The sequence below is a fragment of the Bradyrhizobium sp. LTSPM299 genome (assembly GCF_000938235.1).
Taxonomy (GTDB): domain Bacteria; phylum Pseudomonadota; class Alphaproteobacteria; order Rhizobiales; family Xanthobacteraceae; genus Bradyrhizobium.
The window spans coordinates 367-58,037 of the sequence record NZ_JYMU01000091.1; the positions used below are offsets into that span (position 1 = coordinate 367).

The window sequence follows — 57,671 nt, forward strand, 5'->3', positions numbered from 1 at the left end:
CTGGATGAGGCGACGGCGGGAGACGATAGAGCACCCGTTTGGAACCATGAAGTGGCTGATGGCTGGTCCCCCGCTTCCTGGTGAAGGGGCTGAAAAAGGCGAAGACCGAACTCGCCTTGGGCGTCCTCTGCTACAACCTCAAGCGAGTGACCAACATCCTTGGAGTGCCCGCCCTACTGGAAGCGCTGGCACTCACGCCCGCCTGACTGAGCATTTTTGCTGGCCGATGCAGCCATCCCGTCGCAAGCAGCGCGACTTCTCGCACAGCCTGTTTCACCAGGACGACGCTGGTGAATATTTCAATGCCCGCCCGGCTTCGGCGGCGGCGTCGACCGAACCTGCCAGAATCGAAGCAGTCGGTCGGCGTTGTCGCGCGTCAACATCGTGAACTGTCCCTTGGCCTTGGCCAGTTCGGCCGGTGCCATCGCGCCCGTCGAGTAGCGACATTCCATGATCGCGGCCGTCGTCTCCCAGGTCAGTCCGGCGGCGCGGCAGGGCACCAGCAGGCCTTCGCCACGGAGGCTTTGCATCAGGGGACGGATCACCTCGACGCTCGATCGCGCCAGGTGAGCCAGCGCAACGACCGTCTCTTCGTATTTTCGCTGCCTGGCGAAGCCGAGCAGGATGGCTTCGTTGAGTTCGCCGCTCTCCTTGAGCTTCGCGACGTGACGTCTGGCTGCGGTAAAGTCGCGGACCCGCGACATGTCGCGCTCGACGCCGGCGGCGACCGCGGCGATCGCGTGGCGAATCTCCTCGAACAGATGCGCCGGCGCGCGTTCCAGCAGCCGGCTGCGAACCTCTTCGGTCGCGTCGTGCAGGAGTTGAAGGCGGAGTTCGGACGGCAGGTCCGCGCGGACGCCGGCTTCGACCGCCAGATCAGGGTCGTACTCGGCCTGCGCGAGGATGACCACAAACCCGCTCGCCGACACCTTGGCACCGGGATTGCCGACCACGCGGCGGCTCACGCTCGCAAAGCGACGTGCCAGCAGCGCGTCGGTGACGGTCTCCTTCAACCACCAGCGGCCGGCCACGGCGAGCAGATGCTGCTCGCTCTTGGTTTGCGCAATCTCGATGAGATCTTCCGCGCTCAGGCGCGATGATTCCTGCAGGATTGGCTGTGCGATCCGAATCTCGTCGTTTCGCGCCAGGCGGCGAACGATCGTGGGCGGCGCCTGCTTGACCGGCGCTAGCTGTTCGCTGATTTCGGCGAGCGCCATCCGGGCGCTGATGTCGGCAAGAGCGCGGAGCTCGATGGTCTTGACCAGTCGCTCCAGCACATTGTCGAACAGCTCGATCTGTTCGCTGTTGAAGCCGCCGGCGGATGCGAGGAAAAGGTCGGTGACGCGCTTGGCCGTCGCTATCCATTTTTCGGCCGAACCGCCGCGGATCGCTGTTTCGACCTCATCGACAATGGCCTGCCCGACATGATGCATTGCTCGTTCTGAGCCCGTCCCGGTGCGCTTGTTCTAAGCCAGCTTGCAGGTCTACCGGATGGCTCTGAACGTTCCGTAAAGGATAAAGGACCGTAATTTCCCGGGGTGCTTACTCGCCGTTCCAGCCGCAGGCCAGCAGCCGGTCCTGCATGTGCTGCGGCACCGGTGCGACCACGCGCACCGGATCCTTGTTCCTGGAGATCGGGATTCCGATCTCGCGGGAGTGCAAATGCAGGGTTGGCTCGCCGAAGCGCGGGCCGTTGCCGTAGATATTGTCGCCGACGATCGGCCAGCCGGTGGCAGACGAATGCACGCGGAGCTGATGGGTGCGGCCGGTGACCGGCTCCATCGCGAGCCAGGTCAGGTCTTGCGTGAGGATTTGGCCGCGCCCGAGGACCTTCCAGTTGGTGACGGCCTTTTGCCCATCCGGGTCCGGCTTCTGCCACCAGCCGCGTTCGGCGTTGAGCCGGCCGAGCGCCAGATCGATGGTGCCTTCATCCTCAGTGGGGCCGCCCTCGACCACCGTCCAGTAGGTCTTCGAAATCCTGCCGTGCTTGAACAGAAGCCCGAGCGAGGCGGTCGCCTTGCGATGACGACCCAGCACCAGGCAGCCGGAGGTGTCCTTGTCGAGTCGATGCGCCAGCACCGGCGGCCGCGGCAGGCCGAACCGCAGCGCGTCGAACGATGCTTCCAGATTGGCGCCGCCCTTGGGGCCTCGATGCACCGGCAGTCCGGCCGGCTTGTCGATCACCAGCATCAGCCCGTCGCGGTGGAGCACGCGCGCCTGGATGTCTTCCGCGGACAATTGGGGAACATCGATCAATTGGTCGAGACTTTCGTTTGGGAAGCGAAACGGCTAACACACGCGCGCCATGAACGATACCACTGCGGGAACTCCCAAACTGAGCTGGTGGCAACGGCTGACCGGCGGCCTGAAGCGGACCTCCGGGGCGCTCGGGACGGCGGTTGCCGATCTCGTCACCAAGCGCAAGCTCGATCGCGCCATGCTCGATGATATCGAGGATGTGCTGCTGCGCGCCGATCTCGGCACCGAGGTCTCGGTGCGTATCGCGGATGCGGTCGGCAAGGGCCGCTACGACAAGGCGATCTCCGCCGACGAGGTCAAGGCCGTGGTCGCGACCGAGGTCGAGAAGGTGCTGGCGCCGGTGGCGAAGCCGCTGGAGATCGACCCGTCGAAGAAGCCGTTCGTCATCCTCGTCGTCGGCGTCAACGGTTCCGGCAAGACCACCACGATCGGCAAGCTTGCCGCGAAACTCTCCGCCGAGGGCCGCAAGGTGATGCTCGCCGCCGGCGATACGTTTCGCGCGGCAGCGATCGAGCAGCTGAAGGTGTGGGGCGAGCGCACCAAGTCGCCGGTCATATCAGCTGCCCAGGGTTCGGACTCCGCGAGCCTCGCCTTCGGTGCGCTGACCGCGGCGAAGGAGCAGCAGCGCGACGTGCTCTTGATCGATACGGCGGGCCGCTTGCAGAACAAGACGGAGCTGATGAACGAACTCGAGAAGGTCGTCCGCGTCATCAAGAAGGTCGATGCATCGGCGCCGCACGCGGTGCTGCTCGTCCTCGATGCCACGGTGGGACAAAATGCGCTGTCGCAGGTCGATGCATTTCGTCGTACGGCAGGTGTCACCGGCCTCGTGATGACCAAGCTCGACGGCACCGCGCGCGGTGGCATCCTGGTCGCGCTGTCGGAGAAGCATAAACTGCCGGTGCACTTCATCGGCGTCGGCGAGAGTGTCGAGGATCTTGCGCCGTTCGCCGCGAAAGATTTTGCCAAGGCGATTGCCGGGATCGAGGCATAGGTTTTCGTCATGCTCCGCGAAAGCGGGGCATCCAGTACGCCGCGGCGCTGACTGGAATCGAAATCTCTCGGAATACTGGATCACCCGCCTTCGCGGGTGATGACGGAGACAAAGGTTACGTCATGGACAAGACCCAGCCGCATCCGCTGTTCAAGCTTGCAACCGAGCTCGGGCCGTTGCTCGTGTTCTTTATCGCCAATGCAAAGTTTCATCTGTTCGTTGCAACCGGCGCATTCATGGTCGCCATCGTCGTTGCGATGATCGCGTCCTATGTGGTGACGAAGCACGTCCCGATCATGGCGCTGGTCACAGGCGCGGTCGTGCTCGTGTTCGGCACGCTGACGCTGGTGCTGCATGACGAGACCTTCATCAAGGTCAAGCCGACCATCATCTACAGCCTGTTCGCGGCCGTGCTTGGCGGCGGGCTGTTGTTCAACCGCTCCTTCATTGCCGTCGTGTTCGACCAGATGTTCAATCTGACGCCGCAGGGCTGGCGTGTCCTCACCCTGCGCTGGGCGCTGTTCTTCGCCGGCATGGCCGTCCTGAACGAGATCGTCTGGCGTACGCAGACGACGGATTTCTGGGTGAACTTCAAGGTGTTCGGCGTGACGCCGCTGACCATGATCTTCGCCATCGCCCAGATGCCGCTGACCAAGCGCTATCACCTCGATCCGGTCTCGCTGGAGTCCAGCGAGGCGGAGGCGGGCGATGTTCGGAACCACTAGGTAGTGGATCGAGCCTGACGGAAGAGTCCCTTTTGGATTCCTTCTGCGGTCGGGACGTTCGAGCCTGGGGGGCACCAAACGGTAGATTCTATCCACTAAGAGGCAGTTCAGACAATCGCTGAGCATCTTTCCTAAGTTCGCCGCGCAATGGCCCCCGCGAAGAAATCGGTCACTTGGCGCACACGGGCCGGAACGAACCGGCGTTTGGGCCAGACGAGGCTAATATCCCTGATCTCGCTCATAAAATCGTCAAGGATAGTGATGACATCGGGATGGCGGAGTTCATCAGCAAGAGAAACCTTGGCGAACAGGCCAATTCCAACACCGGCCAGAACCGCGGACCGGATCGTTTCGACACTGTTAGACCAGAGGTTCCCCCGAACCGGGACGCTGAATCGACCTTCTTGCCCCACGAACGGCCAATTCGCCGCCTCTGTTAGGCCGCCATACAAAAGGCAATTGTGCTCAACGAGCTCCGCAGGGGTCTTTGGGATCCCGTGGCGCTCGAAATAATGACGGGATCCGACGCATACGAGCGGGGTGATCGCCACGCGCCTGACGACCGCGTCGGGTTCACTGACAGGCCCCACGCGTATCGCCAGGTCAATCCGATCTTCCACCATATCGCGCACGATGTCCGAGAGAATGAGATCCACCTGAAGGCCTGGGTTGAGTGACAACAGGTCGGGGATAAGCGGCAAGACGTGAAGACGGCCGAAAGTCCCAGATACGGCGATCCTAATCAAACCGGATATACCCTGCGTGCTTCCGGTGAGTTCGCTATCAGCGTCCTGCATCTCGTCAAAAAGCGGCTTTATCCGATCGTAGTATTTCTGCCCCTGATCCGTAAGGGTCACCCGGCGCGTGCTTCGGTTGAACAGCATTACGCTAAGGCGCTTTTCCAGCGCGCCAATCGCCTTACTGACTGCGGACTGTGAGTCCCCTGTTGTTCGGGCGGCAGCGGAGAAGCCGCCTGCCTCGACAACGGCGATGAAGGCGCTCAATTCGTGGAATCGGTCCACCCCATTCCTCCTGAGAATTAATGTCAGGGCAATTTACGCCATTATCATTAGTTCGGACATCACCCACGTCCAGCTCTCTCGCAATTCAAAGGATGGTGTCATGATTATCGATCTCACTGGCCGCAAGGCGGTCGTCACTGGGTCCACGGCAGGCATCGGCCGAGCCGTTGCAGAAGGGCTGGGGCGCGCAGGTGCCGCCGTCGTGATCAACGGCCGCACAGAGAAGCGCGTCTCCACGGCGCTTCGGGAGCTTCGCAAACTCTTGCCAAAGGCGGAGTTTACCGGCGTCATCGCAGACTTGGCGACCCCGCACGGCGCGGCCGACTTGTTTGCGCAGGCGCCAGATGCGGACATTCTCGTCAACAATCTAGGTACTGGGCGCCCGAAGTCCTTCTTCGAAATTGAGGACAGCGAGTGGATCGGTCTCTTCGAACTTAATGTCATGAGCGGTATTCGCGCCTCCCGCCACTACGTGCCGAACATGACGAAGCGCGGCTGGGGGCGCGTTGTCTTCATCAGCAGCGAGTCTGCGCTCGCAATCCCCAAGGATATGATCGACTACGCCATGACCAAGACCGCCCAGCTCGCCATTTCCAGGGGCTTGGCCGAGGAGGTCGGCGGAACGGGCGTCACCGTCAATTCGGTGCTCCCTGGGCCGACCAATTCGGAGATCATGGGTGGTTGGGCTCAGGCGAATGCAGAGGCGCAAGGCATTACGCGTGAGGAAGCCGAGCAGCAATTCCTGAAGACAATGCGCCCGACCACGCTGCTCAATCGCTTCGCGACAACTGAAGAAGTCGCAAACCTGGTCGTCTATGTCTGTTCGGAGCAGGCGTCGGCGACAACAGGCACCTCCTTGCGTGTCGACGGTGGCGTTGTTCGGACGATAGCGTAAGGGGCCGATCTAAGCGCGCATGACGCGGCTCCGCGAAGGGGGCAAGGCTTATTGGTTCCCTCGCGGGGTAGACTACAGCTCAATCCGAGCGCGCCTGCGTTCGCATGGGTATTTCCACTTCAAAAAGCGACCCGGAGAATTTCATGAGCTCTGCGATTATTGGTTTTGGCGCCATCGGTCAGGCGCTTGCCCGCGCGTTCGCCCGCAAGAATCTTCAAGTCGCCGTGGCGGCCCGACGGCCACCTGAGGCTATCACACCGCAAGCGACGGCTATTGGGCCGACGGTGACCGCGCACTCGCTGCAGGACGCGCTCAGGGCCGAGATTGTTATCTTGGCTGTCCCATTCGGGTTGCAAGATGAGCTCGCCCAGGCTGCGGACTGGCAAGGCAAGATCGTGATCGACGCCACCAACGCCTACGGCGTGTCGCTGGATGAACTCGGTGGTCTTCCGTCTTCCGTCGTGAACGCCCAAGCTCTGGTCGGTTCGAGACTGGTGAAGGCCTTCAACCATTTGCCGGCCCGGACGTTGGCGGAGGACCCAAACGTCAAGGGCGGCCGGCGGGTCACTTTCCTGTCGAGCGACGACGACGGCGCGGCCTTGCAAGTGGCGGCCTTGGTCGAACAACTCGGATTCGCGCCCGTCAACCTCGGCAAGCTCGCAGAGGGCGGTTTACTCGTCCAGGCGCGCGGGCCCACTTGGGCTCAGCTGATCTTCCAGGATTTGGTCAAGTTCGATTAGCGCGATCGCGCGGTGGCGTCACTTCCCGTCCAACCTGTGTATCGAACAATGTCCGCTTCCGAGACGCTGGTAAGTCAATTTGAACGACTTGGCTTGGCGCCATGCCGTCGGCAGCGATCGCGCGGCTTATGTCCGGTTACTTCCCCAAGCCGGATTTCCAGATGGGTACCAAGCGTCAGATTTTATGACTAGAGGTCGAATAGCAACCGCGAAAGGGCGGGGCCCTCTCCCGCTTGCAGGGGCGAGGGATGCGTGCATGATTTCGGAATATTAGAAGAATATCGCTGAGTTGCCCGACGTGTCAAATTGTCTGGTCGAACACCGTCCGCCACCGGCTACTTTGCCTGGGGTTGTTTTTCGATATTTTGGCAACGCGCCCCTCTAGCTCCCCGCCGCCAGCGCCTTTTCGATCTCAGCCTTGAGCACACTGTTGACGTTGTCAGGCGTCACCGGGCCGACCAGCTTGTAGACGATCTTGCCCTCGCGCCCGACCACGAAGGTCTCGGGCACGCCGTAGACGCCCCACTCGATCGAGGCGCGGCCGTTGCCGTCGACGCCGACCAGGCCGAACGGATTGCCGTAGCGGCCGAGGAAGCGTCGCGCATTGTCGGGCGCGTCCTTGTAGTTGATGCCGATGATCTGGAAGCGCTTGTCCTTGCCGAGTTCGGTGAACAGCGGCGCCTCGTCGTGGCAGGGCACGCACCAGGACGCCCAGACGTTGACGACGCTGACCTTGCCCGTGAACATTGCGGGGTCGAGCCCCGGCACTTGCGCGCCGTCCTTCACCAGGCCTTCGAGCGCGGGCAGCGCGGTCTGCGGCGCCGGCCGGCCGATCAGCGCCGACGGGATTCGCGAGGGATCGCCGCCATAGAGCCGCAGCAGGAACAGGCCCGCGAGCCCAACGAAGACGATCAGCGGCAGCACCAGCACCCAGCGGCGGCCTTGCGGCGGAGAGTTTGTCGCCTGTTCGCTCATCGGATATCCGCCGCACTGCGGCCGGAGCGGCGGGTGATGCCGCTGGCCTCGATTTCCCTTAAGCGCGCCTGCTGCCGGCGGTAGTCGGCGACGATCCAGACGATCAAGAGCACCACCACCGCCGTCACCAGCGCGTAGGATGTCACGATGAAGGAGGCGTAAGGGCCAAGCGACATCGCGTCATGCCGCTTTCTGGCTGGCCTGCATCATCTGCAGGCTGCGGACGCGGCGACGCAGGATCTCGTTGCGCATTGCCGCCAGATGCAACGTGATGAACAGCAGCGAAAACGCGATCGCCATCACCAGCAGCGGCCACAGGAACGCCTTGTCGAGCGTCGGCCCGCCCATGCGGAGCACGGAGGCCGGTTGATGCAGCGTGTTCCACCAGTCGACCGAGAATTTGATGATCGGGATATTGATTGCGCCAACCAAAGTGAGGATCGCCGCCGCTCGCGCCGCGCGCGAGGGGTCTTCCACCGCGCGCCACAGCGCCATCAGGCCGAGATACATCAGGAACAGGATCAGCACCGAAGTCAGCCGCGCATCCCATTCCCAATAGGTGCCCCACATCGGCCGGCCCCAGAGCGAGCCGGTGACCAACGCGAGGAAGGTGAAGGCGGCCCCGATCGGCGCCGCGGCCTTCGCGGCGACGTCGGCCAGCGGATGCCGCCACACCAGCGTGCCGAGCGCGGCCAGGCTCATCACGCCCCAGACGAACATCGACAGCCACGCATTCGGCACGTGGATGAACATGATCTTCACCGTGGCGCCCTGCTGATAGTCATCGGGTGCCATCGCTGATTGGTAGAGGCCGATCGCGAGCAGGATCGCGGTCGCGCCCGCCAGCCACGGCAGGATGCGCGCGGTCAGCGCCAGAAACTTGGTCGGGTTGGCGAGGTCGGTCAGCGTCGCTGTCAGCGTCATGGCACCCTGATAATCGTCTGATGTGTCGCAGGCAATTGGCCGCGTCGTTCTCGTCGAGAATTGATCTGTTACATCTCAGTCCAGCCCGTGCCGCAGGCTCGCGGCTGCGGCAAATGGCCCGATGACGAAGCTGACAAGGGACAGCGCGCAGAGGATCGAGAACGGAGTTCCGAACGACATTGGTCCTGATATGGCCGCCTGCGATGCTGCGACGCCGAAGATCAGCACCGGGATCGACAGCGGCAGCACCAGCACCGCCAGCAACAATCCACCGCGATGCAGCGTCACCGCCAATGCCGCGCCGATCATGCCGGTGAAGGTCAGCGCCGGTGTTCCCGCAAGCAGCGTCAGCGCCACCGCCAGCGTCGCCGCGCCGTCGAGGTTGAGCAACAGGCCCAGCACGGGTGTCGCGATGATCAGCGGCAGTCCCGCGGCAAGCCAATGCGCCAGCGCCTTGGCTGCACAGGCCAGTTCCAGCGGCGTCCGGCTCATCACGATCAGGTCGAGCGAGCCGTCCTCATGGTCGGCCGTGAACAGGCGATCCAGTGTCAGCAGGCTCGCCAGCAGTGCGCCGAGCCAGAGGATAGCCGGGCCAAGCCGCGACAGCAGCGCGAGATCAGGCCCGACCGCGAACGGCATCAGCACGGTGACGGCGAGGAAGAACAGCACCCCGATCAGCGCTCCGCCGCCAACGCGGAGCGCAATCCTGACGTCGCGGAGGATCAGTGCGGCGAGGGCGGTCATGCCGCGGCTCCCATCCGCAAGTCATGGGCCTCGATCCCAAGCGGCATGTGGGTCGCCGCGACGATGATGCCGCCCCGGCTGAGATGATCGCGCATCAGCCCGACGAACAATTCCTGGCCGGCGGCATCGAGCGCCGATGTCGGCTCGTCCAGCAGCCAGACCGGCCGCCGCACCGCGAGCAGGCGCGCGATCGACAGGCGGCGGCGCTGGCCGGCCGAGAGATAAGCCGCCGGCAGATGCGTGGCGTGGTCGAGCGCCACCGCCGCAAGGCATAGCGTGGCGTTCTGCGCCTCGCCGCCGAGGAATTCCCGCCAGAAGGAGAGATTTTCCAGCACGGTGAGTGCCGGTTTCAGCGCATCGCGGTGGCCGAGATAATGGGCCTGCTCCGGCAGGCTCAGCTCGGCCTCGCCACCCTCGAGCGTGATCGAGCCCTCAGCCGGAACCAGCAGGCCGGCAACCATGCGCAGCAGCGAGGTCTTGCCCGAGCCGTTGGGGCCGGTGACAGCCAGGGCGTCGCCGGAGGCGGCCGAAAAATCGAGGCTGGAAAATACCTCGCGGCCGCCGCGCACGCATGTCAGATTTTGCCCCGAGAGCCGCATGCTTCCCCTGTCACAGCCCTCTGAAATCTTTGGCTACCGAGTGAGAATTTTTGGGTCGCGCAACGCTGTCGCACGCTTGTCGGTGTGGCGGTGCTTCTAGAAAGATTCTATAAGCCCGGAACTTGATGCAGCACACGATCGGCGGCCGCAAGTCAGCAGGCCAACCTCTGGCCGGTGTCGGCCAACGGTGTTCAAATACCCTTGCCGGGTATAACTGAGAAATTGGGATCCCTCGCATGACCTCGCTCGACAGCTTCAAATGCCGCAAGACCCTGAAGGTCGGTGGCAAGACCTACGTCTATTACAGCCTGCCCACGGCAGAGAAGAACGGACTGAAGGGCATTTCGAAGCTGCCGTACTCGATGAAGGTTCTGCTGGAGAACCTGCTCCGCAATGAAGACGACCGCACCGTCAAGAAGGCTGACATCGTCGCGTTCTCGAAGTGGCTGAAGAAGCGCCAGCTCGAGCACGAGATCGCCTTCCGCCCGGCGCGCGTGCTGATGCAGGACTTCACCGGCGTTCCGGCCGTGGTCGATCTCGCGGCGATGCGCAACGCGATGCAGAAGCTCGGCGGCGATGCCGAGAAGATCAACCCGCTGGTGCCGGTCGATCTCGTCATCGACCACTCGGTGATCGTCAACTTCTTCGGTGACAATAAGGCGTTCGGCAAGAACGTCGTCGAGGAATACAAGCAGAACCAGGAGCGCTACGAGTTCCTGAAGTGGGGCCAGAAGGCGTTCTCGAACTTCTCGGTGGTGCCGCCCGGCACCGGCATCTGCCATCAGGTCAATCTGGAATATCTCGCGCAGACGGTCTGGACCAAGAAGGAGAAGATGACGGTCGGCAAGAAGACCGGCACCTTCGAGGTCGCCTATCCGGATTCGCTGGTCGGCACCGACTCGCACACCACGATGGTCAACGGCCTTGCCGTGCTCGGCTGGGGCGTCGGCGGCATCGAGGCGGAAGCCTGCATGCTCGGCCAGCCGCTGTCGATGCTGCTGCCGGAAGTCGTCGGCTTCAAGCTCAAGGGCCAGCTCAAGGAGGGCGTCACCGCAACCGACCTCGTGCTGACCGTCACCCAGATGCTGCGCAAGCAGGGCGTGGTCGGAAAATTCGTCGAGTTCTTCGGCCCGGGCCTCGACTTCCTCTCGGTTGCGGACAAGGCGACCATCGGCAACATGGCGCCTGAATACGGCGCGACCTGCGGCTTCTTCCCGGTCGATGCCGCGACCCTCGATTACCTGAAGACCTCGGGCCGCAAGGCTGATCGCGTCAAGCTGGTGACGTCCTATGCCAAGGCGCAGGGCCTGTTCCGTACCGCCAAGTCGGCCGATCCGGTGTTCACCACCACGCTGACGCTCGACCTCGCCGACGTCGTGCCGTCGATGGCCGGACCGAAGCGCCCCGAAGGCCGCATCGCGCTGCCGGCGGTGGCGTCCGGCTTCGCGACCTCATTGGTCAATGAGTACAAGAAGCCCGAGGGCGAGCAGAAGCGCTTCCCCGTCGAAGGCCGCGATTTCGATCTTGGCCATGGCGACGTCGTGATCGCCGCGATCACCTCCTGCACCAACACCTCGAACCCGAGCGTGCTGATCGGTGCGGGCCTGCTTGCGCGCAACGCGGCTGCCAAGGGCCTGAAGGCCAAGCCGTGGGTGAAGACCTCGCTCGCGCCCGGCAGCCAGGTGGTGGCGGAATATCTCGCCAATTCCGGCCTGCAGACCGATCTCGACAAGGTCGGCTTCAACCTGGTCGGCTTCGGCTGCACCACCTGCATCGGTAACTCCGGCCCGCTGCCGGAAGATATCTCGAAGTCGATCAACGACAACGGCATCGTTGCCGCCGCCGTGCTGTCGGGTAATCGCAACTTCGAAGGCCGCGTCTCGCCCGACGTGCAGGCGAACTATCTCGCCTCGCCGCCGCTGGTCGTGGCGCATGCGCTTGCCGGCACCGTCACCAAGGATCTCGCGGTCGAGCCGATCGGCATCGGCAAGGACGGCAAGCCGGTGTTCCTGAAGGACATCTGGCCGACGACCAAGGAGATCAACGCCTACATGAAGAAATTCGTCACCGCGACGATCTTCAAGAAGAAGTACGCCGACGTGTTCAAGGGCGATACCAACTGGCGCAAGATCAAGACTGTCGAAAGCGAGACCTATCGCTGGAACATGAGCTCGACTTACGTGCAGAACCCGCCCTACTTCGAAGGCATGAAGAAGGATCCCGAGCCGATCAAGGACGTGGTCGACGCGCGGATCCTTGCAATGTTCGGCGACAAGATCACCACCGACCACATCTCGCCGGCCGGTTCGATCAAGCTGACCTCGCCCGCCGGCAAGTTCCTCAGCGAGCACCAGGTACGTCCCGCCGACTTCAACCAGTACGGGACGCGGCGCGGCAACCATGAGGTCATGATGCGCGGCACCTTTGCCAACATCCGCATCAAGAACTTCATGCTGAAGGGCGCCGACGGCAACATTCCGGAAGGCGGCCTGACCAAGCATTGGCCCGACGGTGAGCAGATGCCGATCTACGACGCCGCGATGAAGTACCAGGAGGAAGGCGTGCCGCTGGTGGTGTTCGCCGGCGCTGAATACGGCAACGGTTCGTCGCGCGACTGGGCCGCGAAGGGCACGCGCCTGCTCGGCGTGCGTGCGGTGATCTGCCAGAGCTTCGAGCGCATCCATCGCTCAAACCTGGTCGGCATGGGTGTACTTCCGCTCACCTTCCAGGAGGGCACCTCTTGGTCTTCGCTCGCCCTGAAGGGCGACGAGAAGGTCACGATCCGCGGTCTCCAGGGTGATTTGAAGCCGCGTCAGACGCTGACGGCCGAAATCGTCTCCAATGACGGTGCCAAGAGGGACGTCCCGCTGCTCTGCCGCATCGATACGCTCGACGAGCTCGATTACTATCGCAATGGTGGCATCCTGCACTATGTGCTGCGCAAACTCGCGGCTTAGGCCGTTTGTTTGAGCATGATCTCTCCGGAAAACCGCTTCACACTTTTCCGGATCACGCTCTAACGCGGATTTGTGATCGGTGCCTCACTGCTTAGTGAGTAGCGGCTAAAAAGAAGGCGGCCTATGAAAAGGCCGCTTTCTCGCGTTCTGGGGCACGCCGTCTAAGGGACAATCTGATGCCCCGTACAAATACGGATAGAAATCATCACGACTGGTTCGCAGTATGACAGCGATGATGGCCTATAATTCTATCTCGCGATGGTCCAGCGCTCTTGGTATCTGCGCGATTGTCGCGATCATCCGCCCCGCTCACGCCGATCCGCGTGCCGTCATTGAACTCTTCACCTCGCAGGGCTGCTCATCCTGTCCGCCCGCGGACAAGGTCATCGGTGACCTCGCGAAGGATCCCAACGTCATCGCGCTGAGCATGCCGATCGACTATTGGGATTATCTCGGCTGGAAGGACACGCTGGCCGATTCCCGCTTCAGCGCGCGTCAGAAAGCCTATTCGCATATGCGCGGCGATCGCGACGTCTACACGCCGCAGGCCGTGGTCAACGGCTCCGCACATGTCATCGGCAGCGACCGTGCCAGCATCGAGAGCGCGATCAAGGACACTGAGAAGAGCGCTGGCGTGATGTCGGTGCCGGTGACGATGACGCTGACGGGCAAGCAAATCAACGTTTCGGTGGCGGCGGCCAAGTCGCCCACGGCGGCGCGTGGCGAAGTCTGGATCTGCTCGATCTCGAAGTCGGTGCCGATCTCGATCTCGCGTGGCGAAAATCGCGGCCAGGAAATCACCTACCACAATGTGGTGCGCAATCTCTTGAAGGTCGGTGACTGGAACGGTTCGTCGGGCAGCTGGACCGTGCCGCTCGAGAACATCACGCGCGATGGCGTCGATGCCGCGGCGGTCTACGTCCAGGACGGCAATCGCGACAAGCCGGGCCCGATGCTCGGCGCGGCATTCACGTCGCTGCATTAGCAGCTTCGTCGGTCGTGCGGCGTCGTTGTGAGACGTCGGCGCGCCGGCATGCATCCAGAAACAATTGAAGCAGGGCCGCCATCAGGCTTGGCGCTCGATCACGCCTGAGTGCGGGGTGCCCCAAAAACAAAAAGGACCAACTTTCGTTGGCCCAGTGTTGGGATTAACTCCCCTGCGAACAGACCCGATCCCGACGGCCCCGGGGGGCTGGGGGCTGAGGAATCCGGAACCGAAAGGACCGGGTCAACGCAGGATTATCTTCTCGCAGGCCAGCGGGGCGGGCGATGGGCGGAAGTGGGGCAGTAATATGATTCCGCTAACGTTCCCGTGACCCCTTGCAGGACAATCCGTCGCGCCCCGGGATGGTTCTGAGCCGGGTGCATTGCGAATGGCCCTTGCGGGGCTCCAGACTTAGCGCGATCATGTCAGCGGCGTGACGATCCCGAAAAGGGGACACCGGTTTCGGATCGAGATCGTCGCTGAGATGACAGGAGGCGCTGGATGAGCTTGATGTCGGAGGATACGGATCCGAGCGGGAATCGCGCCGTAGCGCGCCCCGCCGCTGCGGCCCCTCAGCCCAGCCGCGTGACGTTCAATCGACTTGAGCTCAGCCGCATCCTCAATCTCTATGGCCGCATGGTCGCCGACGGCGAGTGGCGCGATTATGCGATCGACTTCCTGAAGGACCGCGCAGTGTTCTCGGTGTTTCGGCGCGCATCCGAAATGCCGATCTACCGGATCGAGAAGGATCCTCGGCTCGCGCGCAAGCAGGGCATGTACAGCGTGATCTCGGCGACCGGTCTGATCCTGCGCCGTGGCCACGAATTGGACCGCGTGCTGCTGGTGATCGACCGCAAGCTGGCGCTGGTATAGGCGACTTCACGTAGCCCGGATGACGCGAAGCGAAATCCGGGGCCGCTCTCCCCACGTTGGATAGACCTGTCCCGGATTGCGCTTCGCTTCATCCGGGCTACGCGGTCATCGCCCTAATCCGCCGGCACCGTCCTCGCGCAAAAGAAAAGCCCCGGCGCTGAGGCCGGGGCTTCGATCGATCCGATCGGCCTTGAGCGTTAGTCGCGCTGGCCGAGCAGCTGCAGGAGCAGCGTGAACAGGTTGATGAAGTTCAGGTAGAGCGAGAGTGCGCCAGTGATTGCCGCGCGCTCCGCTGCCACGCCGCCCTGCGAGGCGTAGCCATAGATGTAGTCGTTCTTCAACCGCTGGGTATCCCAGGCGGTGAGGCCCGCGAACACCAGCACGCCGACCACCGAGACGATGAACTGCAGCACCGAACTCGCCAGGAACAGATTGACCAGGCTCGCGATGATGATGCCGATCAGGCCCATGAACAGGAACGAGCCCATGCCGCTCATGTCACGCTTGGTGGTGTAGCCGTACAGGCTGAGCGCACCGAACGTCGCCGCGGTGATGAAGAATACCCGCACGATCGAGGTGTGCGTGTACACTAGGAAGATCGACGACATCGACAGGCCCATCAGCGCCGAGAACACCCAGAACAGCATCTGGGCGGTTGCGGGCTGCAGGCGGTTGATACCGGCCGAGATGACGAACACCATCACCAGAGGGGCGAGGATGAACAGCCACTTCAGCGGGCTGACGAACATCGCGTAGCCGAACTGCGTCAGATAGGCGTTGCCGAACTTCGCGACGGCGGCCGACGGGTCGCCGGTCACGGCTGCCATGTAGACGCCAAGCGCGGCCAGGCCGGTGATGGCCAGGCCGATGCTCATGTAGTTGTAAATGCGCAGCATGTAGGCGCGCAGACCGGCGTCGACGGCCGCAGCGTCAGTGCGCCCGGCGGCCCGGCCGAAAGGAGAAGCGTAATTGCGGTCTAGGTCCGACATGGTCGAATTCCCGTGTTTGTCCCGGTGGAGCGCAAGGGATTTGCGGCGCCGGTCGTAAATCTATCTCAGATGGCCCGGTTTGCGGAACATTAATTCCCTGTCATCAAGCTGGCCATCCGACCTGGTTGATATGTGGGAAAGTAGCACATCCAGCACAAGCTTCCACGCGCGGCTGAATGTCGCTACGACCAAGCATTTGCAGCAAAAAGCGGCGTTAACGCCCGCTACAAATTGTCACAAATTCCGCAGTACCGAGGCTGGCTTCTGGTTCAGCGCAAGCAGTGTTCCGGCGAGACCCAGCCCCACGGTGACGACCAGCGCAGCGACCACGACCAGCGCGGCGCTGCCGGCCTGCCAGATGAAACTCAGCGTCATCAGCCGCGTGACGATCAGCCAGGCCGCGATCGAGCCGGCAATGACCCCGAACACGGCGGTTGCAAAGCCGATCATCAGATACTCCAGCGCGTAGGCGCCGAGCAGCCGGGCCCGCGTGGCGCCGAGCGTCTTGAGGATCACGGCGTCGTAGACGCGGTGGCGGTGGCCGGCGGCGAGTGCGCCGCCCAGCACCAGGATGGCCGAGATCAGCGTCACGGCGCTGGCGCCGCGGATCGCCAGCACGAGGTTGTTGACGACGCTGCCGACCGTCTCCAGCGCTTCCCGGACGCGCACGCTCGTCACCATCGGGAAGGCGTCGGCGACCTGCTTGACGATGTGGGCATCGTCGGTGGAGCCCGGGCGGGCCTCGGTCAGGGTCGCGACATGGCTGTGCGGCGCGCCCTTGAAGGCATTCGGCGAGAACACCAGCACGAAGTTGATGCCCAGCCCTTGCCAGTCGATGTTGCGCAGATTGGCGATCTTCGCCGGGATGTCGCGGCCGAGCACGTTGACGACGATCTCGTCGCCGATCGTTAAGCCCAGGCCGTCGGCGATCTTCTTTTCCAGCGAGACCAGCGGCGGCCCGCTATAGTCGGGCGCCCACCATTCGCCCTCGACGACCTTCGAGCCCTTGGGGACCTCTCCGGTGTAGGTCAGGCCGCGGTCGCTCTGCAGCACCCATTCCGAATCGACATTCGGCTTGAGCTGGTCGGCCTTGACGCCGTGGGCGGCGACGATGCGCCCGCGCAGCATCGGCACGTCCTCGACGGTGGAATCGGGAGACGTCTGCTTCAGGAACGCGCCAAAGCGGTCGGCTTCAGTGGAGGGGATGTCGATGAAGAAGAACGAGGGCGCCCGCTCCGGCAGCGCCGCCATGAACTGGCGGCGCAAATTGCCGTCGATCTGGGTGATGGTGACGAGCACGGCGAGGCCGAGGCCCAGCGACAGCACGACCGACGGCGTCAGCGCGCCCGGGCGGTGGATGTTGGCGATCGCCAGCCGCAGCATGGTGATGCGGCTACGCGGCAGCCGCCGCGCCACGGCCATCAGGATTGCGGCAACCCCGCGCAGCAGCAGGAACACCGCGATCGAGGAAACGACGAATGCGGAGGCGACCCGCTTGTCATAGGCGAGCCCGATCGCGACCGCGATTAGCAGCGCGATCACCACCGCCATCAGCGCGAGATAGCTCCAGCGCGGACGATGCCATTCGCTGGTCACGGTCTCGCGGAACAGCGCCGCCACCGGCACGTCGTGCACCCGGCCGAGCGGCCACAGGCCGAAGGCCAGCGCGGTGAGCTGGCCATAGATGAAGGAGAGCGCGAGCTCATCGGGATGCACCGCCGGCACCACCGGCAGCGGCAGCAGTTTGCCGAACAGGCCGACGATGGCGAAGGGCAGCGACGCCCCGAGCGCGAGCCCGATCACCGAGCCGATCCCGGCCAGCACCACCACCTGGGTGAGGTAGATCGTGAAGACGTCGCGGCCGGTGGCACCCAGCGCCTTGAAGGCGGCGATGACGTTGCGGCGGCGGTCGATATGGCTTTTCACGGCGTTGGCGACCCCGACACCGCCGACCAGCAGCGCGGCGAGGCCGACCAGGGTCAGGAACTGGGTGAAACGGCTGATCGAGCGTTCGAGCTGCGGCGAGGCGTTGCTGCGGCTGCGGACTTCCCAGCCGGCTTCGGGCGCCGCGCTCCGCGCGCCGTCGATCAGCGCGGTGGTGGCGCGGTCATCGTTGGCGCCATCGGGGAGTTTCACCCGGTAGATCCAGCGCACCAAGCTGCCCGGCTGCAGCAACGCGGTGGCGCGCAGGCTCGCTTCGCTGACCAGGAAGCGCGGCCCGAGGCCGACGCCGCCGGCGAGCTTGTCCGGCTCGGCCACGACCACGCTGCGGATCTGGTAGGTCGTGCTGCCGATGTTGACGCGGTCGCCGAGCTTCAGGTCGAGCCGTGCCAGCAAGGTTGAATCGGCGGCCGCGCCATAGGCGCCGTCGCGCTCGGCGAGGAGATCGGCGAGCGGCATGTTCGGCTCGAGCGTCAGCTCGCCAAGCATCGGATATTTGTTGTCGACTGCCTTGAGCTCGACCAGCGCCAGCTTGCCGTCGCTGCTGCGGGCCATGGCGCGAAGCGTCGCCGCGACCGAGAGCTCGCCGCGCGTGCGCAAGAATGCCACCTCGTCCGGCTTGGCCTCGCGCTGGATCAGCGAGAATGCGACGTCGCCGCCGAGCAGTGTGCGGCCCTCGCGCGACAGGCCATCAGCAAGGCTTGCAGCGACCGAACCGACGCCGGCAATTGCCATCACGCCGAGCGCGATGCAGGCGATGAAGACGTAGAAGCCGCGCAGGCCACCGCGCAGTTCGCGCAGCGCGTAACGGAAGGCAAGCGACGACGCGCGGCGCTGGACCGCGACTTCGGACGCAATGTTCATGTCGCGGAGTGTCCGTCGATGCGGCCGGAGCGCAGCCGCACCACGCGGTCGCAGCGCTGCGCGAGCGAGGTGTCATGCGTCACCAGCACCAGCGTCATGCCGCGTTCGGCATGCTTGGTGAACAGCAGGTCGACGATCTGCTTGCCGGTTGCCTCATCGAGATTGCCGGTCGGCTCGTCGGCAACGAGGATCGCTGGATCGGGCGCCAGCGCGCGCGCGAGCGCCACGCGCTGCTGCTCGCCACCGGAGAGTTGCGTCGGATAGTGATGCAGCCGTTCACCGAGGCCGACCGATTGCAGCTCCTGCGCGGCGCGCGCCGCCGCATCGTCGATGCCAGCGAGTTCGAGCGGCACCGCGACATTCTCCAGCGCCGTCATGGTCGGGATCAGATGGAACGACTGGAAGACGATGCCGACCTGCCGGCCGCGGAAGCGCGCGAGCGCATCTTCGTCGAGGGCATTGAACGATGTGCCGTTGACAACCACCTCACCGCTGTCAGGACGTTCCAGCCCGGCCATCACCATCAGCAAGGTCGACTTGCCCGAGCCGGACGGGCCGATCAGGCCGATGGCTTCGCCCGCTGCCACACGAAGGCTGATATCCTTGAGGATATGAACCCGGGCCGCGCCGGTGCCGAGCGAGAGATTGATGTTGCTGACGGAAATGGTGTCCGGCTCGATGCCGGTCAGTGAAGAGGGTTCGATGAGACTGTCCATGGTTCGGTCATATGGCACTTCCGCTGCTGCGGTCGAGGGCCGGTTGGGAATCTTCGTGCACATACTCGTGTTGCTTATGGGCTTGATGACGGCGACAGCCGCACCAACGCAGGCGCAGACCGCAGGCACCGCGAGACCGATCAAAATGGTGGTCCTGGGCGACTCCTTGAGCGCAGGCTACGGCCTTCCGGGGGCGGCGGCGTTTCCGGTCCGCCTGCAAAAGGCGTTGGAAGCCAAGGGGATAAAGGTCGATATGATCAACGCCGGGGTGTCCGGCGACACCTCCTCGGGTGGCCGCGACCGGCTCGACTGGTCGGTGCCCGACGGAACCGACGCCGTGATTGTCGAGCTTGGCGCCAACGACGCCTTGCGCGGCACCGATCCCGCGGTCACCCGCGCAGCACTGTCCGACATCATCACAAAGTTGCAGGCGCGCAAGATCGCGGTGCTTCTGTGCGGCATGCTCGCGCCGCCGAACTACGGCAGCGACTATGCGGCCAAGTTCAACGCGATCTATCCTGATCTGTCGAAATCTCTCGGCGTGCCGCTCTATCCGTTTTTCCTCGACGGCGTCGCGGCCGACGCCAAGCTCAACCAGGCTGACGGCATGCACCCGACGGCCGAGGGTGTGGATATCGTCGTGAACAACATGCTGCCCACGGTGCAGGCATTTCTCGGCGCATTATCAGGGCAACGCAGTTGAAAAATAGGCGATGCGCCGCGTTCTCTCCGTAGGTTTACGAGCTGTTAACAGCTCATGCTTCGCAGAGTCACATAACTCGGGTACAAATAGATATCGGTGATTCGTCACCGGGTTGAAACAGAGCGCGGGCTCCCAAAACTCGCGCCACCGCATCGAGGATTGTTGCGATGCCTCGTCTGTTCACTGGACTGGAAATTCCGGCCGAGATCGGCCAGACCCTTTCCAATTTGCGTGGCGGCCTTCCCGGCGCACGCTGGATCGATCCCGAAAATTATCACGTCACTCTGCGCTTCATCGGCGATATCGATGGCCTGTTCGCCAACGAGATCGCGTCGTTGCTGTTTCGGGTGAATCGCAAGCCGTTCGAGGTCAAGCTGCAGGGCTTGTCGACCTTCGGCGGACGAAAGCCGCGCGCGGTGGTTGCCGCCGTCGAGCCTAGTCGGCCGCTGATCGAACTGCAGGCTGAGCTCGAACGGATGATGCAGCGGATCGGGCTCGATCCGGAGGGCCGCAAATTTACGCCGCACATCACGCTCGCCCGATTGCACGACGCTTCGAGCCAGGACGTCGCGGACTATCTGTCCGTGCGCGGCTACTTCCCGAGCCGGACCTTCTTGGCGGACCGTTTCGTGCTGTTCTCGTCGCGAGCCTCGACCGGCGGTGGTCCCTATGTGGTCGAGGATTCCTACGCGCTCTGCGCGTGAGGCTCTTCACCTCGCCCCGCTTGCGGGGAGAGGGGGAGGAAAGTGCATACCCGTTGGTAAAATTCTCGGCTTGCAATTTCCCGCGCAGTAGGGCCGTAAGGTGGGCCCATGCTCTCCACTTCGCCCAGTTCCTTTCTTGAGCACTACAAGGCCCTGGTCGCCTCCGGCGCGATCGAGGCGGACCCGGCGCAAGCGCGCGCCGCGGAGGCGTTTGGCGCGGTCGAGGAGCGGCTTGCGAGCTACAAGCCTCACCGCAAGCAGGGCCTGCTCGGTCGGCTGTTCGGCGGCGACAAGGACGACAAGCCGCCGCGCGGGCTCTACGTCCATGGCGAGGTCGGCCGCGGCAAGACCATGCTGATGGATTTGTTTTTCCAGCAGAGCCAGGTCGAGCACAAGCGCCGCGCGCATTTCCACGAGTTCATGGCGGAAGCGCATGAGCGCATCTACTTCTATCGCCAGCAGATCGCACGCGGCGAGATTGCGGACGGCGATGTGATCGCGCTCACCGCACATGCGATCTTCGACGAGGCCTGGCTGCTTTGCTTCGACGAATTCCATGTCACCGACATCGCGGATGCGATGATCCTCGGGCGGCTGTTCACCAAGCTGTTCGATCTCGGCACCGTCGTGGTTGCGACCTCGAACGTTGCGCCTGACGATCTCTACAAGGGCGGGCTCAATCGCGCGCTGTTCCTGCCGTTCATCGCGCAGATCTCCGACCATATGGACGTGCTGCGGCTCGATGCGCGTACCGACTTTCGGCTGGAAAAACTGGTCGGCGTGAAGATGTGGCTGGTGCCGGCGGATGCCGCGGCCGATGCCGCGATCGACGCGGCCTGGCGCAAGATGACCGGCAACGCGCCGTGCCAGCCGCGCGACATCGCGATCAAGGGGCGTGTCCTTCACGTGCCGTGCTCGTCCCACGGCGTCGCGCGCTTTGGCTTCGCGGAGATCTGCGAGACGCCGCTGGCCGCGTCCGACTATCTGCGGCTCGCGCACGACTACCACACCATCCTGATCGACCACATTCCGGTGATGGATTACGCCGAGCGCAATGCTGCCAAGCGCTTCATCTCGCTGATCGACACGCTCTATGACAACGCCGTGAAGTTGATGGCCTCGGCGGCCGCCGATCCGGTGTCGCTGTACCTCGCCAGCGATGGCATCGAGGCGATGGAGTTCAAGCGGACATCGTCGCGCCTGATCGAAATGAGCTCGGAATCCTACCTGGCATTGCCGCACGGCCGGAAAGACTCGGCGGCAAGCGGCTCGTCGAGCGGTCTGGTCGAGACCTGAGCGCGGCCTGCCACAGCGGCGTCCGGAGCAACTTTTCGTGCGTTGGGAGCGGACGTTGCTGGCATGCCTGATCGAATTCCGGGCAGGGCCGACAATTGGGCAGGCCGCGACTTGAACGTATCATTCGAAAGGGATAACCACCCTTGCAACTGACTTCTCTCCCTCCCGCTACCAGTTCAAAGGACTGATTTCCCATGGCACGCGACAAGATTGCTCTGATTGGCTCCGGACAGATCGGCGGAACGCTGGCGCACCTCGTCGGCCTCAAGGAACTGGGCGATGTCGTGCTGTTCGATATCGCCGAGGGCGTGCCGCAGGGCAAAGCGCTCGATATCGCGCAGTCGTCGCCGGTCGACGGCTTCGACTCCAATCTGGTCGGCGCCAATTCCTATGAAGCGCTCGACGGCGCCAAGGTCTGCATCGTCACCGCGGGCGTGCCGCGCAAGCCCGGCATGAGCCGCGACGATCTCCTCAGCATCAACCTCAAGGTCATGGAGCAGGTCGGTGCCGGCATCAAGAAGTACGCCCCCGACGCCTTCGTCATCTGCATCACCAACCCGCTCGATGCGATGGTCTGGGCGCTGCAGAAGGCCTCGGGCCTGCCGCACAAGAAGGTGGTCGGCATGGCCGGCGTGCTCGACTCCGCGCGCTTCCGCTATTTCCTGGCCGACGAATTCCACGTCTCGGTCGAAGACGTCACCGCCTTCGTGCTTGGCGGCCATGGCGACACCATGGTGCCGCTGACCCGCTATTCCACCGTCGCCGGCATTCCGCTCCCCGACCTCGTCAAGATGGGCTGGACCTCGCAGGCGCGCATCGACGAGATCGTCGACCGCACCCGCAATGGCGGCGCCGAGATCGTCAACCTGCTCAAGACCGGCTCCGCCTTCTACGCGCCGGCAGCGTCGGCCATCGCGATGGCCGAGAGCTATCTTAAGGACAAGAAGCGCGTGCTGCCCTGCGCCGCCTATCTCAACGGCGAGTACGGCGTGAAGGACATGTATGTCGGCGTGCCCACCGTGATCGGCTCCAAGGGGATCGAGCGCATCGTCGAAATCGAGCTGACCGGCAAGGATCGCGAAGCCTTCGACAAGTCGGTTGCCTCGGTGCAGGGCCTGGTCGACGCCTGCAAGAAGATCGCGCCCGATCTGCTCGGCAAGTAATTTGGCTTGGTAATGGCCCGATAGGCGTGTTCAATCGTCTGTCGGGCGCAACGTGATGAAATTCCGGAGGTTTTGGGATTGCGCCTGCCTTGGTATATGGTATGCCAGTCTCAAGGCTGATGTGATTTCAACGAAGTTCGCCGCACGAGGGTTTGGGAGCGTCTTTCCATGAATATCCACGAATACCAGGCCAAGGCACTGCTGCATGAATTTGGCGTGCCGATCTCGCGTGGGGTGCCGGTGCTGAATCCGGGGGAGGCCGATGCGGCTGCCAAGCAGCTTCCCGGGCCGATCTGGGTGGTGAAGAGCCAGATCCATGCGGGCGGCCGCGGCAAGGGCAAGTTCAAGGAAGCATCGGCCGGTGACAAGGGCGGTGTCCGCATCGCCAAATCAGTCGTCGAGGTCGACGAGTTCGCCAAGCAGATGCTCGGCGCGACCCTGGTTACGGTGCAGACCGGTCCGCACGGCAAGCAGGTCAACCGGCTCTACATCGAGGACGGCTCCGACATCGACAAGGAGTTCTATCTCTCGATCCTGGTCGATCGCGAGACCTCCGAAGTCTCCTTCGTGGTTTCGACCGAGGGCGGCGTCAACATCGAGGAAGTCGCGCATTCGACGCCGGAGAAGATCATCTCCTTCTCGGTCGATCCCGCGACCGGCATCATGGCCCACCATGGCCGCACCGTCGCCCAGGCGCTGAAGCTGACCGGGGATCTCGCCAAGCAGGCGGAGAAGTTGACCGGCCAGCTCTATGCCGCTTTCGTCGCCAAGGACATGGCGATGCTCGAGATCAATCCGCTCGTCGTCACCAAGCAGGGCCAGCTTCGCGTGCTGGATGCCAAGGTGTCGTTCGACAGCAACGCGCTCTACCGCCACCCCGACGTGGTGGCGCTGCGTGACGAGACCGAGGAAGATGCCAAGGAGATCGAGGCGTCGAAATTCGACCTCAACTACGTCACGCTCGACGGCAATATCGGCTGCATGGTCAACGGCGCCGGTCTTGCCATGGCGACGATGGACATCATCAAGCTCTACGGCATGGCGCCGGCCAACTTCCTCGACGTCGGCGGTGGCGCCACCGCCGAGAAGGTCGCAGCCGCCTTCAAGATCATCACCGCCGATCCCAACGTGGAGGGCATCCTGGTCAACATCTTCGGCGGCATCATGAAATGCGACGTGATCGCCGAGGGCGTGGTCGCCGCGGTGAAGCAGGTCGGTCTCAAGGTGCCGCTGGTGGTGCGTCTCGAAGGCACCAATGTCGAACAGGGCAAGAAGATCATCCGCGACAGCGGCCTCAACGTCGTGCCCGCCGACAATCTCGATGACGCTGCACAGAAGATCGTGAAAGCCGTCAAGGGAGGCTAGCGATGGCCGATCATCTCGACGCCCCGACGCCGCTGGAAGAACACCGCAAGCTCGCGGTCTTCGCCGGCGAGTGGAACGGCGAAGAGACGGTTTTTCCATCGCGCTGGACCGCGGGCGGTCCGGCCACATCGAATGTCGTCGCGCGGATCGCGCTCAACGGCTTCTATCTGATCCAGGATTGCGTGCAGATGCGCGACGGCAAGGAGAGCTTTGCCACGCACGGCGTCTTCACCTACGACCGCGATGACCGGGCCTACCGATTGTTCTGGCACGACTCGCTCGGCTATTACCCGCCGTCTCCGGCCTCCGGCGGCTGGATCAACAAGTCGCTGATCCTGGTGCGCGGCTCGCTGCGCGGCAACGCCCGCCATGTCTACGAGGTCGTCGACGACAATACCTACAACATGAAGATCCAGTTTTCGCCTGACGCGGAAGGGTGGGCTGACGTGCTCACCGGCGTGTACCGGCGTATCCACTAAATCCCTCACCGCTCGTCTCGCGAAGGCATCCCGAACATGTCCATCCTGATCGACAAGAACACCAAGGTCATCTGCCAGGGCTTTACCGGCAAGAACGGCACCTTCCATTCGGAGGCGGCGATCGCTTACGGCACCAAGATGGTCGGCGGCGTCGCACCGGGCAAAGGTGGCCAGACGCATCTCAACCTGCCGGTGTTCGATACTGTCGCCGAGGCGCGCGCCAGGACCGGCGCTGACGCCAGCGTGGTCTATGTGCCGCCGCCGGGCGCGGCGGATGCGATCTGCGAGGCAATCGATGCGGAGATCCCGCTGATCGTCTGCATCACGGAAGGCATTCCGGTGCTCGACATGGTGCGGGTGAAGCGCTCGCTGTCGGGATCGAAGTCGCGGCTGATCGGGCCGAATTGTCCGGGCGTGATGACTGCCGGCGAGTGCAAGATCGGCATCATGCCGGCCAACATCTTCAAATCAGGCTCAGTCGGCATCGTCTCGCGCTCCGGCACGCTGACCTATGAGGCGGTGTTCCAGACCACCCAGGAAGGCCTCGGCCAGACCACCGCGGTCGGCATCGGCGGCGACCCGGTCAAGGGCACCGAGTTCATCGACGTGCTGGAGATGTTCCTGGCCGACGAGAACACCAAATCGATCGTCATGATCGGCGAGATCGGCGGTTCCGCCGAGGAAGACGCTGCCCAGTTCCTCAAGGACGAGGCTAAGCGCGGCCGCAAGAAACCCATGGTCGGCTTCATCGCCGGGGTCACCGCCCCTCCCGGCCGCCGCATGGGCCATGCCGGCGCGATCATTTCCGGCGGCAAGGGCGACGCCGGTTCCAAGACCGCGGCGATGGAATCCGCTGGCATCAAGGTGTCCCCGTCGCCGGCACGGCTCGGGCACACGCTGGCCGAAATGCTGAAGTAACGGTCCGCAGCTGGCGGTTGTCGTCAGGGGTTATGGGCGCTTCCCGGTCGTTCTAGCCTCGGGAAGTGCACTCTTTTGACCATTTCGCCCTATGCGGGCAGTTCAATAAGTTTTGAAAATATATTCATTTCTTGGTTCTTTTAGGCAGGAATATCGGTCCCAAATAGGCTAAAGGGAATTTATCCAGCCGGCGTTCTTCCAGACCGGCACTTGCGCCGTCTTCTATGCGCGAACCGAAAATCACCAGGACTGCCCCATGTCTCGCCAGGATGCGAACGCCGCTTTTGCCCTTTCATCGTTTTTGCAGGGCACCAACGCGGCCTATATCGACGACCTCTACGCCCGTTATGAACAGGATCCCGCCTCGGTCGACACCGAATGGCAGGAGTTCTTCAAGAGCCTCAAGGACACTCCGTCCGACGTCCAGAAGAACGCCGAGGGCGCCTCCTGGAGCCGCGACAACTGGCCGGTCACGCCGCGCGACGAACTGACCTCGGCGCTCGACGGTAACTGGGCTCAGGTCGAGAAGGCCGTCGGTACCAAGATCGCTGCCAAGGCCCAGGCCAAGGGCCCGGAACTCTCCGCCACCGAGGTCCATCAGGCGACCCGCGACTCCGTCCGCGCCCTGATGCTGATCCGCGCTTATCGCATGCGCGGCCATTTCCACGCCAAGCTCGATCCCCTTGGTATCGAGGCGCCGCGCGACCGCGAGGAGCTCGATCCGCGCTCCTACGGCTTCACCGAAGCCGATTTCGACCGCAAGATCTTCCTCGACCACGTGCTCGGCCTCGAATACGGCACGCTGCGCGAGATCGTCACGATCTGCGAGCGCACCTACTGCCAGACGCTCGGCGTCGAGTTCATGCACATCTCCAATGCCGCGCAGAAGGCGTGGATCCAGGAGCGCATCGAGGGACCGGACAAGGAGATCAGCTTCACCCGCGAGGGACGCCGCGCGATCCTCAACAAGCTGATCGAGTCGGAAGGCTTCGAGAAGTTCTGCGACGTCAAGTTCACCGGCACCAAGCGTTTCGGCCTCGACGGCGCCGAATCGCTGATCCCGGCGCTCGAGCAGATCATCAAGCGCGGTGGCAATCTCGGCGTGAAGGAGATCGTTGTCGGCATGCCGCATCGCGGCCGCCTCAACGTGCTGACCCAGGTGCTGGGCAAGCCGCACCGCGCGCTGTTCCATGAATTCAAGGGCGGATCGGCCAACCCGGATGCGGTCGAAGGCTCCGGTGACGTCAAATATCACCTCGGCGTCTCTTCGGACCGCGAGTTCGACGGCAACAAGATCCATCTGTCGCTGACCGCGAACCCGTCGCATCTCGAAATTGTCGATCCCGTTGTGCTCGGCAAGGTGCGGGCCAAGCAGGACCAGCATGGCGATCCGCCGGATCAGCGCATCTCGGTGCTGCCGCTCTTGATGCATGGTGACGCGGCGTTCGCGGGCCAGGGCGTGGTTGCCGAATGCTTCAGCCTGTCCGACCTGAAGGGCTATCGCACCGGCGGGTCGCTGCACTTCATCGTCAACAACCAGATCGGCTTCACCACCTATCCGCGCTACTCGCGCTCCTCGCCGTATCCGTCCGACGTGGCGAAGATGATCGACGCGCCGATCTTCCATGTGAATGGCGACGATCCGGAGGCCGTGGTGTTCGCGGCCAAGGTCGCGATCGAGTTCCGGCAGAAATTCCACAAGCCGGTCGTCATCGACATGTTCTGCTACCGTCGTCACGGCCACAATGAGGGCGACGAGCCGGCATTCACCCAGCCGGTGATGTACAAGAAGATCGGCTCGCATCCGACGACGCTGGAGATCTACGCCAAGCGGCTGATCACCGAAGGCGTGATGACCGAGGGCGAGGTCGAGAAAGCCAAGGCCGACTGGCGCTCGCGCCTCGACGCCGAGTTCGAGGCCGGTACCGGCTACAAGCCGAACAAGGCCGACTGGCTCGACGGCAAATGGTCGGGCTTCAAGATTGCAGACCAGGAAGAAGACGCCCGCCGCGGCGTTACCGGCGTTGATATTCCGGTGCTGAAGGACATCGGCCGCAAGATCACCAAAGTGCCGGACGGTTTCCGCGTCCACAAGACCATCCAGCGTTTCCTCGACAATCGCGCCAAGGCCATCGACACCGGTGTCGGTATCGACTGGGCGACCGGCGAGGCGCTGGCATTCTGTTCGCTGCTGGAGGAAGGCCGTCACGTCCGCCTGTCCGGCCAGGACTCCGAGCGCGGCACCTTCTCGCAGCGTCATTCGGTGCTGATCGACCAGGAGGACGAAAGCCGCTACACGCCGTACAACCATCTCGGCGGTGACCAGGGTCATTACGAGGTTATCAACTCGCTGTTGTCGGAAGAAGCGGTGCTCGGCTTCGAGTACGGCTATTCGCTGGCCGAGCCGAATGCACTGACGATGTGGGAGGCGCAGTTCGGCGACTTCGCCAACGGTGCGCAGGTGCTGTTCGACCAGTTCATCTCCTCGGGCGAACGAAAATGGCTGCGGATGTCCGGCCTCGTCTGCCTGCTGCCGCACGGCTACGAAGGGCAGGGTCCGGAGCACTCCTCGGCGCGGCTCGAGCGTTACCTGCAGATGTGCGCCGAAGACAACATGCAGGTGGTCTATCCGACCACGCCGGCGAACTACTTCCACGCGTTACGGCGCCAGCTGCATCGCGAAATCCGCAAGCCGCTGATCGTGATGACCCCGAAGTCGCTGCTGCGTCACAAGCGCGCGGTGTCGCGGCTCGACGAACTCGGCAAGAGCGCGACCTTCCACCGCATCCTGTACGATGACGCGCAGATGCAGCCGGACGAGAAGATCAAGCTGCAGCCGGATGACAAGATCCGTCGCGTCGTGCTGTGCTCGGGCAAGGTCTATTACGATCTCTACGAGGAGCGCGAGAAGCGCGGCGTCGACGACATCTATCTGATGCGCATCGAGCAACTCTATCCGGTGCCGTTGAAGGCACTGGTGCAGGAGTTAGGGCGCTTCAAGGTCGCCGAGGTGGTCTGGTGCCAAGAAGAGCCGCGCAACATGGGTTCGTGGCACTTCATCGAGCCCTATCTCGAATGGGTGCTGAACCAGATCAACGCGCCGAACAAGCGTCCGCGCTACGCCGGCCGTCCGGCATCGGCTGCGACTGCGACTGGCCTGATGTCGAAGCACTTGGCGCAGCTCAAGGCGTTCCTGGACGAAGCGCTGAACTAAAAACCTTCACTCCGTCATGCCCCGCCTTGTGCGCAATTGCACACTGGAGCGGGGCATCCAGTACCCCGCGTCATCCAGCCCCTCTCGCTGTCGTCACGGAGTCCTGGATCGTCCGCTTTGGCGGACGGTGGCCGCACAAGTTTCATGACTGCAGGGTTGATCTGAGGAAAAGACCATGACTGAAATTCGCGTTCCAACGCTCGGCGAATCCGTGACCGAGGCCACCATCGGACGCTGGTTCAAGAAGGCCGGTGATGCCGTCGCGGTGGACGAACCCTTGGTGGAGCTCGAGACCGACAAGGTCACGATCGAGGTTCCGGCGCCGGTTGCCGGTACGCTCGGCGAGATCATCGCCAAGGATGGCGAAACAGTCGCCGTCGGCGCGCTGCTGGGCCAGATCAACGACGGCGCCGTCGCGGCCAAACCTGCTGCGGCTGCCGCTGCTCCCACCAAGACGGCTCCCGCTTCAGCTGCTGCTGCGCCGGCTCCTGCCGCCGCACCGAAGGTGCCGCCGACCGATGCGCCGCTTGCGCCTTCGGTTCGCAAGCTCTCCGCCGAGAGTGGTGTCGATGCCTCCACGGTTCCCGGTTCCGGCAAGGACGGTCGCGTCACCAAGGGTGACATGCTGGCTGCGATCGAGAAGGCCGCCTCGGCGCCGACCCCGGTCAATCAGCCGGCCGCCGCCGTGCAGGTTCGCAGCGCCTCGCCGGCCGATGATGCCGCACGCGAAGAGCGCGTGAAGATGACGCGGCTGCGCCAGACCATCGCCCGCCGCCTCAAGGATGTGCAGAACACCGCCGCGATGCTGACGACCTTCAACGAGGTCGACATGACCAACGTCATGGCGCTGCGCGCGCACTACAAGGACGCGTTCGAGAAGAAGCACGGCGTCAAGCTCGGCTTCATGGGCTTCTTCACCAAGGCCTGTGTGCAGGCTCTGAAAGACATCCCCGCCGTCAACGCCGAGATCGACGGCACCGACCTGATCTACAAGAACTACTATCACGTTGGCGTCGCGGTCGGCACCGACCGTGGCCTGGTCGTGCCTGTGGTGCGCGATTGCGATCACAAGTCGATCGCCGAGATCGAGAAGTCGATCGCGGACTACGGCCGCCGCGCCCGCGACGGTCAGCTCAAGATCGACGAGATGCAGGGCGGTACCTTCACCATCACCAATGGCGGCATCTATGGTTCGCTGATGTCGACGCCGATCCTCAACGCGCCGCAGTCAGCCATCCTCGGCATGCACAAGATCCAGGAGCGGCCGATGGTGGTCGGCGGCAAGATCGAGGCCCGCCCGATGATGTATCTGGCGCTGTCCTATGATCACCGCGTGATCGACGGCAAGGAAGCCGTTACCTTCCTGGTGCGTGTCAAGGAGAGCCTGGAAGATCCGGCGCGGCTGGTGCTGGATCTCTGAGGTCATGGCGCGTGTGACGTCCGATCGGTTCGGGCGTCACGGTCGGTTTGGCGTACACGCTTGGGGATCAATGTGACGGATAAGGTTGTTGTCATCACCGGCGGCAGTCGCGGCATCGGCCGCGCCACCGCGCTTGCCGCCGCCGCACGCGGTTATCGTGTCGTGGTCGGCTATGCGTCCAACCAGGCGGCCGCGAACGAGGTCGTGTCCGCGATCGAGGCCAAGAACGGCAAGGCGATCGCGGTAAAGTGCGACGTCGGTAGCGAGCAGGACATTCTGGCTCTGTTCAAGGCGGCCGACGGCTTCGGGACTCTCGGGGCGCTAGTCAACAATGCCGGCATTGTTGGCAAGAGCGGTGTGCGGGTCGACGAGATGTCGGCCGAGCGAATCCAGCAAATGATGGCGGTCAATGTCACTGGCAGCATTTTGTGCGCGCGCGAGGCGGTGAGGCGCATGTCGACCAAGCATGGGGGCAAGGGCGGCGTTATTGTCAACCTCTCTTCGGTCGCGGCCCGGCTCGGTGCGCCGAACACCTATGTCGACTATGCCGCCTCCAAGGGCGCGATCGATTCCTTCACGGTCGGCCTTGGCCATGAAGTCGCGGGTGAGGGCATCCGCGTCGCGGGTATCCGGCCGGGACTCATCGACACCGACATCCACGCCGCCGGCGGCGAGCCCGACCGCGCGCACCGGCTCGCCCATATGGTGCCGATGAAGCGCGTCGGCACCGCAGATGAGATCGCCAACGCCATCGTCTGGCTGATGTCGGACGAGGCCTCCTATGTCACGAGCGCGATCCTCGACGTGTCGGGTGGTCGCTAACTGCTGTCACAGAAATTAGCTACAGGATTTCCATCATGGCTTCTTATGATCTCGTCGTCATCGGCACCGGACCCGGCGGTTACGTCTGCGCGATCCGCGCGGCGCAACTCGGCATGAAGGTCGCGGTCGTCGAGAAGAACGCGACGCTCGGCGGCACCTGCCTCAATGTCGGCTGCATGCCCTCGAAGGCGCTGCTCCACGCCTCCGATATGTTCGAGGAAGCCGCGCATTCCTTCGCCAAAATGGGCGTCAGCGTTTCGGCGCCGAAGCTCGATCTGCCCGCGATGATGAACTTCAAGCAGCAGGGCATCGACGGCAACGTCAAGGGCGTCGAGTTCCTGATGAAGAAGAACAAGATCGACGTCCTCAAAGGCACCGGCAAGATCGTCGGTGCCGGCAAGGTCGAGGTCGCAGGCGACGGCAAGACCGAGATCGTCGAGACCAAGAACATCGTGATCGCCACCGGCTCGGACATCGCGCGGCTGAAGGGGATCGAGATCGACGAGAAGCGCATCGTGTCGTCGACCGGTGCGCTGTCGCTGGACAAGGTGCCCACGAAGCTCCTGATCGTCGGCGCCGGCGTGATCGGACTCGAGCTCGGATCGGTCTGGCATCGCCTCGGTGCGCAGGTCACCGTCGTGGAATTCCTCGACCGCATCCTGCCCGGCATGGACGGCGAGGTCGCCAAGCAATTCCAGCGCCTCCTCGAGAAGCAGGGATTCGCGTTCAAGTTGGGTGCCAAGGTCACGGCGGTCGATACGTCGGGCAAGACGCTGCTTGCCAAGGTCGAGCCGGCTGCGGGCGGCGCGCCGGAGACGATCGAAGCCGATGTCGTGCTGGTCTGCATCGGCCGCGTGCCCTACACCGAGGGCCTTGGGCTCAAGGAAGCCGGTGTCGCGCTCGACAACCGCGGCCGCGTTGAGATCGACGCGCATTTCTCGACCAATGTGAAGGGCATCTACGCGATCGGCGACGTCGTTGCCGGGCCGATGCTGGCGCACAAGGCGGAAGACGAAGGCGTGGCCTGCGCGGAGATCATCGCGGGCCAGGCCGGCCATGTGAACTACGACGTTATTCCAGGCGTTGTGTATACCACGCCGGAAGTGTCGTCGGTCGGCAAGACCGAGGAAGAGCTCAAGCAGGCAGGCGTCGCCTATACCGTCGGTAAGTTTCCGTTTACCGCGAATGGCCGCTCCAAGGTCAACCAGACCACGGACGGCTTCGTGAAGGTTCTCGCAGATGCGAAGACGGACCGGGTGCTCGGGGTGCATATTATCGGCCGGGAAGCCGGCGAAATGATCCACGAGGCCTGCGTTCTGATGGAATTCGGCGGTTCTGCCGAAGATCTGGCGCGCACCTGCCACGCCCACCCGACCCGGTCGGAAGCGATCAAGGAAGCCGCGCTTGCGGTGGGCAAACGCGCCATCCATATGTGATCGATATCCGGCGTCCGCCGGGTCGAGATGACATCGATGCTGCGCCGCCTGCTTCAGCCGTTCTGGATCCTGCTTGCGATCATTTTCCTGATCGAGGCTTGGCTATGGGATCACCTCGAGCCGATCGTGGCGCGCGCGGTCGCATGGATCCCGTTGCGCACGTTCAAGCAATGGCTGGCCGAGCGGGTCGATTCGCTGTCGCCGGCGATGACGTTGATCGTGTTCGTCGTGCCGCTCATCCCACTGTTTCCGCTCAAGCTGGTCGGACTGTGGCTGCTGACGCACGAATACTGGCTGGCTGCGATCTCGACCATCGTGTTCGCGAAATTCCTCGGCGTCGGCGTCACCGCCTTCATCTTCGACGTGACCCGGCCGAAGCTGCTGGAAATGCGCTGGTTCAAGACACTCTATGATTTCGTGATGGCGATGCGCGCCAGGGCCACCGCAATGGTCGAGCCCGTCAAGCGGCGTCTCGTCGAGATGCTGCGCGGCGACGGTGACGGCTGGTCGGCACGCATGCTGCGCCTGATCGCACGCTTCCGCAAAAGCGTGCATCAGGCGCGCTGAGTGCTTGTCGAGCGGCGAGCGCCGCTCTTCCAAACTTAGTGCAGTGGCAGCAAGTGCGGCTGGACCATGCCCAGCAGCGTTACCGCGATGCCGGCCAGCGTCAGGATGCCCGACACCCACGCCAGCGCGGCGATGCCCGTGATGATGGTCGCGGACGCCAGCACGATGGCGATCTGGAAGGCGGCGGAGGCAAGTTCGAAGTGGTGATATTTCGCCGTCGCCTCGTCGCGCTCATGCTCGGCGTGCTTGGCGCGTTCGGACAGTTGCTCCGAACCTTCGCCGGTCTCCGGCTCCGAGCGATAGCGCGTCGCAGTCTTCTGCCAGTCGTCGATCTGCTTCTGCAGCGCCGCCTTGGCGGCATCGTCGGGCGCAGTGGCAAGGCTCAATTTGCCCTGCTCGGCGGCGGTCTGCACGGTGGTGCGGCGAATGCTCTTGGCCTGGAAGAACGCCCACAGGTTGGAAGCTTCGACATTCAAGCTGATCGATTCGGTCTGCGCACCCTTGCCGAGCGTTTCCGACAGCGCCAGGCAGAGTGCAATCACGGCGATCAGCAGTGCGATCTTCTTGTTCTCGCTGGAAGCATGCTCGGCATGCTCCGCGTGCTCCATACTCTCATGTGCGCTCATGATTCCCCCTCCGGCTGAGACCCGCACACGATTGCCGAATGCGGTCCTCAACGCAAGGGCCGAGCCGCATGTGACGGACCGATGAATATGAACGGCGCGAGCTGCTAGTCCAAGCGCTTCAGCCGCGCGGATGTGCGGAGCGGTAGACTTCGAGCAGGCGTTCGCTGTCGATACCGGTGTAGATCTGTGTCGTCGACAGCGACGCGTGACCGAGCAATTCCTGGATCGCGCGCAAGTCGCCGCCGCGACTGAGCAGGTGCGTGGCAAAGGAGTGCCGCAGTGCGTGCGGCGTTGCACTGTCGGGCAGACCGAGCGCGCCGCGCAGCCGCTCCATGGTGAGCTGGATGATTCGCGGGCTTAAGGGGCCACCGCGCGCGCCGACAAACATCGGGCCGGTCGGCGGCAGGGAATGCGGGCAGATTGCGGCGTAGTCTGCGATGAGTTGCAGCACGTTCTGCAGCACCGGCACCATGCGGGTCTTGTTGCCCTTGCCGGTGACGATGAGCACGTCGCCTTCGCCGGGCTTCGACACGTCGCGGCGCTTCAGTCCCAGCGCCTCCGAGATGCGCAGGCCAGAGCCATAGAGCAGCGCCATGACGGCTGCGTCGCGCGCGAGGATCCAGGTCTCGCGCGTTTCGCCGGCGCGCTCGTCGGCGTCCGTGAAACGCTTTGCCGCGTCCATGTGGATCGGCTTCGGCAAGCTTTTTGCCACTTTCGGCGCGCGAATCGCCGAGAGCGCGCCAACCTTGCCCTTGCCTTCGCGTTCCAGGAAGCGCCCGAACGAGCGCAACCCCGCCAGCGCCCGCATCAGCGATCGTCCGCCGATCTCGTCGGCGCGCCGCATCGCCATGAAGGCGCGGACATCGGTGGCCTCGAGCGCGGCAAAGCTCGCAAGCGAAACCCGTGCACCCCAATGCCCGGCCAGGAAGGTCAGGCATTGGCGCACGTCGCGGGCATAGGCCTCCAGCGTCTTCGGCGACAGCCGCCGCTCGGCGCGCAGATGCGACAGCCAGCGCGTCATCTGAAGCGTGACGGTCTCGTCGGCGCAGTCGAGTTCGACCGGTTGAATTGGCTGATCTGTCCGCGCCATGGTGCTATTGGTGCTGCGATTCTCCTGATTATATCGCACTTCTTTCGTTTACCCTTCGCTAAGGCGATAAAGTTCTGATCCCGAAGTTCTGATCCCATGGACCACCCCACGCGCAGCAGCACGGCCTCCGCATCGGCGACTCGCGTCGTTGATGTGCTGGTGCCTGTCGCGCTGAACCAGACCTACTCCTACCGCGTCCCGCGCGGCATGGAACTCGCGCCGGGTGACGTGATCTGCGTTCCGCTCGGGCCACGCGAGGTCGTCGCGGTGGTGTGGGCCGAGAATGCGAGTCCCGATCCTCGGCTGCACAACCGGCTCAAGGACGTCGGCGAAAAGCTCGACGTACCGCCGTTGAGGGCGGAACTGCGTCAGCTCGTCGATTGGGTGTCCACTTACACGCTGTCGGCCCGCGGCATGGTGCTGCGGATGAGCTTGCGCATGGGCGAGAATCTCGGGCCCGAGCGTACGCGCCTCGGTGTGCGTCTGGTCGGCGAACCGCCGCGGCGCCTGACCCCCGCGCGGCGTCGGGCGATCGACGTGCTGTCGGACGGGCTGCTGCACGGCAAGTCGGAGGCGGCGCGGGAGGCCGGCGTCAGTTCCGGCGTGATCGACGGCCTGGTCGATGAGGGCACGCTGACGGTCGAGGCGATGCCGCCGCCGCCGGTACCGCCAGCGCCGGATCCGTCGTACACGCTACCGGAGTTTTCGCGCGAGCAACGCAGTGCAGTCGATGCGATGCGGACGTTGGCTGCCAGCGGCAGCTTCCATGTCGCGCTGCTTGATGGCGTCACCGGCTCCGGCAAGACCGAGGTCTATTTCGAGGCGATCGCCGAAAACATCCGGCGCGGCAAACAGTCGCTGATCCTGATGCCGGAAATCGCGTTGACCGGCCAGTTCCTCGATCGCTTCGCGCGGCGCTTCGGCGTACGTCCGCTCGAATGGCATTCGGAACTGACGCCGCGCACGCGCGCGCGCAACTGGGCGGCGATCTCGGAAGGCAAGGCGCCGGTGGTGATCGGGGCCCGCTCGGCGCTGTTCCTGCCCTATGCCGATCTCGGGCTCATTATCGTCGATGAGGAGCACGACCAGGCCTACAAGCAGGACGAAGGCGCGCATTATCACGCGCGCGACATGGCGGTGGTCCGCGCGCATATCGCAAAGATACCGATCATACTGGCCTCCGCCACGCCGTCGGTCGAGAGCGAGGTCAATGCGCGCAAGGGGCGCTACCAGCGCGTGGCGCTGCCGTCGCGGTTCGGCGGTCAACACATGCCGCATATCGAGGCGATCGACATGCGCCGCGCGCCGCCGCCGCGCGGCCGTTTCATCTCACCCCCGCTCGTCGAGCAGATCCGTTACGCGATCGAGCGCCGCGAGCAGGCGTTGCTGTTTCTCAACCGCCGCGGCTATGCGCCGCTGACGCTGTGCCGCGCCTGCGGTCATCGCTTCGCCTGCACGATCTGTGACGCCTGGCTGGTCGATCATCGCTTCCGCCAGCGGCTGGTCTGCCATCACTGCGGCTTCTCGATGCCGCGCCCGAACATCTGTCCGCACTGCGCTGCCGAGGGATCGCTGGTTGCCGTCGGTCCCGGTGTCGAGCGCCTGCAGGAGGAGGCGGCGATCGTCTTTCCCGAGGCGCGCACCATGGTGCTGTCGAGCGACCTCATCACCTCGATCGAGACCATGCGCAGCGAGTTGAACGAGATTGCCGCGGGGCGCGTCGATATCATCATCGGCACGCAGCTCGTGGCGAAGGGGCACAACTTTCCGCGGCTCAATCTGGTCGGTGTGATCGATGCCGATCTGGGCTTAAGCAACGGCGATCCGCGTGCCGCCGAGCGGACCTTCCAGCTCTTGAACCAGGTGATCGGCCGCGCCGGCCGCGATCAGGGCCGCGGCGTCGGCTATCTGCAGACCCACCAGCCGGAGCATCCGGTGATGAAGGCGTTGATCGCGAACGACCGCGAGGCGTTTTACGCCAGCGAGATCGATATCCGCGAACGCACCGGCTATCCGCCGTTCGGTCGGCTGGCGAGCCTGATCATTTCCGCCGGCGACCGTCCCACGGCCGAAGGCTTTGCACGCAGGCTTGCTTCCGTCGCGCCGCTCGATGAGCGGATCCAGGTGCTCGGCCCCGCCGAAGCGCCGCTTGCGGTCATCAAGGGACGCTATCGCTTCCGCCTGCTGGTGAAGTCGCTGCGCAATGTCGACCTGTCGCAATATTTGCGCGAATGGCTGGCCGCAGGTCCCAAGACCAAGGGCAATCTGAAGCTAGAGGTCGATGTCGATCCGCAGAGCTTTTTGTGATTCCCTGCGTGCTTCCTAACCTGTAAGACGAACCGACCATCCGGACCGTGAGAGTGGTCGATGTTTCCCTGGATTGCGGCCATACTATTTGGAGCGCTTGCACCCGCTCTGCTCGTTGCGGGGGCTTCCGCGAGCTCTATGATTTTGCCGACAGCCTTCGGCATCACGCTGGGACATTCGATCATTCTGGGTTTTCCGGTCGCACTTTTTTACCGCGCGAAACAGTGGAAGCGACTAAGTGCCGCCGTCCTTGGTGCCGCTCTTATCGGCGCAGCTCCCGTCGGTCTTTTCGCTTGGCCGATGAGTCCTGGTTCAAAGACTTCGGCGTCGGCCGATGGCGTCGCTACGATCATCGACGGTATTCCGAACCTTGGCTGGCTGGCTCGACTATTTCAAGGTGCTGGGGATGTGCGGGGCCCTCGGAGCGGCGGGTGGGCTGGTCTTCTGGCTGACGCTGAGATGGTCCGGTGTGCTCATGGTCACCGATCCTGTTCCAGTCAGGCCCACGCGCGGACAGCGGCGCATTGGCATCTTGCTTGTGGTAGCGGCGATAACGGCTTCGGCAGCCGTGTTCGCACTCCCGAGTATCACCATGGACCGCTCGTGCCATAATCCTTTCAGAGATGGACGTAGATCGGTTTCGACGAAAGCCAATATCGATCTCGACATTGCCGCAGGTGACCGGTCGAGGTTTGCGCAGCTTATCGAGCAGTTCGGGATATCGCGCGGTCTGTCGTTCCGAAATTCGAGTGAAAGCAGGCCGGAGGTCGAGGTCTTAAGTCTCAGTGCTTGCACTGAACAAGGCGTGCTCATCAGCGTTCAAGAACAATACTGGGCCTCTCTAGGATACGCCGCGCTCAAGGGCGACAGGGGCATTGCGATCGGTGTCTACGATCTCAGCGAAGGCACTGGTTGGCAGGCTCTTGCCAGGGATTTGGTGGGCATGCTTGACACGGAGTGGCATGGCAAGGTTCGGTTTCGCGACCCCAGCGGTAGGCTTGTTCCCATTCCGCCAGAGTTGCTTCCGTCGCAACGACAGTGACAAAAAAGCCTGCCGTCATTGGCGACGGCAGGCTTTTGTTGGGCACGGAAAGTACCGCGACCGTTACGCTACGCAACGCTTACCGAATGTGTTGAAGCAGAAACGGAAACGCAAAACGCCTTAGGAGACGACCTCGGCGGTGACACGGCCGACGCCGGCTCCGGTCAGGCCGATGGCACGGGCTGCGCCGGTGGAGAGGTCGAGCACGCGGCCGCGGACGAACGGGCCACGATCGTTGATGGTGACGATGACGCTTTGGCCACCATGGGTGACGCGGAGCTTGGTGCCGAAGGGCAGCGAGCGATGGGCCGCCGTCATGGCGTTCTGGTTGAAGCGCTGGCCGGAAGCGGTGCGGCTGCCGGACTCATTGCCGTAAAAGGAAGCCATCCCCGAGAACATGTGGCCGCCGCCGGTCGGCTGGGCGATCGAGGCGTTGGCGTCCTGCCAGAACGAGCTTTCGGCCCGAGCGTGGTGGTGATGGTGATGATAGCGCTGGTGGTGCCTGGACTTCGCCGACGCCTCGGTGACGCTGCCGCCGACCAGGAGAGTTGCGGCAACAAAAGCAAGCGCCGTACGCGACTGGGTTATATTTCCCAGTACCGCCTTCTTGATATTCGCCATTGATTAAGACCCTCAGACAGTATTGCCGCGAACGCGGCAAGTGGAACCCCCGTCCCATAGTTGACCAAGGCCGTTTGGTTGCGCATTGCGGCGTGAATTGGGCAGTAATTCCGCATTGTCTCGGGTTGAAACATCTTGTTACCTCGCGGGGTATTCGAACGAAGTTCCGTAATCTTGGTCATTAACTAATCGTTAACCAATACAATACTTAACAATACTGATTATCGGTGCGGCAGTAAGCTTTCGGTAAGTATTCGCCAAATGGAGTTTGGGACCGCTGTTGGTTCCTGCGCGCTCGCTCATGGGCCCATGCAAATTCTTGCTCGAACCAATCCGGGTCGGATGAAAGCTGGATCTGTGGCAGCAAATTCCCGCGCGCAGAATTTTCTGATTCGGCCAGTGGCGACAGCCGCCAAGCGCCCATGCGACAAGGCAGCGCCGACGCGTGCCGTCATGTTGCACCTGCGCGTATGCTATGTTAGCAAAGCCGCGATTTTAACGATCCCGGCACGTCCTGTGCCGGTCGAAAATCGAAGTCCCGCTTGAATTCCAAGGGCTTGGATCGCTAGGCGCTGCTTTGGTGGCGACGGTTTTTCCCTTGCGAATTTGACAGCAAAAAAGAGCGAGCTCGTGGCTGCTGAAGATCCGTCCGTTTCGGGAGTGTCCGGTCGTTACGCGACGGCCTTGTTCGAGTTGGCGCGCGACGAAAAATCCGTCGATGAGGTGAAGGCCGATCTCGAGCGATTCGAGGCCTTGCTCACAGAGAGCGCTGACCTCAGTCGTCTTGTACGTAGCCCGGTGTTCTCGGCGGACACCCAGGCAAGGGCGCTGACCGCAGTGCTCGACAAGGCCGTTATTACCGGCATCTCGGCAAAATTCCTGAAAGTGCTCACCGCCAATCGCCGGCTGTTCGCCGTGACCGATGTGATCCGGGCCTATCGCGCGCTGGTGGCGAAGTACAAGGGCGAGGCGACTGCGGAAGTCACGGTCGCCGAACAGCTCAACGACAAGAATCTCGACGCGCTGAAGACCGCACTGAAATCAGTGACGGGCAAGGACGTCGCGCTTAACGTGAAGGTCGATCCCTCCATTATCGGTGGCCTGGTGGTCAAGCTCGGCAGCCGCATGGTGGATAGTTCGCTTCGCACCAAACTCAATTCGATCAAGAATGCGATGAAAGAGGCAGGCTGATGGACATCCGCGCCGCGGAAATTTCCGCGATCCTCAAGGACCAGATCAAGAATTTCGGCCAGGAAGCCGAGGTCACTGAAGTTGGACAGGTGCTGTCGGTCGGTGACGGTATCGCCCGCGTCTACGGCCTCGACAACGTTCAGGCCGGCGAAATGGTCGAGTTCGAGAACGGTACGCGCGGCATGGCGCTCAACCTCGAAACCGACAACGTCGGTATCGTGATTTTCGGCGCCGACCGTGAGATCAAGGAAGGCCAGACCGTCAAGCGTACCCGCGCAATCGTGGACGCGCCGGTCGGCAAGGGCCTGCTTGGCCGCGTCGTCGACGCGCTCGGCAATCCGATCGACGGCAAGGGCCCGATCCAGGCCACCGAACGCAAGCGCGTCGACGTCAAGGCGCCTGGCATCATTCCGCGCAAGTCGGTGAACGAGCCGATGGCGACCGGCCTGAAGGCGATCGATGCGCTGATTCCGATCGGCCGCGGTCAGCGCGAGCTGATCATTGGCGACCGCCAGACCGGCAAGACCGCGATCGCGCTCGACACCATCCTGAACCAGAAGCCGCTCAACGCGCAGCCGGACGAGAACCTCAAGCTGTATTGCGTCTATGTCGCGATCGGCCAGAAGCGCTCCACCGTCGCACAGTTCGTCAAGGTCCTCGAAGAGCAGGGCGCGCTCGAATATTCGATCATCGTCGCGGCCACCGCGTCGGATCCGGCGCCGATGCAGTACATCGCGCCGTTCACCGCCTGCACCATGGGCGAGTACTTCCGCGACAACGGCATGCATGCCGTGATCATCTATGACGACTTGTCCAAGCAGGCCGTCGCCTACCGCCAGATGTCGCTGCTGCTGCGCCGCCCGCCGGGCCGCGAAGCCTATCCGGGCGACGTGTTCTACCTGCATTCCCGCCTGCTCGAGCGCGCGGCCAAGCTCAACAAGGATCATGGCTCGGGCTCGCTGACCGCGCTGCCGGTCATCGAAACCCAGGCCAACGACGTGTCGGCCTACATTCCGACCAACGTGATTTCGATCACCGACGGCCAGATCTTCCTGGAGACCGACCTGTTCTTCCAGGGCATCCGCCCCGCGGTGAACGTCGGTCTGTCGGTGTCGCGCGTCGGTTCGTCGGCACAGACCAAGGCGACGAAGAAGGTCGCCGGCAAGATCAAGGGCGAGCTCGCGCAGTACCGCGAAATGGCGGCGTTCGCGCAGTTCGGCTCCGATCTCGACGCTTCGACGCAGCGCCTGCTCAATCGCGGCTCGCGCCTGACCGAGCTCCTGAAGCAGCCGCAGTTCTCGCCGCTGAAGATGGAAGAGCAGGTCTGCGTGATCTGGGCCGGCACCAACGGCTATCTCGATCCGCTCCCGCTCAACAAGGTGCGCGCGTTCGAGGACGGCCTGCTGTCGCTGTTGCGTGGCAAGAACGTCGAGATCCTCAACGCGATCCGCGACAGTCGCGATCTCTCCGACGACAGCGCGGCCAAGCTGAAGTCGGTGGTCGAAGGCTACGCCAAGACGTTTGCTTAAGAGGACGTTTGCTTAAGAGGACGTTTGCTTGAGGCGACGTTTGCATAATTAACGGCTTCGCCCGGCGGCTCGCCGGGCGTGACGAACAGAGAGGCTTGCGACTGACCCCAGCGGTCGGATCGCCGGGGTGGACGAAGAATGGCGTCACTGAAAGACATGCGGGTCCGCATCGCCTCGACCAAGGCGACGCAGAAGATCACCAAGGCCATGCAGATGGTCGCAGCCTCGAAGCTGCGCCGCGCGCAGAATGCTGCCGAAGCGGCACGGCCCTACGCCGAGAAGATGGACGCGGTGATCTCCAACATCGCCGCCGCTGCCAGTGCCTCGCCGGGTGCGCCACCGCTCCTGGCTGGCACCGGCCAGGATCAGGTGCACCTGCTCCTGGTCTGCACCGGCGAGCGCGGCCTCTCCGGCGCGTTCAACTCGGCCATCGTGCGCCTCGCGCGCGAGCGGGCAAATTCGCTGATTGCGCAAGGCAAAGAGGTCAAGTTCTTCTGCGTCGGCCGCAAGGGTTATGAGCAGCTTCGTCGCACATTCGATCGGCAGATCGTCGAGCATCTCGAATTGCGTTCGGTGCGTCAGCTCGGCTTCGTCAACGCCGAGGACATCGCCACGAAGGTACTGGCGCGGTTCGACGCCGGTGAATTCGATGTCTGCACACTGTTCTACTCGCGCTTCCAGTCGGTGATCTCGCAGATCCCGACCGCACAGCAGGTCATCCCGCTGGAAGTGGCGGCGCCTGCGGCGCACGCTGGTCCGGCCACGTCCTACGACTACGAGCCGGAAGAGGACGAGATTCTCACCGGTCTGCTGCCGCGTAACCTCGCGGTGCAGATCTTCCGTGCGCTGCTCGAAAACAACGCCTCGTTCTACGGTGCTCAGATGAGCGCGATGGACAACGCGACCCGCAACGCCGGCGAAATGATTCGCAAGCAAACCCTGATCTACAACCGGACCCGCCAGGCCATGATCACGAAGGAGCTGATTGAAATCATCTCCGGCGCCGAGGCGGTCTAAGGCAGATTTTCGAAGGAGAACAGTCCATGGCTACAGCAGCCAATCAGAACGGTCGCGTCACCCAGGTCATCGGCGCCGTCGTCGACGTGCAGTTCGAAGGCCACCTGCCGGCGATTCTCAACGCGCTCGAGACCAAGAACGGCGGCAACCGCCTGGTGCTCGAAGTCGCGCAGCATCTCGGTGAATCGACGGTGCGCACCATCGCGATGGACACCACCGAAGGTCTGGTTCGTGGTCAGCAAGTCTCCGACACCGGAGCGCCGATCATGGTGCCGGTCGGTGAAGGTACACTCGGCCGCATCATCAACGTTATCGGTGAGCCGATCGACGAAGCCGGTCCGGTGAAGGCCGAGGGCATGCGCGCGATCCACCAGGAAGCGCCGACCTATACCGAGCAGTCCACTGAAGCGGAAATTCTCGTGACCGGCATCAAGGTCGTCGACCTGCTCGCGCCGTACGCCAAGGGCGGCAAGATCGGCCTGTTCGGCGGCGCCGGCGTCGGCAAGACCGTGCTGATTCAGGAACTGATCAACAACGTCGCGAAGGCGCACGGTGGTTATTCCGTGTTCGCCGGCGTCGGCGAGCGAACCCGCGAAGGCAACGACCTCTATCACGAGTTCATCGAATCGAAGGTCAATGCCGATCCGCACAATCCGGATCCGAGCGTGAAGTCGAAGTGCGCGCTGGTGTTCGGCCAGATGAACGAGCCGCCCGGCGCCCGTGCCCGCGTCGGTCTGACCGGCCTGACGGTTGCCGAGCACTTCCGCGACCAGGGCCAGGACGTGCTGTTCTTCGTCGACAACATCTTCCGCTTTACGCAAGCCGGCTCGGAAGTGTCGGCGCTGCTCGGTCGTATTCCTTCGGCGGTGGGTTACCAGCCGACGCTCGCGACCGACATGGGCGCGATGCAGGAGCGCATCACCACCACGACCAAGGGCTCGATCACGTCGATCCAGGCGATCTACGTGCCTGCCGACGACTACACCGATCCGGCGCCGGCGACGACGTTCGCCCATCTCGATGCGACGACCAACCTCAATCGCGCGATTTCGGAAAAGGGCATCTATCCCGCGGTGGACCCGCTCGACTCCAGCTCGCGCATGCTCCAGGCGCACATTGTCGGCGAGGAGCACTACACCACTGCCCGTATGGTCCAGCAGGTGTTGCAGCGCTACAAGTCACTGCAGGACATCATCGCCATTCTCGGCATGGACGAATTGTCGGAAGAGGACAAGATCGCGGTGGCCCGCGCCCGCAAGATCGAGCGCTTCCTGTCGCAGCCGTTCTTCGTCGCCGAAGTCTTCACCGGTTCGCCGGGCAAGTTCGTCGATCTCCCCGACACCATCAAGGGCTTCCGTGGCCTTTGCGAGGGCAAGTACGATCATCTGCCGGAAGCGGCCTTCTACATGGTCGGCACCATCGAAGAAGCCGTCGAAAAGGGCAAGAAGCTTGCCGCCGAGGCGGCGTAAGACAGGCGAATGGCGAATAGGGAGTAGCGAATAGCTGCTCCTGTTCCGCCACTCCCCATTCGCTACTCCCCATTCGCAGGTTTTACATGACTACCTTCCACTTCGATCTCGTCTCTCCCGAAAAGCTCGCCTTCTCCGGCGAGGTCGATCAGGTCGACGTCCCCGGCGTGGAAGGCGATTTCGGCGTCCTCGCCGGACATGCGCCGGTCGTCGCTGCGGTTCGCCCGGGCATCCTGACGATCATCACTGCCGGCAAGCGCGAGAAGGTGATCGTGCTCGGCGGTCTTGCCGAGATGTCGGACAAGGGCCTCACCGTGCTCGCCGACGTCGCGACCGCGATTGCGGATCTCGATCGGACGAAGTTCTCTGAGACCATCAAGGGGATGGAAGAGAAGCTCGCCGAGAAGGAAGGCTCCGAGCTCGACAACGCAATCGAGCGGCTCGATCACTTCAAGAGCATCGAGAACGAGCTCAACACGACCGCCATGCACTAGAGCACTTTCGGTTCTGATTGAATCAGAACCGAATCTCTAGATTTTTGTTTTGACGCGTTTTCTTCACGCGAGCCGGTACCCACTTCGCTCGAAAACGCTCTAGGCGAACCGTTCATCAACTGAATCCCGAACAAATTCAGCGCTCGCCAGACCCCTGGCGGGCGCTGAATGCTTGTTGCGCCCGGGAGCTTCTGACGGCATTCTGCAGGGCATATTAGAGATCGAGGCTGGGTTTTCATGAAACGCAAGATCGCGGCGATCTTCGCGGCCGATATTGCCGGCTACAGCCGACTGGTTGCGGAGGACGAAGAGGAGACGCTGCGGCGGCTCGCCTCCTATCGTCAGGTCACCGACGACTTCATTGCAAAGTACGGCGGCCGGATCTTCAACACCGCGGGTGATGCGGTGCTCGCGGAGTTTCCCAGCGCGGTCGAAGCGGTGCGCTGCGCGATCGACATCCAGGAGAGCCTGCGCACGCGCAACCTGGCCTATCCGTCGAGCCGGCAGATGTCGTTCCGCATCGGGATCACCATCGGCGATGTGGTCGAGCGCGACGGCGATCTGCTCGGTGACGGCGTCAATATCGCTGCGCGGCTCGAAGGCCTCGCCGAGGTCGGTGGCATCTGCGTGTCGCGCGCCGTCCATGAGCAGGTCGCCAACAAGCTGTCGGTGCAGTTCGCCGACATCGGCGCGCAGGAGGTGAAGAACATCCCGACCCCCGTGCATGCTTACATGGTGGCGATGCGGCGCGAGGACGGCACCTACGGGACCCCGCAAGTCAAGAAGCCTATCAAGCCGGGCACGGCCAATACGCCCGCCTGGATGTGGCCCGTGGCTGCGACCCTGGTCCTGCTCGCGGGGATCGGAGTCGGCGGCTTTCTCTACTACACCAAGCTGGAGACATCGGTTACGAAGCCGTCGATGGTGGCGAGCAACGCAACGACGTCGGCGCCCACGCCATCGGCCGCGCCGGCGCCAACGCCCTCGTCAACACCGTTGGTCACATCGTCGCCTGCGCCCACTCCAACACCGGCTCCGCCGACGTCGATTCCGTCAGGTGAGCATTTCACCGCCGACAACATTCCCTTCATCAGCGACCGTAACCGCGTCCTTCTCGCCACTGAATATGCGGGGGCGGGCGACGCCAAGGCTCTTGCCATCAACCTCAACGGCTTCATCGGCTGGATCGCGGGGCAGGTGAACGAGGATACCGCGAAGACCACGGCGCTCGAGCAGTGCCAGAAGCGCGCCGACAATGCCGGCACGACGCGCAAGTGCGAGCTTTACGCAGTCGGCAACACGGTGGTGTATGCGCACGGCGGACCGCCGCTGCCGCCGCTGCCCTGGGTCAAGCGTGATTCGCTGGTTGAAAAGCCGTTCGCATCAAAGGATGTGCCGATGCTGCGCGAACCCGGCAGAAATCGCCTTGAGAGCCTCTTCGCGCCGGGGCGCAAATCGAGAACGATCGCGCTTGGGCCGGGCGGCCAGTTCTTCTTCAACTCCGGCATGGACACACTCGAAGAATCGACGCGGCGGAACCTGCAGGCTTGCGGCGCACTCGCCGGCGTCCCCTGCATGATCGTGACCGTTGATGACGTGTTTGTCGTCCCGATCCCGACGACGCTGCGCGTCACCGGATTCTTCAAGGCAGAAGACAGTTCGGTGATCACGCCGCGCGAGCGGGGCGATATCGCGCACAAGCTTGCCGAGGCGACATCGGGTTGGAACGCGGTCGCGGTCGGAACGCAGGGGCGACCCGGGCTCGGACTGAAGGCGGCCGACGAGACCACGGCCGTGAATGCCGCGCTTGGCGATTGCGTCAAGCGCGATAGCGATTGCCACGTGATCGCGATTGGGCCATTCACCGTCGGCCCGAACTAATCAGCCCGCGAATTCGGCGAACTGCGCGGCGACGGCGCGATAGATGTCGCGGCGGAACGGGACCACGAGATCGGCGACGCGGTCGAGGCGCTCCCAGCGCCATTGATCGAACTCCGCGGGCTGGCCGTTGCGCGGCGTCAGCGGGTCGATCTCGTCATCGCGTCCGGTGAACCGCAGCGCGAACCATTTCTGCCGCTGTCCACGGAATTTCGCCAGCTGGTGCGAAGGCTCGTCATAGGGCGGGAATTCGTAGTTCATCCAATCGGTCTCGCCGAGATAGTCGGCGCTGACGGCTCCGGTCTCTTCCCAGAGTTCGCGCATGACCGCCTGACGCGGGTCCTCGCCCGCGTCGATGCCACCTTGCGGCATCTGCCAATCGAGGCCGGGCAGGACGAACTCCGGCCCGTCATCCTTGAATCGATGGCCGATCAGCACGCGTCCTGCAGCGTTGAACAGCGCGATACCCACATTAGGGCGATAGGGCTTGCTTGATGACATGGTGGCGTTTGCTTCGGTAGCTATTCGGCCGCCAGTCCGGCGAATTCCTTCACCACGCGCTCATAGACCGGGCGCTTGAACGGCACGATCAGATCGGGAAGATTTTTCATCGGCTCCCAGCGCCAGGTGACGAACTCCGCCTTGTGCCCGCCCCCGGGATTGGCAACGTTGATCTCGTTGTCCTTGCCGGTGAAGCGAAGGGCGAACCATTTTTGCCGCTGCCCGCGATAGCGACCCTTCCAGGCGCGGCCCGCGACGGTGCGCGGGATGTCATAGATCAGCCAGTCCGGGACCTCGCCGAGCTTCTCCGCCGATTTGACGCTGGTCTCTTCGTAAAGCTCGCGCCTGGCGGCCTGAAACGTGTCCTCGCCGGGATCGACGCCGCCTTGCGGCATCTGCCAGACATGGGTCTCGTCGACATGTTCGACGCCGCCCGCGCGGCGCCCGATGAACACTAGTCCGGCCGCATTCAAAAGCATGATGCCGACACAGGTCCGATAGGGCAGGTCTTCGTAACGTGCCATGCCGCCGATACCTCGTACTCTTGGGGCCGCCGACCCGCCCCCCGGCAAGGCCTGAAGTCGCACCAACGGATTGATCTTTAGCCTGATTTTGATTTCAGCATGGCCGTTGTCAATGGCACAAGCATAATGCCCTTGGACTCCAGGGTCTTGATCCAGGCGCCCAGCCGCTCGATCGAGACCGGCAGGGCCGAGGCGACGCCCACGGCCGTGCCGCGTTCCTTGGCGAGCGTCTCCAGCTTGACCAGCGTGCGGTCGATTTCCGCCGAGGTCGGCACCGCATCGATGGTGAAATCGGCCTTGGCGAACGGCATGGCCTGGCCCGCGGCCAGCGACTGGGCGACGCTGCGGGGGGTGGAACCGTCGTCGAAGTAGCCAAGACCGCGCTTGGCCGCCTCGCGGACGATCGGCTGCATCATGGGGTCGGTCGCGACGAAGCGGGCGCCCATGAAATTGGCGATACCGGCATAGCCCTGCAGGCGGCTGAGGTGCCAGTAGAGGCGATCGAGGTTCTGCTCGCTGTTGAGCGAGGTCAGCAGGGTCTGCGGCCCCGGATCATTGTCGGGATAGTCGAACGGTTCCATCGGGATCTGCAGCAGGATCTCGTGGCGCTGCGATCGGGCGCGTTCGGCGAGCTTGCCGGGGTCGGCGCCGTAGGGCGTAAAGGCCAGCGTCACGGCCGCCGGCAGCTTCACGATGGCGTCGGCGGTCTTGGCGGCGCCGACGCCAAGGCCTGCGACCACAATCGCAACCACGGGCATCCTGGCGGCCTTGGCGCGGTCGGCGTCAGCCGCATAGACCGTGAAGGGTTTCAGGCCATCGGCGACCACTGGGATCATGCCGTAGCGCGATTTCTCCAGCAGGCGCTGGTCGATGCCCGTCATCATCGCGGGCGGCGCGTCGCTGTCGGTCTTGTCGGCGGGATCGCCGGCGCCGATCACCACATCCTGTCGCTTGCCGCTGGAGCCATCGATGATGGTCACGGTCTTGGCGTCGCCGGCGGCCGCCGGCGACTTGGGAGCGGCGGATTTGGCTGCCGGCTCAGTCAGGGCGGCAGGCGCTTGCTTGTCGGCCGCCGCGGGGGTCTCCACCTTGCGGAGCGCGACATGGGCAACCGGCTCGCCTCCGAGCGGATTGTCGTTGAACAGCGCAACGCCGACGAAGCCGACCAGCACAAGCCCAAGCAGCACGGCAAGCGCCTGCATCGCCGTGAACGGCAGGCGGAGCCGGCGCGTCTTGCTCACGGTCTGCTGCCCAAGCGGCGTGCTCAGTTCGTCGGCCGCCTCTGCCATGATCCTCCCCGAATCAACAGCGCGAACGATAGCACGATGCGGCGCGTTCCCGCGCGCGGACCGCGGGCCCCGTCAGAGCCCGGTGAACGCCGGCGAGGTCGAGATACAAAAAGGGCGGCCCGAGGGCCGCCCTTTTCGCCAAATGGATCGATCGAATCAGTTCGAGGACTTCTCGGCCGGCTTGTCCGCCGCGGCCTTATCACCGGGCGCGGCAGAAGGCGCGGCCGGCGGCGTCGCATTCGCGGTCGACTTGATGCCGTGCAGTAGGTCGTCGGCCATCTTCAGCGCCTTGTCGTCCTTCGCATCCGGCGGCACGTAGGATTGCGAGCCGGTCTTTTCGTCGCCATCGTTCTTCAGATGGCCGCGTAGCGAAGCCTCGCCCTTGGTGTCGGTCCGCGCCTTCAGCTCGTCCGGCACGTCCTGCAGCACTTCGATGTCGGGCACGATGCCCTTGGCCTGGATCGACTTGCCCGACGGCGTGTAGTAGCGCGCCGTGGTCAGGCGCAGCGCGCCGTTGCCCGAGCCGAGCGGGATGATAGTCTGCACCGAGCCCTTGCCGAACGAGCGCGTGCCGACCAGCGTCGCACGCTTGTGGTCCTGCAGCGCGCCGGCAACGATTTCGGAGGCCGATGCCGAACCGCCGTTGATCAGCACGATGACCGGCTTGCCCTTGGTCAGGTCGCCCGGATGGGCGGCACGGCGTTGGGTTTCCTCGGCGTTGCGTCCGCGGGTCGAGACGATCTCGCCGCGCTCCAGGAACGCGTCGGAGACCGTGACGGCTTCCTCGAGCAGGCCGCCGGGGTTGTTTCTGAGGTCGATGACATAGCCCTTCAGCTTGTCACCGATCTGGGCCTGCAGATTGGCGATTTCCTTCTTCAGGCCTTCGGTGGTCTGCTCGTTGAAGGTGGTGATGCGGATGTAGGCGATATCGTCGGTCTCGACGCGCGCGCGCACCGAGCGGACGCGGATGTTGTCACGCACCAGCGTGACGTCGATCGGATTGTCCTGGCCCTTGCGGATGATCTTGAGCTTGATCTTGGTGTTGACCGGACCGCGCATCTTCTCGACGGCCTGGTTCAGCGTCAGGCCCTGCACGGCTTCGTCGTCGAGATTGGTGATGATGTCGTTGGCCATGATGCCGGCCTTCGAGGCCGGCGTGTCGTCGATCGGCGAGACGACCTTGATCAGGCCGTCTTCCATCGTGACTTCGATGCCGAGGCCGCCGAACTCGCCGCGGGTCTGCACCTGCATGTCGCGGAAGCTCTTGGCATCCATGTAGCTCGAATGCGGATCGAGGCCGGACAGCATGCCCGAGATCGCGGACTCGACCAGCTTCGAGTCGTCGGGCTTCTCGACATAGTCGCTGCGCACGCGCTCGAATACGTCTCCGAACAGATTGAGCTGGCGATAGGTGTCAGACGTTGCGGCGCGCGCGCTCGATCCCATCAGCACCGCGCGGGGCTGCGTGATGAACAGTGTCAGTGCCGCACCGGTGGCGGCGCTGAGGAGAATTACAGAAGTCTTGCGCATCATCCGCGAACCTTTTCGCCTTCATTTGCGGCCCACCATGGACCTGGATCGATTGGAGTGCCGTCTTTCCGGAACTCAACATAGAGCACTGGCTGGCTCGCATTGGTCGCTAGAATGGATGCAACCTGGGACGTGGACCCCATGGTCGCGACCGGCTCTCCCGTTAGCACAAACTGGCCGATGTTTACCGAAATCCGCTCCATCCCGGCGATCAGGACATGATACCCGCCCCCGGCATTGAGGATCAAGAGTTGTCCGTAGCTGCGGAAAGGACCGGCGTAAACGACCCAGCCGTCACACGGGGTTGTGACCTGCGCGCCGGCCTTGGCTGCCAAAGAAATGCCTTTTTGTACGCCGCTAGCCCCGTCGGAACCGCCAAAATCGCGAATCTTGGCGCCATTCACGGGGTAGGCGAATAGGCCCTTGGCCGAGGCGAAGGCAACCGCCGGGCTGAGCCGGCCCTGGTCCTTGAACGCCCCCAGATTCGGCTTGCCGTTGACCGTCGCGGGCGCACCCTGGAGGTTTGCCGTGGCGGCGGCCTTGGCGGCGCTCTTGAGATCCTGTTCCATTTTGGCGATCAGGCCCTGCAGGCTGTCGACCTGCTTGGACAGCGCAATGGCGCGGGCGCCTTCTGTCTCCATGTCCTTTTCGGCGGCGCTCTGCTGCCGCTGCCGCTCGTCAACCAGGGCTGCGAGGCGGGTCTGGTCGTCCTTGAGCTTGTCGCGGTCACGCGACAGCGCGTCGCGTTCGGTCGAGATGGTCTTGCGGAGCGCGACCAGCTCGCCAAGGTCGGTCGCGAGCTTCTCGGCGCGGCCGCGTAATTCCGGCACCACTGCGCCGAGCAGCATCGCCGTGCGCAGCGATTGCAGCGCGTCCTCGGGCCGCACCAGCAGCGCCGGCGGTGAGCGCCTCCCGGCGCGTTGAAGCGCCGCGAGCACCTCGATGATCTCGGCACGGCGTGAATCGAGCGAGGTGCGGATTTCGCGCTCGCGGCCGTCGAGCGGTTGAAGGCGTATCTCGGTTTCGCCGATCCGGGTCTCGACGCTGCGCACCTGGGCCGCGATGTCGATCAACTGCTGATTGAGCTTGCTGCGGTCCTGGCCGATCGCTGTGATGTCGGCCTTCAGCTTCTCCTGCAGCTCGGCCGCCTTGCGCTGCTGCTCGCGCGCGGCCTCGAGCTCCTGCTCGCGCTGTTTGATGATGTCTGGCGGTGTTGCGGCCTGTTGCGCGGGCGGTATCGCTTGCGCATGCGCCGGTGGACTCGCGGCGAGCATGGCAATTGAAAGGAGCGATACAGGCAGCCAACCGCGCCTGATGGCGTCGGGGTATGAAAGCATGTCCCGCTTGTGCTGCATCCGGTTTATTCAGCGTTCTCGATTGTCCATCACGGCACTCAGGCGCGGTGATAGGGGTGGCCGGCCAAAATGGTCGCGGCACGATAGATCTGTTCCAGAAGCATGATGCGGACCATTTGATGCGGCCAGGTCGCCGAGCCGAACGCAATACGTAAGGCAGCCTTGCGCTGCAATTCAGGCGAAAGTCCGTCCGCACCGCCGATCGTAAAGACAGCGTTTGCGCTTCCATCGTCGCGCCAGCGGCCGAGCTGCCGGGCAAAGCTTGCGCTATCGATGCTCTTGCCACGCTCGTCGAGCGCAACCAGTGTGAACTTGTCGGGCAGCAGCGCCGAGATGGCGGCGGCCTCTTCGGCGATGCGCGCGCTGACATCGCGCGCACGGCTTTCCGCAATTTCATGGACGTCGAGGCCGCGAAAGCCGAGCTTGCGGCCGATATCGTCGAAGCGCTCGCGGTAGCGCTCGGCGAGCTCCCGTTCCGGACCCTGTTTCAAACGGCCGATGCAGATCACGACAAGGCGCATCAGCGCACGTTACCATGCGCCTCAGCCGATTCGCATCGGCCTCACGAAACTCAGACTGCCGCGACCGGGTTCTGAGTCCACAATCGTTCGAGATTGTAGAACTCGCGCACCTCGGGTCTGAACACGTGCACGACCACGTCGCCGGAATCGATCAGCACCCAGTCGCAATTGGACAAGCCCTCGACATGGACGCTTTTGATGCCGTTTTCCTTCAGGCCCTTCGTCACATTTTCCGCGATCGCGCCGACGTGCCGGTTGACCCGGCCCGAGGTGACGATCATGTAGTCGGAATATGCCGATTTGCCGCGAAGGTCGATGGTGACCGTTTCTTCCGCCTTCATATCGTCGAGGCGGGAGAGGATCAGGTTCAAGGTCTTGTCGGCGTCGGGTTGCGCCTTCAAGGCCGCGGTTTTCGTCGATGTTTTACGCGCAGTCTTAAGACCTGAAGTCTTGGGAACCTCGGGTAAAACAGACTTTGACAATACAGATGTGGCCAGGGACCATTCCTTTCACTGTATCGCGGGGACCGAATCCTCGGCGCCCACGCACCATTCTACGCATGTGGGGTTAATGGTTTCAACATTCCAGTAACCCTTTACGCCGTCCTCCAGCTCCCGTCCGGGTTCCGAAGGCCGGTCGAAGACAGCTTGGATTTCATGCCGGTCAGGAACACCCAGGCCGGCGCCGGCTGATCAGCCAGCCGGATCGCCTGATTTTCGGGCATGCGATAGCGCGCAAGCGCCTGCGCGGCCGGTGCGGCAAGCGCGCGGAAACTTTCGGGCGGACGGTCGATCACGGCAATCGGCACATCCGAGGCGATGCGCCGCCAGTCTTTCCAGCGATGGAATTGCGCAAGGTTGTCAGCGCCCATGATCCAGACAAAGTGCACGCCGGAGACGCGGCGGCGCAAGTGGATAATCGTGTCGACCGTATAGCGCGTACCAATGACAGCTTCGAGACAGCTGATGTCGATGCGCGGGTCATCGGCGGTGCGGCGCGCGGCCTCGGCGCGCTCGGCGAGCGCGTGCAGGCCGTTGTGATCCTTCAGCGGATTGCCCGGCGTCAACAACCACCAGACCCGATCGAGCTGCAGACGCTTGAGCGCGAACAGGCTGATGGCGCGATGCGCGGCGTGCGGCGGATTGAAGGAGCCGCCGAGCAGCCCGATGCGCATGCCGTTGGTGTAGAACGGAATGGCGCGGGCTGCGGGTCGCTGCGCGGTCGGAGCTTGCTGCAATGGCTCTACCGCCCGCGTCGGGGAATGATCACGGCCGCGTCTGTCCGGTGCCGTGGACGCGATACTTGAAGCTCGTCAGTTGCTCGGCGCCGACCGGGCCGCGGGCGTGGAATTTGCCGGTCGCAATCCCGATCTCGGCGCCGAAGCCGAACTCGCCGCCGTCGGCAAACTGCGTCGAGGCGTTATGCAGCACGATCGCGGAGTCGACCTCGCCGAGAAATCTTTGTGCGGCCGCGGCATCTTCCGTCACGATCGCATCGGTGTGATGCGAGCCGTGATTCTGAATATGCGCGATCGCTTCATCGAGGCCATCGACGACCTTCGCCGAGATGATCGCGTCCTCGTATTCGGTATCCCAATCCTCTTCCGACGCAGGCTTCACCCTGGCGTCAACGCCTTGCACAATGTCGTCGCCGCGTACCTCGCAGCCGGCATTGATCAACGTCTCGATCAGCGGTTTCAGGCTCGTCGCAACAGCCGTGCGATCCACCAGCAGGGTCTCCGCAGCGCCACAGACGCCCGGGCGCCGCATCTTGGCGTTGAGCACGATCTTCTTCGCCATGTCGAGATTGGCCGAACGATCGACATAGACGTGGTTGACGCCCTCGAGATGCGCGAACACGGGTACCCGTGCTTCCGCCTCGACGCGCGCAACCAGGCTCTTGCCGCCACGCGGCACGATCACGTCGATGCCGCCGTTCAATCCCGTAAGCATCAGCCCGACCGCTGTGCGGTCGCGCGTCGGCACCAGGGTGATCGCGGCTTCCGGCAGGCCGGCTTCGCGCAGGCCCTGCACCAGGCAGTCATGGATCGCGCGGCAGGAGCGGAAGCTGTCAGAGCCGCCGCGCAGGATCACCGCGTTGCCCGACTTCAGGCACAGCACGCCGGCATCGGCGGCGACGTTGGGACGGCTTTCGAAGATCACGCCGATCACGCCGAGCGGCACGCGCACGCGCTCGATCGTCATCCCGTTCGGCCGCTGCCAGCTCTCAGTGACGGCGCCGACCGGATCGGGAATCTCGCGCACGGTTGCAACGCCGTCGGCCATCCCGTCGACGCGTGCCTGCGTCAGCGTCAGGCGGTCGACGAAGGCCGAGGTCATGCCGGCTGCACGCGCCTCCGCGACATCCTCGGCATTGGCGGCGAGGATGGCTGGCGCGTTGCTGCGGATCGCACGTTCAATGGCCGCGAGCGCCCGGTTCTTCTGCTCCGGCGACGCCAACGCCAACACACGCGCCGCGGCGCGCGCCTTGGCGGCGAGGTCGGTCATCAGGGCGGAGAGATCGGCGTTGCCGTCGATCGCCTTCAGAGGCGCGGTCATGGACGTCCCAGCTTTAGATTAAGGCCATGTTCTAGCATGACAATTGAGGGGTTGGCGAGGCGCGGAACCGGTATGGCAGATGGCGTCCGGCCGCCGGCCGATCGGCCCAATAGGCTATTTGGGCCTATTTGGCCGGGAAGGTGCCCGCCGGGCCCACCACCAGGTCGTCGCGATGGATCATTTCGGACCGGCCGCTGGTCCCGAGAATGGCCATCACATCAGGCGAGGAGCGGCCCTTGATCTTCTCGGCGTTCTCGGCGTCGTAGGCGACGAGGCCGCGGCCTATCTCATGGGTATCGGGGCCGCGCACCACCACGGCGTCGCCGCGCGCGAATTGGCCGTCGACCCTGACAACACCGGCCGGCAGCAGGCTTTTCCCCGCGCGCAGCGCGTTCACCGCACCGGCGTCGATAGTCAGCGTGCCCTTGGGCTCCAGCGAGCCCGCGATCCAGCGTTTTCGCGCGGTTACCGGGTTAGCCGGGGTGAGGAACCAGGTGCAGCGGCCGCCGTCGGCGATCGCCTGCAATGGATGCTCGATCTTGCCGGAGGCGATCAGCATGTGGGTGCCGGCGGTGGTCGCGATCTTCGCGGCTTCGATCTTGGTGTACATGCCGCCGCGCGACAATTCGGATTCAGCGGCGCCCGCCATCGCCTCGATCTCCGAGGTGACGCTCTCGACGATCGGGATCAGCCTTGCTTCGGGATTGGCCGCGGGTGGCGCGGTGTAGAGGCCGTCGATGTCGGACAGCAGGATCAGGAGGTCCGCGCTCGCCATGGTGGCGACGCGGGCGGCGAGGCGGTCGTTGTCGCCGTAACGGATTTCGTTGGTGGCGACCGTGTCGTTCTCGTTGATCACAGGCACCGCGCGCCATTCGAGCAGCTTTGCGATCGTCGAGCGTGCGTTGAGATAGCGGCGGCGCTCTTCGGTGTCCTGCAGCGTGACGAGAATCTGGCCGGCTCCGATGCCGTGATGACCGAGTACCTCCGACCAGATCCGTGCCAGCGCGATCTGACCGACGGCGGCGGCGCCCTGGCTCTCCTCGAGCTTCAGCGGTCCGCGCGGTAGCTTCAGGCGGCTGCGGCCGAGCGCAATCGAGCCCGACGACACCACCATGACCTCGCGGCCGTCCTTGTGCAGTTTGGCGATGTCATCGACCAGTGCCGCGAGCCAGGACGCGCGCACCTCGCCGGCCTGCGAGTCGACCAGCAGTGACGACCCGACCTTGACGACGATGCGACGAAAATTCTTGAGCGCGGGGCGTTGCATGGGTTTGGGTCTGGAAAACAAGTGATGGAAGCAATACGCGCCACATCAAGACTTTGGAAGTGGCTGACGTAGGAGGGTTCACCCTACGGTCCCGGCGTCGCCCACGGCTCCGCTTGGCCCTTGGCCTTGTTCGAGACTGGCGCCTCGCCGATCACCTCGACCAGCGCGCGCAACGCTTCCGGCACGCCTTCGCCGGTGACGCCGGAGATCAGCAGCGGCGTCTTCTTCGCCACCCGCTTGAGCCGGTCCTTCTGCTTCTTCAGGTCTTCCGCCGTGACCGCGTCGATCTTGTTCAGCGCGACGATCTCGATCTTGTCGGCGAGCTGGCCCTCATACGCGTCGAGCTCGGTGCGCACGGTCTTGTAGGCCTTTCCGGCATGCTCGCAGGTCGCGTCGATCAGATGCAGCAGCACGCGGCAGCGTTCGACATGGCCGAGGAAGCGGTCACCGAGGCCGACGCCCTCATGCGCGCCTTCGATCAGGCCGGGAATGTCGGCCAGCACGAACTCACGGCCGCCGACATTCACCACGCCAAGCTGCGGATGCAGGGTGGTGAAGGGATAGTCAGCGATCTTCGGTTTTGCCGCGCTGACGACCGACAGGAAGGTCGACTTGCCGGCGTTGGGCAGGCCGACCAGACCCGCATCGGCGATCAGCTTCAGGTGCAGCCAGATCCAGCGCTCTTCGCCGGTCTGGCCGGGATTGGCATTGCGCGGCGTGCGATTGGTGGAGGATTTGAAATGCGCATTGCCGAAGCCGCCATTGCCGCCTTCGGCCAGCACGAACTTCTCACCGAGCGTGGTGAAGTCGTGCAGCAGCGTCTCGCGGTCTTCATCGAACACTTGGGTGCCGACGGGCACTTTCAGCACGATGGGCTTGCCGTTGGCACCGTGGCGGTCCTTGCCCATGCCATTGGTGCCCTTGGGCGCCTTGAAGTGCTGCTGGTAGCGGTAATCGATCAGCGTATTCAGGCCGTCGACGGCCTCGATGATGACGTCGCCGCCGCGGCCGCCATTGCCACCGGACGGGCCGCCGAACTCGATGAACTTCTCGCGCCGGAACGCGACGCAGCCATTGCCGCCGTCGCCCGAGCGAATATAGACCTTGGCTTCATCGAGGAATTTCATGATTTTTACTAGTTAGGGCAGGGGGGCCGCTGCGGCAACCCTGAAGCGCCCTGACTTTGGCGAAAAGCCTTAATTTTCGGGCCTTTTTGCGGCCTCAGCGCATTTGGTGCGCGATTACGCCGGCCGGCGCCGGACCAGGAACTTCTGCATCCCCTCCAGCACCAGTTCGCGGCGCTGATTGTGCACGGTCGAGCGCAGCGTCACGACGCCGGTGCTACGGCCAGGTGCGAGCTCGATCACCTCAAGTGCGGGGTAGATGGTGTCGCCGGCGTAGACGGGTTTCAGGAACTTGCTCGACTGTTCGAGAAAGCCGATCAGCGACTCTTCCACGAGATAGGGAAACAGCCCCGCACCGGGCGCCGTGTGCACCAGGGTTTGGAAGCCGTGCGCGAGCAGGTCCGGCATGCCGCGCGCGCGGCAATATTCGACGTCGTAATGGATCGGAT

The 57,671-nt window shown here is 63.7% G+C and carries 53 protein-coding genes (1 of these 53 running past the window's edge); 27 read left to right on the forward strand and 26 right to left on the reverse strand.

The annotated features are described in order from the left end of the window. Positions 1-299 precede the first annotated feature (299 nt). Positions 300-1,433, reverse strand: coding sequence for a DUF2336 domain-containing protein (locus UP10_RS38985; RefSeq protein WP_044592480.1), 1,134 nt, complete (start codon positions 1,431-1,433; stop codon positions 300-302). A gap of 109 nt (positions 1,434-1,542) precedes the next feature. Next, on the reverse strand, positions 1,543-2,256 hold the full coding sequence (locus UP10_RS38990; RefSeq protein WP_044592481.1) for an RluA family pseudouridine synthase: 714 nt from the start codon (positions 2,254-2,256) through the stop codon (positions 1,543-1,545). Between the two features lie 49 nt (positions 2,257-2,305). On the opposite strand from UP10_RS38990, the gene ftsY reads away from it, so the two are divergent. After that, entirely contained in the window at positions 2,306-3,253 is a 948-nt protein-coding gene (gene ftsY / locus UP10_RS38995) for a signal recognition particle-docking protein FtsY (protein WP_044592482.1), read from the forward strand. 122 nt (positions 3,254-3,375) lie between these two features. Continuing rightward, the gene (locus UP10_RS39000) at positions 3,376-3,978 is read left to right on the forward strand and encodes a septation protein A (protein ID WP_044592483.1); all 603 of its coding nucleotides are present in this window, start codon (positions 3,376-3,378) and stop codon (positions 3,976-3,978) included. A gap of 131 nt (positions 3,979-4,109) precedes the next feature. Here UP10_RS39000 and UP10_RS39005 read toward each other — a convergent pair whose 3' ends face one another. Next, a complete protein-coding gene (locus UP10_RS39005; RefSeq protein ID WP_044592484.1) occupies positions 4,110-5,000 on the reverse strand; it encodes a LysR family transcriptional regulator in 891 nt (296 codons plus the stop codon). Positions 5,001-5,100: 100 nt separating this feature from the next. Between UP10_RS39005 and UP10_RS39010 the strand changes: the two genes are divergently transcribed. Together UP10_RS39010 and UP10_RS39015 are read left to right on the forward strand one after the other, a co-directional pair. Next, positions 5,101-5,895: an SDR family NAD(P)-dependent oxidoreductase gene (locus UP10_RS39010; RefSeq protein WP_044592529.1), complete on the forward strand. Its 795-nt coding sequence runs from the start codon at positions 5,101-5,103 to the stop codon at positions 5,893-5,895. A gap of 143 nt (positions 5,896-6,038) precedes the next feature. Next, a complete protein-coding gene (locus UP10_RS39015) occupies positions 6,039-6,635 on the forward strand; it encodes an NADPH-dependent F420 reductase (protein WP_044592530.1) in 597 nt (198 codons plus the stop codon). Between the two features lie 381 nt (positions 6,636-7,016). Here UP10_RS39015 and UP10_RS39020 read toward each other — a convergent pair whose 3' ends face one another. From UP10_RS39020 to ccmA, 5 genes are all read right to left on the reverse strand, one after another. Further along, positions 7,017-7,610, reverse strand: a complete 594-nt coding sequence (locus UP10_RS39020) for a DsbE family thiol:disulfide interchange protein (RefSeq protein ID WP_044592485.1) — start codon at positions 7,608-7,610, stop codon at positions 7,017-7,019. Further along, complete coding sequence (ccmD, locus tag UP10_RS39025; RefSeq protein WP_044592486.1) at positions 7,607-7,786, reverse strand: heme exporter protein CcmD; 180 nt, start codon at positions 7,784-7,786, stop codon at positions 7,607-7,609. The genes UP10_RS39020 and ccmD overlap by 4 nt, the downstream gene beginning before the upstream one ends. A 4-nt stretch (positions 7,787-7,790) precedes the next feature. After that, entirely contained in the window at positions 7,791-8,534 is a 744-nt protein-coding gene (locus UP10_RS39030) for a heme ABC transporter permease (protein ID WP_044539664.1), read from the reverse strand. 75 nt (positions 8,535-8,609) lie between these two features. Beyond that, complete coding sequence (gene ccmB, locus UP10_RS39035) at positions 8,610-9,278, reverse strand: heme exporter protein CcmB (RefSeq protein WP_044592487.1); 669 nt, start codon at positions 9,276-9,278, stop codon at positions 8,610-8,612. Further along, complete coding sequence (ccmA, locus tag UP10_RS39040) at positions 9,275-9,877, reverse strand: heme ABC exporter ATP-binding protein CcmA (RefSeq protein WP_044592488.1); 603 nt, start codon at positions 9,875-9,877, stop codon at positions 9,275-9,277. The genes ccmB and ccmA overlap by 4 nt, the downstream gene beginning before the upstream one ends. Before the next feature lie 236 nt (positions 9,878-10,113). Here ccmA and acnA point away from each other — a divergent pair, with 236 nt between their 5' ends. The 3 genes from acnA (at position 10,114) to UP10_RS39055 (ending at position 14,692) form a co-directional block, all read left to right on the forward strand. After that, positions 10,114-12,834 carry an aconitate hydratase AcnA gene (gene acnA, locus UP10_RS39045; RefSeq protein WP_044592489.1) on the forward strand — a complete coding sequence of 907 codons (2,721 nt, stop codon included), beginning with the start codon at positions 10,114-10,116 and terminating at the stop codon, positions 12,832-12,834. 223 nt (positions 12,835-13,057) lie between these two features. Continuing rightward, positions 13,058-13,819 carry a DUF1223 domain-containing protein gene (locus UP10_RS39050; protein ID WP_044592490.1) on the forward strand — a complete coding sequence of 254 codons (762 nt, stop codon included), beginning with the start codon at positions 13,058-13,060 and terminating at the stop codon, positions 13,817-13,819. A gap of 501 nt (positions 13,820-14,320) precedes the next feature. Next, entirely contained in the window at positions 14,321-14,692 is a 372-nt protein-coding gene (locus UP10_RS39055; RefSeq protein WP_044592491.1) for a DUF2794 domain-containing protein, read from the forward strand. 197 nt (positions 14,693-14,889) lie between these two features. Here UP10_RS39055 and UP10_RS39060 read toward each other — a convergent pair whose 3' ends face one another. From UP10_RS39060 to UP10_RS39070, 3 genes are all read right to left on the reverse strand, one after another. Beyond that, positions 14,890-15,681 carry a Bax inhibitor-1/YccA family protein gene (locus UP10_RS39060; protein WP_044539610.1) on the reverse strand — a complete coding sequence of 264 codons (792 nt, stop codon included), beginning with the start codon at positions 15,679-15,681 and terminating at the stop codon, positions 14,890-14,892. A 234-nt stretch (positions 15,682-15,915) separates the two neighbouring features. Beyond that, the gene (locus tag UP10_RS39065; protein ID WP_044592492.1) at positions 15,916-18,486 is read right to left on the reverse strand and encodes an ABC transporter permease; all 2,571 of its coding nucleotides are present in this window, start codon (positions 18,484-18,486) and stop codon (positions 15,916-15,918) included. Beyond that, the gene (locus UP10_RS39070) at positions 18,483-19,202 is read right to left on the reverse strand and encodes an ABC transporter ATP-binding protein (protein ID WP_044539608.1); all 720 of its coding nucleotides are present in this window, start codon (positions 19,200-19,202) and stop codon (positions 18,483-18,485) included. The genes UP10_RS39065 and UP10_RS39070 overlap by 4 nt, the downstream gene beginning before the upstream one ends. 55 nt (positions 19,203-19,257) lie before the next feature. Here UP10_RS39070 and UP10_RS39075 point away from each other — a divergent pair, with 55 nt between their 5' ends. From UP10_RS39075 to UP10_RS39130, 12 genes are all read left to right on the forward strand, one after another. Beyond that, the gene (locus UP10_RS39075) at positions 19,258-19,905 is read left to right on the forward strand and encodes an arylesterase (RefSeq protein WP_044592531.1); all 648 of its coding nucleotides are present in this window, start codon (positions 19,258-19,260) and stop codon (positions 19,903-19,905) included. Positions 19,906-20,072: 167 nt separating this feature from the next. Further along, on the forward strand, positions 20,073-20,609 hold the full coding sequence (gene thpR / locus UP10_RS39080) for an RNA 2',3'-cyclic phosphodiesterase (RefSeq protein WP_044539606.1): 537 nt from the start codon (positions 20,073-20,075) through the stop codon (positions 20,607-20,609). Positions 20,610-20,717: 108 nt separating this feature from the next. Next, entirely contained in the window at positions 20,718-21,905 is a 1,188-nt protein-coding gene (gene zapE, locus UP10_RS39085) for a cell division protein ZapE (RefSeq protein ID WP_044592493.1), read from the forward strand. 194 nt (positions 21,906-22,099) lie between these two features. After that, entirely contained in the window at positions 22,100-23,068 is a 969-nt protein-coding gene (gene mdh / locus UP10_RS39090) for a malate dehydrogenase (protein WP_044539604.1), read from the forward strand. 168 nt (positions 23,069-23,236) lie between these two features. Beyond that, positions 23,237-24,433, forward strand: coding sequence for an ADP-forming succinate--CoA ligase subunit beta (gene sucC / locus UP10_RS39095; protein WP_044592494.1), 1,197 nt, complete (start codon positions 23,237-23,239; stop codon positions 24,431-24,433). 2 nt (positions 24,434-24,435) lie between these two features. After that, complete coding sequence (locus UP10_RS39100; protein WP_044592495.1) at positions 24,436-24,912, forward strand: DUF1579 family protein; 477 nt, start codon at positions 24,436-24,438, stop codon at positions 24,910-24,912. Positions 24,913-24,948: 36 nt separating this feature from the next. Then, on the forward strand, positions 24,949-25,830 hold the full coding sequence (gene sucD, locus UP10_RS39105; protein ID WP_044592496.1) for a succinate--CoA ligase subunit alpha: 882 nt from the start codon (positions 24,949-24,951) through the stop codon (positions 25,828-25,830). Positions 25,831-26,086: 256 nt separating this feature from the next. Then, a complete protein-coding gene (locus tag UP10_RS39110; protein WP_044592497.1) occupies positions 26,087-29,044 on the forward strand; it encodes a 2-oxoglutarate dehydrogenase E1 component in 2,958 nt (985 codons plus the stop codon). A 175-nt stretch (positions 29,045-29,219) separates the two neighbouring features. After that, complete coding sequence (gene odhB, locus UP10_RS39115) at positions 29,220-30,464, forward strand: 2-oxoglutarate dehydrogenase complex dihydrolipoyllysine-residue succinyltransferase (protein WP_044592498.1); 1,245 nt, start codon at positions 29,220-29,222, stop codon at positions 30,462-30,464. A 72-nt stretch (positions 30,465-30,536) separates the two neighbouring features. Beyond that, entirely contained in the window at positions 30,537-31,286 is a 750-nt protein-coding gene (locus tag UP10_RS39120) for an SDR family oxidoreductase (protein WP_044592532.1), read from the forward strand. Positions 31,287-31,321: 35 nt separating this feature from the next. Beyond that, complete coding sequence (gene lpdA, locus UP10_RS39125; RefSeq protein WP_044592499.1) at positions 31,322-32,722, forward strand: dihydrolipoyl dehydrogenase; 1,401 nt, start codon at positions 31,322-31,324, stop codon at positions 32,720-32,722. A gap of 36 nt (positions 32,723-32,758) precedes the next feature. Beyond that, positions 32,759-33,289 (forward strand): hypothetical protein, encoded by a 531-nt coding sequence (locus UP10_RS39130; protein WP_044592533.1) that lies wholly within the window; start codon positions 32,759-32,761, stop codon positions 33,287-33,289. Between the two features lie 35 nt (positions 33,290-33,324). Here UP10_RS39130 and UP10_RS39135 read toward each other — a convergent pair whose 3' ends face one another. Both UP10_RS39135 and UP10_RS39140 read right to left on the reverse strand, forming a co-directional pair. Continuing rightward, the gene (locus UP10_RS39135; RefSeq protein ID WP_044592500.1) at positions 33,325-33,915 is read right to left on the reverse strand and encodes a DUF4337 domain-containing protein; all 591 of its coding nucleotides are present in this window, start codon (positions 33,913-33,915) and stop codon (positions 33,325-33,327) included. A gap of 118 nt (positions 33,916-34,033) precedes the next feature. After that, positions 34,034-35,005 (reverse strand): tyrosine recombinase XerC, encoded by a 972-nt coding sequence (locus UP10_RS39140; RefSeq protein ID WP_044592501.1) that lies wholly within the window; start codon positions 35,003-35,005, stop codon positions 34,034-34,036. Positions 35,006-35,101: 96 nt separating this feature from the next. Here UP10_RS39140 and UP10_RS39145 point away from each other — a divergent pair, with 96 nt between their 5' ends. Then, the gene (locus UP10_RS39145) at positions 35,102-37,312 is read left to right on the forward strand and encodes a primosomal protein N' (RefSeq protein ID WP_044592502.1); all 2,211 of its coding nucleotides are present in this window, start codon (positions 35,102-35,104) and stop codon (positions 37,310-37,312) included. A gap of 370 nt (positions 37,313-37,682) precedes the next feature. Further along, a complete protein-coding gene (locus UP10_RS39150) occupies positions 37,683-38,354 on the forward strand; it encodes a hypothetical protein (RefSeq protein ID WP_044592503.1) in 672 nt (223 codons plus the stop codon). A gap of 120 nt (positions 38,355-38,474) precedes the next feature. Here the strand turns inward: UP10_RS39150 and UP10_RS39155 are convergent, their stop codons facing one another. Next, positions 38,475-38,975 (reverse strand): septal ring lytic transglycosylase RlpA family protein, encoded by a 501-nt coding sequence (locus UP10_RS39155; RefSeq protein ID WP_044592504.1) that lies wholly within the window; start codon positions 38,973-38,975, stop codon positions 38,475-38,477. A 630-nt stretch (positions 38,976-39,605) separates the two neighbouring features. On the opposite strand from UP10_RS39155, the gene UP10_RS39160 reads away from it, so the two are divergent. The 6 genes from UP10_RS39160 (at position 39,606) to UP10_RS39185 (ending at position 46,556) form a co-directional block, all read left to right on the forward strand. Then, a complete protein-coding gene (locus tag UP10_RS39160; RefSeq protein ID WP_044539592.1) occupies positions 39,606-40,166 on the forward strand; it encodes a F0F1 ATP synthase subunit delta in 561 nt (186 codons plus the stop codon). Beyond that, on the forward strand, positions 40,166-41,695 hold the full coding sequence (atpA, locus tag UP10_RS39165; RefSeq protein ID WP_044539591.1) for a F0F1 ATP synthase subunit alpha: 1,530 nt from the start codon (positions 40,166-40,168) through the stop codon (positions 41,693-41,695). Before UP10_RS39160 ends, atpA begins: the two co-directional genes overlap by 1 nt. A 138-nt stretch (positions 41,696-41,833) precedes the next feature. Next, on the forward strand, positions 41,834-42,712 hold the full coding sequence (locus UP10_RS39170) for a F0F1 ATP synthase subunit gamma (RefSeq protein ID WP_044592505.1): 879 nt from the start codon (positions 41,834-41,836) through the stop codon (positions 42,710-42,712). 26 nt (positions 42,713-42,738) lie between these two features. Beyond that, positions 42,739-44,181, forward strand: coding sequence for a F0F1 ATP synthase subunit beta (gene atpD / locus UP10_RS39175; protein WP_044592506.1), 1,443 nt, complete (start codon positions 42,739-42,741; stop codon positions 44,179-44,181). 86 nt (positions 44,182-44,267) lie between these two features. Next, the gene (locus UP10_RS39180; RefSeq protein WP_044539588.1) at positions 44,268-44,675 is read left to right on the forward strand and encodes a F0F1 ATP synthase subunit epsilon; all 408 of its coding nucleotides are present in this window, start codon (positions 44,268-44,270) and stop codon (positions 44,673-44,675) included. Positions 44,676-44,912: 237 nt separating this feature from the next. Continuing rightward, positions 44,913-46,556 carry an adenylate/guanylate cyclase domain-containing protein gene (locus tag UP10_RS39185; protein WP_044592507.1) on the forward strand — a complete coding sequence of 548 codons (1,644 nt, stop codon included), beginning with the start codon at positions 44,913-44,915 and terminating at the stop codon, positions 46,554-46,556. Here UP10_RS39185 and UP10_RS39190 read toward each other — a convergent pair whose 3' ends face one another. The 12 genes from UP10_RS39190 to UP10_RS39245 all read right to left on the reverse strand — a co-directional run. Next, positions 46,557-47,054, reverse strand: coding sequence for an RNA pyrophosphohydrolase (locus tag UP10_RS39190; RefSeq protein WP_044592508.1), 498 nt, complete (start codon positions 47,052-47,054; stop codon positions 46,557-46,559). Positions 47,055-47,074: 20 nt separating this feature from the next. Further along, positions 47,075-47,578, reverse strand: coding sequence for an RNA pyrophosphohydrolase (locus UP10_RS39195; RefSeq protein WP_044539585.1), 504 nt, complete (start codon positions 47,576-47,578; stop codon positions 47,075-47,077). A gap of 77 nt (positions 47,579-47,655) precedes the next feature. Further along, positions 47,656-48,867 (reverse strand): divergent polysaccharide deacetylase family protein, encoded by a 1,212-nt coding sequence (locus UP10_RS39200; protein WP_044592509.1) that lies wholly within the window; start codon positions 48,865-48,867, stop codon positions 47,656-47,658. A gap of 156 nt (positions 48,868-49,023) precedes the next feature. Continuing rightward, the gene (locus tag UP10_RS39205; RefSeq protein WP_044592510.1) at positions 49,024-50,400 is read right to left on the reverse strand and encodes a S41 family peptidase; all 1,377 of its coding nucleotides are present in this window, start codon (positions 50,398-50,400) and stop codon (positions 49,024-49,026) included. Next, complete coding sequence (locus UP10_RS39210; RefSeq protein ID WP_044592511.1) at positions 50,397-51,752, reverse strand: murein hydrolase activator EnvC family protein; 1,356 nt, start codon at positions 51,750-51,752, stop codon at positions 50,397-50,399. Before UP10_RS39210 ends, UP10_RS39205 begins: the two co-directional genes overlap by 4 nt. A gap of 38 nt (positions 51,753-51,790) precedes the next feature. After that, positions 51,791-52,273, reverse strand: a complete 483-nt coding sequence (rlmH, locus tag UP10_RS39215) for a 23S rRNA (pseudouridine(1915)-N(3))-methyltransferase RlmH (RefSeq protein WP_044592512.1) — start codon at positions 52,271-52,273, stop codon at positions 51,791-51,793. 50 nt (positions 52,274-52,323) lie between these two features. Beyond that, positions 52,324-52,674: a ribosome silencing factor gene (gene rsfS, locus UP10_RS39220; RefSeq protein ID WP_044592513.1), complete on the reverse strand. Its 351-nt coding sequence runs from the start codon at positions 52,672-52,674 to the stop codon at positions 52,324-52,326. A gap of 194 nt (positions 52,675-52,868) precedes the next feature. After that, positions 52,869-53,510 carry a nicotinate-nucleotide adenylyltransferase gene (locus UP10_RS39225; RefSeq protein WP_044539579.1) on the reverse strand — a complete coding sequence of 214 codons (642 nt, stop codon included), beginning with the start codon at positions 53,508-53,510 and terminating at the stop codon, positions 52,869-52,871. 28 nt (positions 53,511-53,538) lie between these two features. Next, positions 53,539-54,831 carry a glutamate-5-semialdehyde dehydrogenase gene (locus UP10_RS39230; RefSeq protein ID WP_044592514.1) on the reverse strand — a complete coding sequence of 431 codons (1,293 nt, stop codon included), beginning with the start codon at positions 54,829-54,831 and terminating at the stop codon, positions 53,539-53,541. 124 nt (positions 54,832-54,955) lie between these two features. Further along, a complete protein-coding gene (proB, locus tag UP10_RS39235; protein ID WP_044592515.1) occupies positions 54,956-56,098 on the reverse strand; it encodes a glutamate 5-kinase in 1,143 nt (380 codons plus the stop codon). A gap of 83 nt (positions 56,099-56,181) precedes the next feature. Continuing rightward, positions 56,182-57,225, reverse strand: coding sequence for a GTPase ObgE (obgE, locus tag UP10_RS39240; RefSeq protein ID WP_044592516.1), 1,044 nt, complete (start codon positions 57,223-57,225; stop codon positions 56,182-56,184). 114 nt (positions 57,226-57,339) lie between these two features. Beyond that, positions 57,340-57,671, reverse strand: the 3' portion of a protein-coding gene (locus UP10_RS39245) for a MaoC family dehydratase (RefSeq protein WP_044592517.1). 148 nt of this gene lie beyond the right edge of the window; 332 of the gene's 480 nt are visible here — the last part of the coding sequence; its start codon lies off the right edge, out of view; its stop codon occupies positions 57,340-57,342.

Bases quoted from the DNA above. Each gene is read 5' to 3' on its own strand.
- UP10_RS38985 (WP_044592480.1), bottom strand. From the start codon at position 1,433: ATGCATCATGTCGGGCAGGCCATTGTCGATGAGGTCGAAACAGCGATC.
- ftsY (WP_044592482.1), top strand. From the start codon at position 2,306: ATGAACGATACCACTGCGGGAACTCCCAAACTGAGCTGGTGGCAACGG.
- UP10_RS39000 (WP_044592483.1), top strand. From the start codon at position 3,376: ATGGACAAGACCCAGCCGCATCCGCTGTTCAAGCTTGCAACCGAGCTC.
- UP10_RS39010 (WP_044592529.1), top strand. From the start codon at position 5,101: ATGATTATCGATCTCACTGGCCGCAAGGCGGTCGTCACTGGGTCCACG.
- UP10_RS39015 (WP_044592530.1), top strand. From the start codon at position 6,039: ATGAGCTCTGCGATTATTGGTTTTGGCGCCATCGGTCAGGCGCTTGCC.
- UP10_RS39020 (WP_044592485.1), bottom strand. From the start codon at position 7,610: ATGAGCGAACAGGCGACAAACTCTCCGCCGCAAGGCCGCCGCTGGGTG.
- ccmD (WP_044592486.1), bottom strand. From the start codon at position 7,786: ATGTCGCTTGGCCCTTACGCCTCCTTCATCGTGACATCCTACGCGCTG.
- UP10_RS39030 (WP_044539664.1), bottom strand. From the start codon at position 8,534: ATGACGCTGACAGCGACGCTGACCGACCTCGCCAACCCGACCAAGTTT.
- ccmB (WP_044592487.1), bottom strand. From the start codon at position 9,278: ATGACCGCCCTCGCCGCACTGATCCTCCGCGACGTCAGGATTGCGCTC.
- ccmA (WP_044592488.1), bottom strand. From the start codon at position 9,877: ATGCGGCTCTCGGGGCAAAATCTGACATGCGTGCGCGGCGGCCGCGAG.
- acnA (WP_044592489.1), top strand. From the start codon at position 10,114: ATGACCTCGCTCGACAGCTTCAAATGCCGCAAGACCCTGAAGGTCGGT.
- UP10_RS39050 (WP_044592490.1), top strand. From the start codon at position 13,058: ATGACAGCGATGATGGCCTATAATTCTATCTCGCGATGGTCCAGCGCT.
- UP10_RS39055 (WP_044592491.1), top strand. From the start codon at position 14,321: ATGAGCTTGATGTCGGAGGATACGGATCCGAGCGGGAATCGCGCCGTA.
- UP10_RS39060 (WP_044539610.1), bottom strand. From the start codon at position 15,681: ATGTCGGACCTAGACCGCAATTACGCTTCTCCTTTCGGCCGGGCCGCC.
- UP10_RS39065 (WP_044592492.1), bottom strand. From the start codon at position 18,486: ATGAACATTGCGTCCGAAGTCGCGGTCCAGCGCCGCGCGTCGTCGCTT.
- UP10_RS39070 (WP_044539608.1), bottom strand. From the start codon at position 19,202: ATGGACAGTCTCATCGAACCCTCTTCACTGACCGGCATCGAGCCGGAC.
- thpR (WP_044539606.1), top strand. From the start codon at position 20,073: ATGCCTCGTCTGTTCACTGGACTGGAAATTCCGGCCGAGATCGGCCAG.
- zapE (WP_044592493.1), top strand. From the start codon at position 20,718: ATGCTCTCCACTTCGCCCAGTTCCTTTCTTGAGCACTACAAGGCCCTG.
- mdh (WP_044539604.1), top strand. From the start codon at position 22,100: ATGGCACGCGACAAGATTGCTCTGATTGGCTCCGGACAGATCGGCGGA.
- sucC (WP_044592494.1), top strand. From the start codon at position 23,237: ATGAATATCCACGAATACCAGGCCAAGGCACTGCTGCATGAATTTGGC.
- UP10_RS39100 (WP_044592495.1), top strand. From the start codon at position 24,436: ATGGCCGATCATCTCGACGCCCCGACGCCGCTGGAAGAACACCGCAAG.
- sucD (WP_044592496.1), top strand. From the start codon at position 24,949: ATGTCCATCCTGATCGACAAGAACACCAAGGTCATCTGCCAGGGCTTT.
- UP10_RS39110 (WP_044592497.1), top strand. From the start codon at position 26,087: ATGTCTCGCCAGGATGCGAACGCCGCTTTTGCCCTTTCATCGTTTTTG.
- odhB (WP_044592498.1), top strand. From the start codon at position 29,220: ATGACTGAAATTCGCGTTCCAACGCTCGGCGAATCCGTGACCGAGGCC.
- lpdA (WP_044592499.1), top strand. From the start codon at position 31,322: ATGGCTTCTTATGATCTCGTCGTCATCGGCACCGGACCCGGCGGTTAC.
- UP10_RS39130 (WP_044592533.1), top strand. From the start codon at position 32,759: ATGCTGCGCCGCCTGCTTCAGCCGTTCTGGATCCTGCTTGCGATCATT.
- UP10_RS39135 (WP_044592500.1), bottom strand. From the start codon at position 33,915: ATGAGCGCACATGAGAGTATGGAGCACGCGGAGCATGCCGAGCATGCT.
- UP10_RS39140 (WP_044592501.1), bottom strand. From the start codon at position 35,005: ATGGCGCGGACAGATCAGCCAATTCAACCGGTCGAACTCGACTGCGCC.
- UP10_RS39145 (WP_044592502.1), top strand. From the start codon at position 35,102: ATGGACCACCCCACGCGCAGCAGCACGGCCTCCGCATCGGCGACTCGC.
- UP10_RS39155 (WP_044592504.1), bottom strand. From the start codon at position 38,975: ATGGCGAATATCAAGAAGGCGGTACTGGGAAATATAACCCAGTCGCGT.
- atpA (WP_044539591.1), top strand. From the start codon at position 40,166: ATGGACATCCGCGCCGCGGAAATTTCCGCGATCCTCAAGGACCAGATC.
- UP10_RS39170 (WP_044592505.1), top strand. From the start codon at position 41,834: ATGGCGTCACTGAAAGACATGCGGGTCCGCATCGCCTCGACCAAGGCG.
- atpD (WP_044592506.1), top strand. From the start codon at position 42,739: ATGGCTACAGCAGCCAATCAGAACGGTCGCGTCACCCAGGTCATCGGC.
- UP10_RS39180 (WP_044539588.1), top strand. From the start codon at position 44,268: ATGACTACCTTCCACTTCGATCTCGTCTCTCCCGAAAAGCTCGCCTTC.
- UP10_RS39185 (WP_044592507.1), top strand. From the start codon at position 44,913: ATGAAACGCAAGATCGCGGCGATCTTCGCGGCCGATATTGCCGGCTAC.
- UP10_RS39190 (WP_044592508.1), bottom strand. From the start codon at position 47,054: ATGTCATCAAGCAAGCCCTATCGCCCTAATGTGGGTATCGCGCTGTTC.
- UP10_RS39195 (WP_044539585.1), bottom strand. From the start codon at position 47,578: ATGGCACGTTACGAAGACCTGCCCTATCGGACCTGTGTCGGCATCATG.
- UP10_RS39200 (WP_044592509.1), bottom strand. From the start codon at position 48,867: ATGGCAGAGGCGGCCGACGAACTGAGCACGCCGCTTGGGCAGCAGACC.
- UP10_RS39205 (WP_044592510.1), bottom strand. From the start codon at position 50,400: ATGATGCGCAAGACTTCTGTAATTCTCCTCAGCGCCGCCACCGGTGCG.
- UP10_RS39210 (WP_044592511.1), bottom strand. From the start codon at position 51,752: ATGCAGCACAAGCGGGACATGCTTTCATACCCCGACGCCATCAGGCGC.
- rlmH (WP_044592512.1), bottom strand. From the start codon at position 52,273: ATGCGCCTTGTCGTGATCTGCATCGGCCGTTTGAAACAGGGTCCGGAA.
- UP10_RS39230 (WP_044592514.1), bottom strand. From the start codon at position 54,831: ATGACCGCGCCTCTGAAGGCGATCGACGGCAACGCCGATCTCTCCGCC.
- proB (WP_044592515.1), bottom strand. From the start codon at position 56,098: ATGCAACGCCCCGCGCTCAAGAATTTTCGTCGCATCGTCGTCAAGGTC.
- obgE (WP_044592516.1), bottom strand. From the start codon at position 57,225: ATGAAATTCCTCGATGAAGCCAAGGTCTATATTCGCTCGGGCGACGGC.